The 55,904-nt window shown below is 61.6% G+C and carries 56 protein-coding genes and 1 tRNA gene (2 of these 57 only partly in view); 26 read left to right on the top strand and 31 right to left on the bottom strand.

Translation table 11 applies throughout. The annotated features are described in order from the left end of the window. Positions 1-298: the 3' portion of a hypothetical protein gene (locus NH195_RS17135; protein WP_066709805.1), read on the top strand. It extends 119 nt beyond the left edge of the window; 298 of the gene's 417 nt are visible here — the last part of the coding sequence; its start codon lies beyond the left edge, outside the window; its stop codon occupies positions 296-298. Between the two features lie 48 nt (positions 299-346). Here NH195_RS17135 and NH195_RS17130 read toward each other — a convergent pair whose 3' ends face one another. After that, a complete protein-coding gene (locus NH195_RS17130) occupies positions 347-877 on the bottom strand; it encodes a gamma carbonic anhydrase family protein (RefSeq protein WP_066709802.1) in 531 nt (176 codons plus the stop codon). Beyond that, on the bottom strand, positions 874-1,533 hold the full coding sequence (gene gmk, locus NH195_RS17125; protein ID WP_066709799.1) for a guanylate kinase: 660 nt from the start codon (positions 1,531-1,533) through the stop codon (positions 874-876). The genes NH195_RS17130 and gmk overlap by 4 nt, the downstream gene beginning before the upstream one ends. 613 nt (positions 1,534-2,146) lie before the next feature. On the opposite strand from gmk, the gene NH195_RS17120 reads away from it, so the two are divergent. Both NH195_RS17120 and NH195_RS17115 read left to right on the top strand, forming a co-directional pair. After that, the gene (locus NH195_RS17120) at positions 2,147-2,878 is read left to right on the top strand and encodes a PAS domain-containing protein (RefSeq protein WP_066709797.1); all 732 of its coding nucleotides are present in this window, start codon (positions 2,147-2,149) and stop codon (positions 2,876-2,878) included. Positions 2,879-3,017: 139 nt separating this feature from the next. Then, the gene (locus NH195_RS17115) at positions 3,018-3,422 is read left to right on the top strand and encodes a GNAT family N-acetyltransferase (RefSeq protein WP_066709795.1); all 405 of its coding nucleotides are present in this window, start codon (positions 3,018-3,020) and stop codon (positions 3,420-3,422) included. A 50-nt stretch (positions 3,423-3,472) separates the two neighbouring features. Here the strand turns inward: NH195_RS17115 and NH195_RS17110 are convergent, their stop codons facing one another. Both NH195_RS17110 and NH195_RS17105 read right to left on the bottom strand, forming a co-directional pair. Further along, positions 3,473-4,843 carry a class II 3-deoxy-7-phosphoheptulonate synthase gene (locus NH195_RS17110; RefSeq protein WP_066709793.1) on the bottom strand — a complete coding sequence of 457 codons (1,371 nt, stop codon included), beginning with the start codon at positions 4,841-4,843 and terminating at the stop codon, positions 3,473-3,475. Between the two features lie 166 nt (positions 4,844-5,009). Further along, entirely contained in the window at positions 5,010-6,095 is a 1,086-nt protein-coding gene (locus NH195_RS17105) for a PQQ-dependent sugar dehydrogenase (RefSeq protein ID WP_066709790.1), read from the bottom strand. 286 nt (positions 6,096-6,381) lie between these two features. Between NH195_RS17105 and NH195_RS17100 the strand changes: the two genes are divergently transcribed. The 8 genes from NH195_RS17100 to NH195_RS17065 all read left to right on the top strand — a co-directional run bounded on the left by NH195_RS17100 (position 6,382) and on the right by NH195_RS17065 (position 13,223). Next, complete coding sequence (locus tag NH195_RS17100; RefSeq protein ID WP_066709788.1) at positions 6,382-7,554, top strand: ABC transporter substrate-binding protein; 1,173 nt, start codon at positions 6,382-6,384, stop codon at positions 7,552-7,554. Between the two features lie 113 nt (positions 7,555-7,667). Continuing rightward, positions 7,668-8,456: an ABC transporter ATP-binding protein gene (locus tag NH195_RS17095; RefSeq protein ID WP_066709785.1), complete on the top strand. Its 789-nt coding sequence runs from the start codon at positions 7,668-7,670 to the stop codon at positions 8,454-8,456. 29 nt (positions 8,457-8,485) lie between these two features. Beyond that, positions 8,486-9,079 (top strand): hypothetical protein, encoded by a 594-nt coding sequence (locus NH195_RS17090; RefSeq protein ID WP_155846214.1) that lies wholly within the window; start codon positions 8,486-8,488, stop codon positions 9,077-9,079. Next, entirely contained in the window at positions 9,076-9,783 is a 708-nt protein-coding gene (locus NH195_RS17085; RefSeq protein ID WP_066709777.1) for an ABC transporter ATP-binding protein, read from the top strand. The genes NH195_RS17090 and NH195_RS17085 overlap by 4 nt, the downstream gene beginning before the upstream one ends. A gap of 10 nt (positions 9,784-9,793) precedes the next feature. Continuing rightward, complete coding sequence (locus tag NH195_RS17080; RefSeq protein WP_066709773.1) at positions 9,794-10,168, top strand: hypothetical protein; 375 nt, start codon at positions 9,794-9,796, stop codon at positions 10,166-10,168. Further along, entirely contained in the window at positions 10,168-11,178 is a 1,011-nt protein-coding gene (locus NH195_RS17075; protein WP_066709768.1) for a branched-chain amino acid ABC transporter permease, read from the top strand. The genes NH195_RS17080 and NH195_RS17075 overlap by 1 nt, the downstream gene beginning before the upstream one ends. Then, the gene (locus tag NH195_RS17070; RefSeq protein WP_066709764.1) at positions 11,175-12,473 is read left to right on the top strand and encodes a branched-chain amino acid ABC transporter permease; all 1,299 of its coding nucleotides are present in this window, start codon (positions 11,175-11,177) and stop codon (positions 12,471-12,473) included. Before NH195_RS17075 ends, NH195_RS17070 begins: the two co-directional genes overlap by 4 nt. Before the next feature lie 162 nt (positions 12,474-12,635). Further along, positions 12,636-13,223 (top strand): nucleotidyltransferase family protein, encoded by a 588-nt coding sequence (locus tag NH195_RS17065; RefSeq protein ID WP_066709760.1) that lies wholly within the window; start codon positions 12,636-12,638, stop codon positions 13,221-13,223. A 342-nt stretch (positions 13,224-13,565) separates the two neighbouring features. On the opposite strand, the gene NH195_RS21820 is transcribed toward NH195_RS17065, so the two are convergent. From NH195_RS21820 to ypfJ, 3 genes are all read right to left on the bottom strand, one after another. Further along, positions 13,566-16,319, bottom strand: a complete 2,754-nt coding sequence (locus NH195_RS21820) for a Hint domain-containing protein (protein ID WP_066709757.1) — start codon at positions 16,317-16,319, stop codon at positions 13,566-13,568. A 906-nt stretch (positions 16,320-17,225) separates the two neighbouring features. After that, positions 17,226-17,312: transfer RNA gene (locus NH195_RS17050), tRNA-Leu, on the bottom strand. Between the two features lie 130 nt (positions 17,313-17,442). Next, complete coding sequence (ypfJ, locus tag NH195_RS17045) at positions 17,443-18,291, bottom strand: KPN_02809 family neutral zinc metallopeptidase (protein ID WP_066709749.1); 849 nt, start codon at positions 18,289-18,291, stop codon at positions 17,443-17,445. A 124-nt stretch (positions 18,292-18,415) separates the two neighbouring features. Between ypfJ and NH195_RS17040 the strand changes: the two genes are divergently transcribed. The 3 genes from NH195_RS17040 to NH195_RS17030 are packed head-to-tail and all read left to right on the top strand — an operon-like array spanning position 18,416 to position 19,722. Beyond that, positions 18,416-18,994 carry a YqaA family protein gene (locus NH195_RS17040; RefSeq protein WP_066709747.1) on the top strand — a complete coding sequence of 193 codons (579 nt, stop codon included), beginning with the start codon at positions 18,416-18,418 and terminating at the stop codon, positions 18,992-18,994. Continuing rightward, positions 18,991-19,482, top strand: coding sequence for a disulfide bond formation protein B (locus NH195_RS17035; protein ID WP_066709743.1), 492 nt, complete (start codon positions 18,991-18,993; stop codon positions 19,480-19,482). The genes NH195_RS17040 and NH195_RS17035 overlap by 4 nt, the downstream gene beginning before the upstream one ends. Before the next feature lie 51 nt (positions 19,483-19,533). Further along, positions 19,534-19,722 (top strand): hypothetical protein, encoded by a 189-nt coding sequence (locus NH195_RS17030; protein ID WP_096804945.1) that lies wholly within the window; start codon positions 19,534-19,536, stop codon positions 19,720-19,722. An 11-nt stretch (positions 19,723-19,733) separates the two neighbouring features. Here NH195_RS17030 and NH195_RS17025 read toward each other — a convergent pair whose 3' ends face one another. Beyond that, complete coding sequence (locus tag NH195_RS17025) at positions 19,734-20,021, bottom strand: usg protein (RefSeq protein ID WP_066709738.1); 288 nt, start codon at positions 20,019-20,021, stop codon at positions 19,734-19,736. Between the two features lie 252 nt (positions 20,022-20,273). On the opposite strand from NH195_RS17025, the gene gyrA reads away from it, so the two are divergent. The 3 genes from gyrA (at position 20,274) to NH195_RS17010 (ending at position 25,871) form a co-directional block, all read left to right on the top strand. Continuing rightward, positions 20,274-23,030 (top strand): DNA gyrase subunit A, encoded by a 2,757-nt coding sequence (gyrA, locus tag NH195_RS17020; protein ID WP_202906522.1) that lies wholly within the window; start codon positions 20,274-20,276, stop codon positions 23,028-23,030. Between the two features lie 737 nt (positions 23,031-23,767). Next, entirely contained in the window at positions 23,768-24,703 is a 936-nt protein-coding gene (locus tag NH195_RS17015; RefSeq protein ID WP_066709729.1) for a hypothetical protein, read from the top strand. Between the two features lie 256 nt (positions 24,704-24,959). After that, positions 24,960-25,871 carry a hypothetical protein gene (locus NH195_RS17010; RefSeq protein WP_066709726.1) on the top strand — a complete coding sequence of 304 codons (912 nt, stop codon included), beginning with the start codon at positions 24,960-24,962 and terminating at the stop codon, positions 25,869-25,871. A 142-nt stretch (positions 25,872-26,013) separates the two neighbouring features. On the opposite strand, the gene NH195_RS17005 is transcribed toward NH195_RS17010, so the two are convergent. Together NH195_RS17005 and NH195_RS17000 are read right to left on the bottom strand one after the other, a co-directional pair. Next, positions 26,014-26,457: a hypothetical protein gene (locus NH195_RS17005; RefSeq protein ID WP_162265887.1), complete on the bottom strand. Its 444-nt coding sequence runs from the start codon at positions 26,455-26,457 to the stop codon at positions 26,014-26,016. Positions 26,458-26,592: 135 nt separating this feature from the next. Then, a complete protein-coding gene (locus NH195_RS17000) occupies positions 26,593-27,453 on the bottom strand; it encodes a LysR family transcriptional regulator (protein WP_066709719.1) in 861 nt (286 codons plus the stop codon). 414 nt (positions 27,454-27,867) lie between these two features. Here NH195_RS17000 and NH195_RS16995 point away from each other — a divergent pair, with 414 nt between their 5' ends. From NH195_RS16995 to gluQRS, 3 genes are all read left to right on the top strand, one after another. After that, on the top strand, positions 27,868-28,974 hold the full coding sequence (locus tag NH195_RS16995; protein ID WP_066709715.1) for a glycosyltransferase family 61 protein: 1,107 nt from the start codon (positions 27,868-27,870) through the stop codon (positions 28,972-28,974). A gap of 69 nt (positions 28,975-29,043) precedes the next feature. Next, positions 29,044-30,390 carry a methylenetetrahydrofolate--tRNA-(uracil(54)-C(5))-methyltransferase (FADH(2)-oxidizing) TrmFO gene (gene trmFO, locus NH195_RS16990; RefSeq protein ID WP_066709712.1) on the top strand — a complete coding sequence of 449 codons (1,347 nt, stop codon included), beginning with the start codon at positions 29,044-29,046 and terminating at the stop codon, positions 30,388-30,390. Then, positions 30,390-31,244, top strand: coding sequence for a tRNA glutamyl-Q(34) synthetase GluQRS (gene gluQRS, locus NH195_RS16985; RefSeq protein ID WP_066709708.1), 855 nt, complete (start codon positions 30,390-30,392; stop codon positions 31,242-31,244). Before trmFO ends, gluQRS begins: the two co-directional genes overlap by 1 nt. A 52-nt stretch (positions 31,245-31,296) precedes the next feature. On the opposite strand, the gene hisI is transcribed toward gluQRS, so the two are convergent. Then, positions 31,297-31,689, bottom strand: coding sequence for a phosphoribosyl-AMP cyclohydrolase (gene hisI / locus NH195_RS16980; RefSeq protein WP_066709705.1), 393 nt, complete (start codon positions 31,687-31,689; stop codon positions 31,297-31,299). Between the two features lie 65 nt (positions 31,690-31,754). Here hisI and NH195_RS16975 point away from each other — a divergent pair, with 65 nt between their 5' ends. Together NH195_RS16975 and NH195_RS16970 are read left to right on the top strand one after the other, a co-directional pair. Beyond that, entirely contained in the window at positions 31,755-32,207 is a 453-nt protein-coding gene (locus NH195_RS16975) for an iron-sulfur cluster assembly scaffold protein (protein WP_066709702.1), read from the top strand. A 119-nt stretch (positions 32,208-32,326) separates the two neighbouring features. After that, the gene (locus tag NH195_RS16970) at positions 32,327-33,685 is read left to right on the top strand and encodes a methyl-accepting chemotaxis protein (RefSeq protein ID WP_238379793.1); all 1,359 of its coding nucleotides are present in this window, start codon (positions 32,327-32,329) and stop codon (positions 33,683-33,685) included. 181 nt (positions 33,686-33,866) lie between these two features. On the opposite strand, the gene NH195_RS21815 is transcribed toward NH195_RS16970, so the two are convergent. The 5 genes from NH195_RS21815 to sciP form a co-directional block, all read right to left on the bottom strand. Further along, positions 33,867-33,989: a hypothetical protein gene (locus tag NH195_RS21815; RefSeq protein WP_274377293.1), complete on the bottom strand. Its 123-nt coding sequence runs from the start codon at positions 33,987-33,989 to the stop codon at positions 33,867-33,869. 121 nt (positions 33,990-34,110) lie between these two features. After that, complete coding sequence (gene recG, locus NH195_RS16965; protein ID WP_066709699.1) at positions 34,111-36,204, bottom strand: ATP-dependent DNA helicase RecG; 2,094 nt, start codon at positions 36,202-36,204, stop codon at positions 34,111-34,113. Further along, positions 36,201-38,342, bottom strand: coding sequence for an NAD-dependent DNA ligase LigA (gene ligA / locus NH195_RS16960; protein ID WP_066709695.1), 2,142 nt, complete (start codon positions 38,340-38,342; stop codon positions 36,201-36,203). Before ligA ends, recG begins: the two co-directional genes overlap by 4 nt. A 151-nt stretch (positions 38,343-38,493) precedes the next feature. Beyond that, positions 38,494-39,213, bottom strand: a complete 720-nt coding sequence (gene ctrA / locus NH195_RS16955) for a response regulator transcription factor CtrA (RefSeq protein ID WP_066709692.1) — start codon at positions 39,211-39,213, stop codon at positions 38,494-38,496. Between the two features lie 115 nt (positions 39,214-39,328). Continuing rightward, positions 39,329-39,607 carry a CtrA inhibitor SciP gene (gene sciP, locus NH195_RS16950; protein ID WP_066709690.1) on the bottom strand — a complete coding sequence of 93 codons (279 nt, stop codon included), beginning with the start codon at positions 39,605-39,607 and terminating at the stop codon, positions 39,329-39,331. Between the two features lie 127 nt (positions 39,608-39,734). On the opposite strand from sciP, the gene mnmA reads away from it, so the two are divergent. After that, positions 39,735-40,880, top strand: a complete 1,146-nt coding sequence (gene mnmA, locus NH195_RS16945) for a tRNA 2-thiouridine(34) synthase MnmA (protein WP_066709687.1) — start codon at positions 39,735-39,737, stop codon at positions 40,878-40,880. A 1-nt stretch (position 40,881) separates the two neighbouring features. Further along, positions 40,882-41,262, top strand: a complete 381-nt coding sequence (locus NH195_RS16940; RefSeq protein WP_066709682.1) for a lysozyme inhibitor LprI family protein — start codon at positions 40,882-40,884, stop codon at positions 41,260-41,262. On the opposite strand, the gene NH195_RS16935 is transcribed toward NH195_RS16940, so the two are convergent. After that, positions 41,263-41,559 carry a c-type cytochrome gene (locus tag NH195_RS16935; RefSeq protein ID WP_066709679.1) on the bottom strand — a complete coding sequence of 99 codons (297 nt, stop codon included), beginning with the start codon at positions 41,557-41,559 and terminating at the stop codon, positions 41,263-41,265. Between the two features lie 107 nt (positions 41,560-41,666). Between NH195_RS16935 and NH195_RS16930 the strand changes: the two genes are divergently transcribed. Then, on the top strand, positions 41,667-41,936 hold the full coding sequence (locus NH195_RS16930) for a zinc ribbon domain-containing protein (protein WP_238379792.1): 270 nt from the start codon (positions 41,667-41,669) through the stop codon (positions 41,934-41,936). 33 nt (positions 41,937-41,969) lie between these two features. Here the strand turns inward: NH195_RS16930 and lpxB are convergent, their stop codons facing one another. From lpxB to NH195_RS16865, 14 genes are all read right to left on the bottom strand, one after another. Beyond that, positions 41,970-43,133, bottom strand: a complete 1,164-nt coding sequence (lpxB, locus tag NH195_RS16925) for a lipid-A-disaccharide synthase (protein WP_066709675.1) — start codon at positions 43,131-43,133, stop codon at positions 41,970-41,972. Further along, positions 43,130-43,912: an LpxI family protein gene (locus NH195_RS16920; protein WP_066709672.1), complete on the bottom strand. Its 783-nt coding sequence runs from the start codon at positions 43,910-43,912 to the stop codon at positions 43,130-43,132. The genes lpxB and NH195_RS16920 overlap by 4 nt, the downstream gene beginning before the upstream one ends. Before the next feature lie 8 nt (positions 43,913-43,920). Continuing rightward, positions 43,921-44,721, bottom strand: coding sequence for an acyl-ACP--UDP-N-acetylglucosamine O-acyltransferase (lpxA, locus tag NH195_RS16915; protein WP_081423994.1), 801 nt, complete (start codon positions 44,719-44,721; stop codon positions 43,921-43,923). 10 nt (positions 44,722-44,731) lie between these two features. Then, positions 44,732-45,211, bottom strand: coding sequence for a 3-hydroxyacyl-ACP dehydratase FabZ (gene fabZ / locus NH195_RS16910; protein WP_066709666.1), 480 nt, complete (start codon positions 45,209-45,211; stop codon positions 44,732-44,734). Between the two features lie 155 nt (positions 45,212-45,366). After that, positions 45,367-45,975, bottom strand: coding sequence for an OmpH/Skp family outer membrane protein (locus NH195_RS16905; protein ID WP_066709664.1), 609 nt, complete (start codon positions 45,973-45,975; stop codon positions 45,367-45,369). A gap of 12 nt (positions 45,976-45,987) precedes the next feature. Then, positions 45,988-48,342, bottom strand: a complete 2,355-nt coding sequence (gene bamA, locus NH195_RS16900) for an outer membrane protein assembly factor BamA (protein WP_066709657.1) — start codon at positions 48,340-48,342, stop codon at positions 45,988-45,990. A gap of 210 nt (positions 48,343-48,552) precedes the next feature. Beyond that, positions 48,553-48,684, bottom strand: coding sequence for a hypothetical protein (locus tag NH195_RS21810; RefSeq protein WP_274377292.1), 132 nt, complete (start codon positions 48,682-48,684; stop codon positions 48,553-48,555). A gap of 229 nt (positions 48,685-48,913) precedes the next feature. Then, positions 48,914-50,260, bottom strand: coding sequence for an RIP metalloprotease RseP (rseP, locus tag NH195_RS16895; protein WP_066709654.1), 1,347 nt, complete (start codon positions 50,258-50,260; stop codon positions 48,914-48,916). A gap of 14 nt (positions 50,261-50,274) precedes the next feature. Further along, entirely contained in the window at positions 50,275-51,438 is a 1,164-nt protein-coding gene (gene dxr / locus NH195_RS16890) for a 1-deoxy-D-xylulose-5-phosphate reductoisomerase (protein WP_066709651.1), read from the bottom strand. A gap of 9 nt (positions 51,439-51,447) precedes the next feature. Next, on the bottom strand, positions 51,448-52,137 hold the full coding sequence (locus NH195_RS16885) for a phosphatidate cytidylyltransferase (protein WP_066709647.1): 690 nt from the start codon (positions 52,135-52,137) through the stop codon (positions 51,448-51,450). Next, a complete protein-coding gene (locus NH195_RS16880; protein ID WP_066709643.1) occupies positions 52,134-52,862 on the bottom strand; it encodes an isoprenyl transferase in 729 nt (242 codons plus the stop codon). The genes NH195_RS16885 and NH195_RS16880 overlap by 4 nt, the downstream gene beginning before the upstream one ends. Before the next feature lie 89 nt (positions 52,863-52,951). Then, positions 52,952-53,512 (bottom strand): ribosome recycling factor, encoded by a 561-nt coding sequence (gene frr / locus NH195_RS16875; RefSeq protein WP_066709640.1) that lies wholly within the window; start codon positions 53,510-53,512, stop codon positions 52,952-52,954. 70 nt (positions 53,513-53,582) lie between these two features. Beyond that, positions 53,583-54,344 carry a UMP kinase gene (gene pyrH, locus NH195_RS16870; RefSeq protein WP_066709637.1) on the bottom strand — a complete coding sequence of 254 codons (762 nt, stop codon included), beginning with the start codon at positions 54,342-54,344 and terminating at the stop codon, positions 53,583-53,585. Between the two features lie 131 nt (positions 54,345-54,475). Further along, positions 54,476-54,916, bottom strand: a complete 441-nt coding sequence (locus NH195_RS16865) for a hypothetical protein (protein ID WP_066709634.1) — start codon at positions 54,914-54,916, stop codon at positions 54,476-54,478. A 115-nt stretch (positions 54,917-55,031) separates the two neighbouring features. Between NH195_RS16865 and miaA the strand changes: the two genes are divergently transcribed. Then, a protein-coding gene (miaA, locus tag NH195_RS16860) for a tRNA (adenosine(37)-N6)-dimethylallyltransferase MiaA (RefSeq protein WP_066709630.1) crosses the window boundary here: on the top strand, positions 55,032-55,904 show its 5' portion. The gene runs 15 nt beyond the window's last position; the window shows 873 of its 888 coding nt (coding positions 1-873); the start codon lies at positions 55,032-55,034; the stop codon falls past the right edge of the window.

The raw sequence follows: 55,904 nt of genomic DNA, 5'->3' as shown, positions 1-55,904 counted from the left end.
AAAGCATTTCCCCGAACGCAGCGGGGTGTTTTTCATCGAATTCTCAGACCTCACCCCGGAGATTTTGCATAGCATTTGCCCCGACAGCGTGATTTCCCCGGCGATTTCCGATCAGTTCGATTGTCTCGATCTCGCGGATTTCCTGAGTGCCGCGCGCTACAAGGGCGCCTATCGCGTGCTTGCCCGTGACCTGCCACGCCCGGAGATCATCCGCAACGAATTGCGCAGCCATTATCCGGGCCTCGATTTCGATGTGCTGCGCCCGGAACCGATACGGGTGCTGGCCTCGCTGCACTGAGGCCAGACACAAGCCGCTCACGAAAAAGGGGCCGTGCGGCCCCTTTCCTTATCCGATCTGTTGCAACCCGTCGCGATAGCGCTGCGCGTTTTGCTGGTAATGCAGCGCCGAGCCTCTGAGCCGGGAAATCTCCGTCTCCGACAGCGCTCGCACGACCTTGCCCGGGCTGCCCATCACCAGAGATCCATCCGGGATTTCCTTGCCCTCGGTGATCAGGGCACAGGCGCCGATCAGGCAGTTCCTGCCGATCTTCGCGCCATTGAGCACCGTCGCTCCCATGCCGATCAGGGAATTCTCGCCGATGGTACAGCCGTGCAGCATCGCCTTGTGGCCGATGGTGCAGCCCGCGCCGATGGTCAGCGGATAGCCCATGTCGGTGTGGCAAACCGTGTTCTCCTGGATGTTCGTGCCCTCGCCGACAAGGATCACCTCATTGTCGCCGCGCAGCGTCGCGCCGAACCAGACGCTCGCGCCCTCTTCCAACACCACCTTACCGATGACATTGGCATCGGGCGCCACCCAGAAGTCGCCATTCTCCGGCAGAACCGGCGCGTGATTGTCCAGTGTGTAAAGCGTCATCCCTCGACCTCCTCGAATTCCGCCTGCAACTTGCGCACGAAGCTCATCAGTCCCGGTTGCTGCGCGCGTTTCAGGCGCTCCGCCGATACGATGGTCTTGAGCCGTTCGAAAGTCACGTCCAGATCGTCGTTCACCAGCACATAGTGATAGCCGTCCCAATGGCTGATCTCGTCCCAGCTCTGTTCCATGCGTTTCGCGATCACCTCGGGCGTATCGACACCGCGACCTTCGAGGCGACGGCGCAGCTCGGTGATCGAGGGCGGCAGGATGAAAACCGACAGGACGTGATCGCGCAACACCGAATTGGAAATCTGCTGCGCGCCCTGCCAGTCGACGTCGAAGAGCACATCGCGCCCCTCCTCGATCGCCGTGCGGACCGGACCGGCGGGCGAGCCGTAGAAATTGCCGAAGACATTGGCATGCTCCAACATCTCGCCCTGGTCCACCATATGCTTGAAGCTCGGCACGTCGACGAAATGGTAATGCACCCCGTGATCCTCGCCTTCGCGCGGCGGCCGCGTGGTCGCGGAGACGGAAAAGCTCAGGCTCTCGTCCCACTGCATGAGTTTCCGCGCCAGCGTCGATTTGCCCGCGCCCGAGGGCGAGGACAGAATGATGAGAAGGCCGCGACGATCCGCATTCCGCTCCGCAGTCATGTGAAAATTCTCCCTGAGACGGTCTTGGCCTTGTCCTTATCAGCCCGTTTGCGGCTTGAAAAGCGGCCCGCCCCTGCGACAGGGCGGAACAAGACGGGAGCAAAATGTGACCGGAATGTGGTGGGAGGCCTGCAAAAGGACTCACTTGCGCCGCCGTTTTCTGTCCGATCCGCCCCCGTCCGGCCTCATCGCGGCCGATATTTAAAATTTTACCGTTATCCGCAAAGTGGGATACAGATCGGAAAAATTCGTTAACGCCAGATCAAGATGCTTCTGCAAATATTTGTTTTCATGTGATTTACATGGTTAATATGGGCATGATGCCGAACGAAGTCTTAAGAAATTCCCTACCATTCCATGGAATATTTCGTCCCATGTTAACCACTGGTTAGGTTTTTCCACCAAATCGGGCAAGTTCGTGGCATATTCAGGTCAACACAGCGGTCAGGCTTGCAAGATCCAGCCAGACCGCCGCGAAGATGAGATAACAACCCGCGGGATCGCCCGGGCCCACACAGCCCCGGACCAGTGCTCAGAACGGCCGCCCGCCTCCGAACGCACCGCCAGAGCGGAAGACCGCCCCAGGCCCGTCGGCAAAGTAACAGGTGACGAGATGAAGATCGAATATGTCAGTGGCTCGAATGTCGTATCCCTCATGCCCCGCCGGGGCGTTGCGCAATATCCTGCGCTGAAAACCGTGGAGGCCTATTGGGAGGGCCTGCGCAATGGCCGTCCGGTGCCCGCGCGCTCCGAGATTGATCCGCGCGGCATGCAATCGGCGCTGGAATTCGCCTTCATCCTCGAACGCATCGCCCCCGGCGTGGCGCGGTTCCGTCTTGCGGGCATGCATCTCACCGATCTCATGGGCATGGAAGTGCGCGGCATGCCGCTGACCGCCATGTTCGTGCCGGAAAGCCGGGCGAAACTCTCCGAGGCGCTGGAAGCCGTGTTCGAAACCCCGCAGATTGCCACGATCGCGCTCAAGGCCGAACGCGGCATCGGGCGCGGCGCGATGGATGCGCAGCTTTTGCTCTGCCCGCTGAAATCCGATTTGGGCGACGTCAACCGCATTCTCGGCTGTCTCCAGTCGAAGGGTGAGATCGGCCGTCAGCCGCGCCGTTTCGAGGTGGCCAATGTCCAGTCGCGCCCGCTTCTGGGCAATCCGATGGAACAGAGCTTTGAAACCACGGGAAAAGGCACGCCTGTGCCCGCCGGTTTCGCCGAGGCCAAACGCGCCTATGACGAGGCCAGTGCGGACGCCCCCCGCACCGAGGCGACCCCGCGTCAGGAACCGATGCGCCCGCGCGGCAAGCCGGTGCTGCGTCTGGTGAAAACCGACGAGTGAGGCGACAGGAACACTTACCGCCCAGAAAACAACAACACCGGAAGGCGGTTCCGGCGTGGCACCTGTGGGGGCGCCACGCCTTTTTGCTTTTCAATGACGCGCTGGCATGCTCCTCTCTGTCCAAACAGGAGTGCCACGCATGATCACCTACGCCCTGGAGCCGGACCTCTCCGCCACTGAATTCCTTGCGCTGCTTGCGGCCTCGACGCTCGCCGAACGCCGCCCTGTCGATCAGCCGCAGCGGATTTCCAAGATGCTCGCTGGCTCCGATCTGATCGTCACGGCGCGCGATGCGGCGGGACATCTGGTGGGCGTGGCGCGCTCCGTGACCGATTTCGCCTATTGCCTTTATTGTTCCGATCTCGCCGTCGATCAAAAGCTTCAGGGACGCGGCATCGGCAAGGCACTGCTGCGCGAAACCGTCATGGCGGCGCCGGAGGTCAAGACTCACCTGCTGCTCTCCGCCCCCGGCGCGATGTCGTTTTATGAGGCGGCGGGCTATGAGGCGGTCGGGAATTGCTTCATCTTCCATCGTGGGGAATGACAAAAGCCGGGCGCGAGGCCCGGCTTTCGACTTCTTGATTGCGCATAGACTTACGCGGAGGCAGCGAGGCTCTCCGGCGTCTGCCCCTTTTGCAGCTCTTCGGCCACGAGGAACGCGAGTTCCAGCGACTGAGACGCGTTGAGGCGCGGGTCGCAAGCGGTGTGGTAGCGGTCGGCGAGGTTTTCGTCCGACACGGCGCGCAGCCCCCCGGTGCATTCGGTCACATCCTGGCCGGTCATCTCGAAATGCACGCCCCCCGGGATGGTGCCCTGATCGCGATGTACCGCGAAGAATTCCTGCACCTCGGAGAGCACCTGCTCGAAGGGGCGGGTTTTATAACCGCTGTCGGATTTGATCGTGTTGCCATGCATGGCGTCACAGGACCAGACCACATTCGCCCCTTCGGATTTCACCGTCTCGATGAGGCGCGGCAGATGATCCGCCACTTTGCCCGCGCCAAAACGTGCGATCAGCGTGAGACGCCCGGCCTCATTCTCCGGGTTCAGTTTTTCCATCAGAACCTTGAGATCCTCGGCACTGGTCGAGGGGCCGCATTTCAGACCGATCGGGTTCTGCACCCCACGGCAGAATTCGACATGCGCGCCGTCCGGCTGACGGGTGCGGTCGCCGATCCAGATCATGTGGCCGGAGCCCGCAATCGTGGCGCCGGTGGTGCTGTCGACGCGGCAGAGCGCCTCTTCGTATTCCAGCAGAAGCGCCTCATGCGAGGTGTAGAAATCCACCGTCGCCAGTTCGTGGTTGTTCTCGGAGGTCATGCCCGCCGCTTTCATGAAATCGAGCGCATCCTGAATGCGGTTCGCCATGTCGCGGTATTTTTCCGCCTCGTCCGATTCCGTGAAGCCGAGCGTCCAGGAATGCACCCGGTGAATATCGGCAAACCCGCCTTTGGAGAAAGCGCGCAGCAGGTTCAGCGACGCCGCGGCCTGAGTGTAGGCCTGAAGCATGCGGTTCGGGTCGGGGATCCGCGCATCGGCGGTGAAATCGAAGCCGTTGATGATGTCGCCCCGGTAAGACGGCAGTTCGACGCCGCCCACGGTCTCGGTCGGGGCCGAGCGCGGTTTGGCGAACTGACCGGCCATCCGGCCCACCTTGATCACCGGCACTTTCGCACCGAAGGTCAGCACCATGGCCATTTGCAGCATGACCTTGAATGTGTCGCGGATCTGGTCCGCGCCGAATTCGGCAAAGCTCTCGGCGCAATCGCCGCCTTGCAGAAGGAAGGCCTCGCCACGCGATGCCTTGGCCAGATCGCGTTTCAGCTTGCGCGCCTCGCCCGCAAAGACGAGCGGCGGATATTTGGCAAGCTGTGCCTCGACGGCAGTCAGCGCGGCCTCGTCCGTATAGTCGGGCATCTGCACACGCGGTTTGTTGCGCCATGCGGTTTTCACCCAATCCGTCATCGTCTTTACTCCAAAACGGTTGATATTCTCCTCCCTCCCGCGCAGCCGTTAGCGGTAGCAAACGCGGTCGGTCTGCGGAGTTATAGAGAGTGTCAGGCCTTGAGAAAACCCAAAACAGACGCGAAATGCCGCGCAATTGCGTCGCAATGGCCTATTTCTTATGCGTTCAGCGCGCGGGCACAATCCGGTAGGCCGCGCCGTCGATCACCGAGAGAAACCATACCGCCCCGTCGGGCGCTTCGACCACGTCGCGCACACGCCCGGTTTCCGGCCATTGCCACTGCGTCTCACGGCTGAGATCGGGGGACAAGACAGCGATATAATCGAACTTCAGCGAGCCGATCAGATGCGCCCCCTTGAGCTCCGGGAACAGGCGCCCGGAATGGATCGCATAGCCCGAGGGCGCAATCGAGGGCGTCCATTGATGCGCGGGCGGCTCAGTGCCCGCAAGTGTCATCGGCGCAAACCGTCCGCCGCCGTAATTCTCACCATAGGTGGTGAGCGGCCAGCCGTAATTCGCGCCCTTTTTCACAAGGTTGATCTCGTCACCGCCCTGCGGACCGTGTTCGTTGATCCAAAGCCGCCCCTCAGCGTCGAGGGCGGCCCCTTGCGGGTTGCGATGGCCATAGGACCAGATCGCGGGCAAGGCATCCGGTTGATCGACGAAAGGATTGTCGGCGGGGATCGTGCCGTCGCGGTTGAGCCGGAGCACCGATCCGTTGGCGCGCGACAGGTCCTGCGCCAGTGCGCCGTCACCGCGCTCACCCACCGTGAGGTAGAGCGTACCGTCCGGGACCTCGACGATGCGGGAGCCGAAATGCTGGCCTTTGCGGCTGCCGTTCTCCATCACGAAGAGATCGCGAAAGCCTTCAAGCCGCCCTCCTATCAGTCGCCCGACCCCAAGCGCCGTGCCCGCCCCGCCCTGCATCGGCTTGGAATAGCTTAGGAAAATCTCACGGCTCTCAGCGAAATCGCCTGGCACCATTACGTCGAGCAAGCCGCCTTGCCCGGCGTCCCAGACCTTTGGCACGCCGGACACCTCGCGCAGCGTCCCAGCGTCGAGCCATAAAAGCCGCCCGTCCACCTCGGTGATCAATACACCGCCATCCGGCAGAAACCTGATCGCCCAGGGCGCGTCCAGCCCGGTGACCATCGGCGTGACCTCCACCGTGCGGGCCCCGGCCATACGCTCGACAGCGGCGGCGGGAAGCGGCAGAGCAAGGAGGATCAGGCAGGTCAACATACGGATCATCGGAGCACCTCTTTCATCGCAGATGTCATCACATTTTCCTCTTGAGTGAGCTAGAGCGCCGAGACGCACGGTCAATCATGAGGCCGAGTCGGGTGTCGCTGTCACGGCAAGCACACGCATAGCGCGAAACTTCTGCGACCGAATCCCGCAAGGCTCTCAGAATTTGAGCAAATGCCCCCATTCCTAGCGCGATCCGCTCCCGGAACGGGACGGCATATCTTTCCATCCGGTCAAAGCCCGTCTAGTCTCCGGCCCAGGACAAGATCCAAACAGGGAGAATTCTTTTATGAAAAAGCTGCTTCTGGCGACCACGGCCGCCACGCTCATGACCGGTGCGGCCTTTGCCGAAGACGTCAAGGTCGGTATCCTTCTCGGGTTCACCGGCCCGCTCGAAACCATCATGCCGCATATGGCGGACAGTGCGGAGCTTGCGTTCAAGGAAATTTCCGAAACCGGCAAATTCCTCGGCGGTTCGACCATCAGTTCCGTGCGCGGTGACAGCACCTGTGTGGACGCCTCCGCCGCCACCGCCGCCGCCGAACGCCTGATCACCGCCGATGGGGTCGTGGCGATCATGGGCGCCGACTGCTCCGGCGTGACCGGCGCGGTTCTCTCCAACGTGGCCGTGCCGAACGGCGTCGTGATGATTTCGCCCTCCGCCACCTCGCCGGGCCTGAGCTCGATCGAAGACAACGGGTTGTTCTTCCGCACCTCGCCCTCCGATGCGCGCCAAGGCGAAATCCTCGCCGATGTGCTGGAGGAAAAAGGCATCACCTCCGTGGCCGTGACCTACAACAACTCGGATTACGGCAAGGGCCTCGCCGATGCGTTCGCCGCCAATTACGACGGTGAAATCACCCTGAGCGCGCCGCATGAAGACGGCAAGGCCGACTATTCCGCCGAAATCGCGGCACTGGCGTCCGCCGGTGGCGAGCTTCTCGTCGTGCTGGGCTATATCGACCAGGGTGGCAAGAATATCATCCAGTCCTCCGTCGACACCGGCGCCTTCGACATGTTCCTCGTCGGTGACGGCATGTATGGCGAGAGCCTGCTCGGGCTGGGCGACATCGTCGAAGGCATCCTAGGCGTCGTGCCTTGGGCCGAAGGCGAAGGCACCGACATGTTCACCAAGCTGGGCACCGATGCCGGGATTCTGGTCGACAGCACCTACACCCGCGAAAGCTATGACGCCGGCGCTCTGATCGCGCTCGCCATGGCCAAGGGCGGTGCCGCCACCCGCGAAGCCGTTGCCGCCAATGTGCTCGACGTGGCCAACGCGCCGGGCGAGAAAATCCTTCCGGGCGAATTCGACAAGGCGCTCGACATTCTCGCCGCCGGTGGTGACATCGACTATGTCGGTGCGACCAACGTCGAACTGATCGGCCCAGGTGAAGCTGCCGGGTCCTACCGGTATTACACCATCACCGACGGGGCCTACGAGACGGTGGACATCCGCTGAGACAGGGCGTAAGCCACACCATCCGGCCCGGGGCGCCATATGACGTCCCGGGCTGACTTTCTTATCCGGCCCGCTGATAATGAGGCCGGAACCAGATACGGGACACGAAACACATGATCGAAGTGCGTGATCTGCACATGCATTTCGGCGGTTTTCGCGCGGTGGACGGGGCTTCGCTCACACTTGAGCAAGGGTCCATCACGGGGCTGATCGGCCCCAATGGCGCGGGGAAAACGTCGCTTTTCAACTGTATTGCCGGGGTGCTCACGCCGACCTCCGGGCAGGTGCTGTTCAACGGTGAGGACATCACGGGCCTCAAGCCGCATGAGCTGTTTCACAAGGGCATTCTGCGCACCTTCCAGATCGCACATGAATTCGGTTCGATGAGCTGTCGCGAGAACCTGATGATGGTGCCTGCGGGGCAATCGGGCGAGACGCTCTGGAACACCTGGTTCGGGCGCAAACGGATTGCCGATGAGGAACGCGCTTTGCGGGCCAAGGCCGACGAGGTGCTGGAGTTTCTGACGATTTCCCACATTGCGGACCTGAAAGCGGGAGAGATTTCCGGCGGTCAGAAGAAACTTCTGGAGCTGGGCCGCACGATGATGGTCGACGCCAAGATGGTGTTTTTGGACGAGGTCGGCGCGGGGGTGAACCGCACACTCCTTTATACGATCGGAGATGCGATCAAGCGGCTCAATACCGAACGCGGCTATACCTTCTGCATGATCGAGCATGACATGGAGTTCATCAAGCAGCTCTGCGATCCGGTGATTGTGATGGCACAGGGGCAGGTCATGGCGACCGGCACCGCCGACGAGATCATGCAGAACGAAGCGGTGATCGAGGCCTACCTCGGCACCGGTGTGAAGAACAAGAAAACCGGGGAGGACGCGGAATGAACCGTCTGTCTGCGCTTTTTCTCGGAACCATGCTCACTCTGGGCGGCGCGTCGGGCAGCCTGGCCCAAGCGATTGTCGGGGTTGCCTTTGTCGATGGTAAACGTGTCGATCTCTATGACAACGGCACCTGGGATTTCAGTGAACAAGGCGACCTGACCTGTCAGAAGATTGCGGCAAAGCTGTCATTTTGCGGCAATCCCCTGAAGTGGAAACCGGCGAGAGTGCCAAATGCCGAGGTGAGTGCCGCGTTCAGCATGGATGACCGCAATTACGGCATGGTGGTCTATGAAGCGGTTGGCGCAAAAGAGGGAATGTCCCCTGCATTGCTGCAAAGCGTCGCCCTTGAATATGCGGCCGAGGCCGCCGGGGTCTCTGTGCCGCACATTCCTGTTTACGGGATCGAGCCCTCGGAAGTCTCCGGGCACGCAACCGAAACGCTGTATTACGGCGCCTCGCTCGAAGGCATGAACATCATCTATGCCAATACGCCCATCGTTGGGGATCACGACACGGCGCAACTGATCACATATACGCTCGCCGAGCAGATCGACGATGCGTTCAAAGCACGTCACATGGCTTTTCTCGACGACTTCAAAGCGAACTTCTGGGAGGATTCAGAATGACCTTCCTCCACGCGAATGAAATGCGCGGTGGCTATGGCAACGGCGCGGATATTCTGCACGGTTGCACGCTCACGGTGCAAAAGGGCGAGATCGCGGTGATCGTCGGCCCGAACGGCGCGGGCAAATCGACCGCGATGAAGGCGGTGTTCGGCATGCTGAACCTGCGCGAAGGGCATGTCCATCTCGACGGCGAGGATATCACCGACCTGTCGCCTCAGGAACGTGTGCACAAGGGGATGGGCTTTGTGCCGCAGACCCATAACATCTTCCCGACCATGACAGTGCGTGAAAACCTCGAGATGGGCGCCTTCATCCGCAAGGACGATTTTGAGCCGACCATCGAACAGGTCTACGAACTGTTTCCGGCGGTCTATGAAAAGCGCCACCAGAACGCGGGCGAACTGTCCGGTGGGCAACGTCAACAGGTGGCCGTGGGGCGCGCGCTGATGACCAAACCCAAACTTCTGATGCTCGACGAGCCCACGGCGGGCGTCTCGCCCATCGTGATGGACGAGTTGTTCGACCGGATCATCGAGGTCGCCAAGACCGGAATCTCGATCCTCATGGTGGAACAAAACGCCCGGCAAGCGCTTGAAATCGCGGACAAAGGCTATGTTCTGGTGCAGGGCGCGAATGCCTATACCGACACCGGCGCGAACCTTCTGGCCGATGCGGAGGTGCGACGCACCTTTCTGGGAGGCTGAGGGGGCTGACATGCGTATTTTCTCCAGAAAGACGGCACTCGCAGCCCTGCTCCTCGCCGCCCTGCCCACAGCCTTGATGGCCAGCGCACAATGTTCGGTCATCGTACAAGGCGGCGGCGCGCCCTGGCGGTTTTCCCTTGAGGAGGGCGACGGGGTGAGCTGTGCGCGCTATCTGCGCGAAGAGGGGGCGCGTGACGCCACCTGTCTCTTCGAGACCACGGCCGAAGCACCGAAAACCCACCGATACCAACACAGCGACAGCAAGGCCTTCTGGGACCTGCGCGAAGACGGTCTGATGACCGGCTATGTCGATGTGATCACCCAGGACCCGACGCCGGGGGTCGACATGCTCCCCTTCGGCGGCATCTGTCAGGAGGTTGTCTGATGGATCTTCTCAACGCACTGGTTGCGTTCACCAATTTTGTCGTGGTGCCCGCCACCGCCTATGGCGCACAGCTTGCCCTCGGTGCCTTGGGCGTCACGCTGATCTATGGCGTACTCCGGTTCTCGAACTTCGCCCATGGCGAAACCATGTCCTTCGGGGCGATGGTCGTGGTGCTGGTCACCGGACTGTTCCAGAGCTGGGGCATAACGCTCGGCGTCCTGCCCACGGCGCTTCTCGCCCTGCCCTTCGGCATGCTCGCGACCGCGCTCCTGCTTCTGGCGACCGACAAGGCGATCTACAAATTCTATCGCAAGGTGAAGGCCGCGCCGGTGATGCTGGTGATCGTCTCCACCGGCGTGATGTTCGTGATGAACGGGCTGGTCCGCATGGTGGTCGGCACCGATGACCGTCGTTTCGCCGATGGCGCGCGCTTCGTCGTCAATGCCCGCGACTTCAAGGCCTGGTCCGGTTTAAGCGAAGGTCTTGCGATCAAGACGACACAGGTCATCACCGTGGTCGTGGCGATGCTCACCGTCGCGGCGCTGTTCTGGTTCCTGAACCGCACCCGCACCGGCAAGTCCATGCGTGCCTATTCCGACAACGAGGATCTGGCGCTTCTGTCGGGCATCAACCCGGAGCGTGTGGTGACCATCACCTGGATTCTCGTGGGCGCTCTGGCGACCATCGCAGGTGCGCTTTACGGCCTCGACAAGTCCTTCAAACCCTTCATCTTTCAACAGCTTCTCCTGCCGGTCTTCGCCGCCGCCATCGTCGGTGGCATCGGCAACCCGCTGGGCGCCATCGCGGGCGGGTTCGTCATTGCCTTTTCCGAGGTGACGCTGACCTACGCTTTCAAGAAGGTCGTGACCTATCTCGGCCCGGATGGCTGGGCCCCCGACGGCTTGGTGCAGCTTCTCTCGACCGATTACAAATACGCCGTGTCCTTCTCGATCCTGATCATCGTGCTGATCTTCAAGCCGACCGGCCTGTTCAAGGGGCAAAACATATGACCCGGACCCGTGCACCACTGTATTTCGCCGCCATGGCCGCGCTCATTCTGGCCGTCGGCTTCCTTCAGTCGTGGAACTCGGCGCTCTCCATTCTCAACATGGGGCTGATCTCCGCCATCATGGCCTTGGGCGTGAACCTGCAATGGGGCTATGCCGGGTTGTTCAATGTCGGCGTCATGGGCTTCGTCGCGCTTGGCGGCCTCGCCGTGGTGTTGACCTCCATGGCTCCCGTGCCCGCCGCCTGGGCCGCCGGTGGGGGCCGTGTCCTTCTCGCGCTGGTCGTTGGCGTGATCGCCATTGTGGCTGCCGCTCTGACCTTCAAACGCCTGCCGAAAGGGCGTATACGGGGGGCGGTGATCGCCGCCATCCTGATCGTCGGTCTCTGGGCCTACCGCACCTTGTTCGACCCGGCCGTCGCCGCCATCGAAGCCGTGAACCCGGCGGTCACCGGCTATCTCGGCGGGCTCGGCCTTCCGGTCCTTCTGGCTTGGCCTGTAGGAGCCCTGCTGGCCGCCGGTGCTGCCTGGCTCGTGGCGAAAACGGCGCTCGGGCTGCGCTCCGATTATCTTGCCATCGCGACCCTCGGAATTGCCGAGATCATCGTCGCCATGATGAAGAACGAGGACTGGCTGTCCCGCGGCGTCAAGAACGTCAACGGCTTGCCGCGCCCGGTGCCCTATGAGATCGACCTGCAACAGGCAGACTGGTTCCTGACCCTCATGCACAAGATCGGCATGGACCCGGTCACCGGTTCCTCGATCTTCGTCAAGCTGCTCTATGCCGGTTTCTTCCTCGCCGTCATCGTGATCATCGTCACCGCTATGGAACTGGCCCTCAAGTCGCCTTGGGGCCGGATGATGCGCGCGATCCGCGACAACGAGGTGGCCGCCGAAGCCATGGGCAAGGATGTCACCGGACGCCACCTCCAGATCTTCGTGCTGGGCGCGGCAATCATCGGCTTTGCCGGTGCGATGATGACCACGCTGGACGGCCAATTGACGCCGACGACCTACCAGCCGCTGCGCTACACCTTCCTCGTCTGGGTGATGGTGATCGTCGGGGGATCGGGCAATAACTGGGGCGCGGTTCTGGGCGGTATGCTGATCTGGTTCCTGTGGGTCGAGGTCGAACCGATCGGCGCCTGGATCGTCGGGCTTCTGACCTCCGGCATGGAAGACGGCGCGCTGAAATCCGGGCTGATCGAGCGGGTCGCCTACATGCGTTACCTGACGATGGGGATTATCCTATTGGTCGTGCTGCGCTTTTCGCCCCGAGGGCTTTTGCCCGAAAAATAATCATGTGGGCTTCTGCCCGAAAAGTGAACCCGAGGGCTTCCGCCCTAAGATCGAAAATCTGCATCGGGGCTTTGCCGAAAAAGCCGCTCGCCATGCCCCGATGCGCAACTATCCTGTGACGGTATTCCCGGGCGCGTTGCCCATAGCAGTGAGGATCGACAGGTGAAACTTCTCGCAGGCATCTGTGCCGCAGGGCAATCGCGCCGTATGGGCTTCGACAAGCTCTCGACCCCGCCCTCGCTGCATTCTCCCGATACGCTGTTGCGCCGCGCGGTGTCCGCCGCCCATGGCCAGCCCTTCGTCGTCGCCCTGCCCCCGGAAACCCATCCCTATCACCGCGCCCGGCGCGATCTCTTGCGGCCTCATGATCCCTGTCTCGTGGTCGGGGATGCCGAGACTGGCCTGTCCGCCACGCTCAAGGCGCTGGCCCGTTACGCCATCGACCGCGAGGTCGACGGTCTTGCGATCCTGATGGCCGACATGCCCTTCATCACCGCGAGCCATCTCGAAACATTGGCCACCCTGTTCGAAACCTTCGGCACCACGCGCATCGTGCGGGCGCAATGCCAGAGCGGGCGCGAGGGCTATCCGGTGATTTTCCCCGCCGCTCTCTTGCCGGAATTCGAAACCCTCTCCGGGGACGACGGCGTACAGGTTCTGCTGGAACGCCATGGGGTGAAGCGGATGGAAATGCCCTCTGAATCCCCCTGCCTGCATGTGAACACGCCGGAGGACTGGCGGCAGATGTGACAGGGGTCGCAAAGGAGCCCGGTCAGACTGACGAGAGACTTCGCTCGCCGTGAGCGCTTCACGCGCCCGGGAAACGCGACGGTCAACTTCTGGAAATTCGCAGCTCTGCCGCCCATAGGCCGCGAAATATGGTGCCTGAATCAGGCTAATCCAAATTTCAGCGCATTATTCCGCGACAAGCGCCCATATTTGTCCCCATTGGACACATATGGGAAACAGTCGTCTCCGAAACGTCACGCGTCTCTTGGCAGGCAGGAACCGCCTCCCCCGGGATCACACCCGAGGGGGACGGCGGCAAATGCCGGCGCCCCCGACGGCATAGGCCTGAGCAAAAAACCAGGCTCAGGAGACCAGAAGCTCCGCCTCATGTTTGCGCAGGATGCGGCGCGCGGCGGTGAACCCACCACGGGTCGACACTTCGGCCAGTTCCGGGAAGAGCGTGAAAAGCTCCTCGCGGGCCTCTTCGCCGATGCCGGAGAGCGTGTAATCGCCGGGCTGGAAGCTTTCGGACCAGGTGCCATCCGACAGAACCACCTCGTGGCGGTCGAACATCACATGGATATAGGTCAGGCCGGAGGCCTCCACCACATCCACCCCGTCCATCCGGGTCAGGTGTTTCGCCGCAACCAGAACCTCGTGCTCGTCAAAGAGCAGCGCGGCTTTCTCGTTCGAGACCAGCATGCGGTGGTTCGGCGACACCATCATGTCTCGTTCCGGCAGACCGGCCCCGAGCGCGCCCTTGCGGATCAGTACCGGGTTCAACTCGGAGCGCGCCGCGAGATCGGCCCCGGACAGGGTCTTTTGCCCGATCCAGCGGATTTGCTGAATGCCGTTGTCGCGGGTGATCACTCTGTCGCCAACTTTCAGCTCTTCCACCTTCATCTCGCCCTTCGGTGTCGCGATCAGCGTGCCGGGGGTGAAGCAGGGGATGATTTCCTCGATGTTGGTGTAGTTGATGTTGGCGTATTCGTTGGTATCCGCCTTGTAGAGCTGGATCTGACCGTCATAGCCATTGCCGTCGCTGTCCGGGTTCTGCACATGGTGAGTGATCACCCAGCCATCGGCCAGAAGCTCGGTCAGATTGAGCGTATCCCAGTCGACACCGCCGTCGCCACCATGCACGGTGGTGTTGTAGACGCCGGAGGTCACGTCGGTGAAGGTCACGTAGATCGTGTCCTCGTCGTCGCCACCGTCGAGAACGTCGTTGTCGCCACCGCCATAGATCGTGTCATTGTCTTCGCCGCCGAACACGGTGTCGTGGCCTGCACCCGCGTAGATCGTGTCGTCGTCGATGCCGCCGTCGATGTAATCGTCGCCAGAGCCGCCATAGATCAGGTCGTCATCATCCTGACCATAGATCGTGTCGTTGCCGGCGCCGCCGTCGATGATGTCCTTGCCGTTCTCGACTTCGAGATCGCCCGCATCGTCCGGGACGTTCAGGCTGTCCGGATAGGCCGGGTCGAGGCCACCGTAGATGGTGTCGTCGCCGTCGCCGCCGTCGATCGTGTCGGAGCCTTCGCCACCGATGATCGTGTCATTGCCGGTGCCACCCAGAATGGTGTCGTCGTCGAAACCGCCGTCGATGTAATCGTCATCCGCACCGCCGTCGATATAGTCGGCATCGTCACCGCCATAGATGGTGTCGTTGCCGGCGCCACCGTAGAGCGTATCCTTGTCGTTGTCCGGATCGGCATCGTCCGGCACATAGGGGCCGTAGCCGCGATCCGGGCTGCCGTCCGGGCCGCCGATGATGATATCGTCGCCGTCACCGCCTTCGATCACGTCATTGCCGTCGCCACCGTCGAGATAGTCGTCACCGCCCGCGCCGGAGATGGTGTCGTCGCCACCCATGCCCCAGAATTCATTGGTATAGGTGTCCGACGGATCCGTACCCTGACTGTCGAAGCCGATCAGCGTGTCGTCATATTCGGAGCCGATCACCCCGTCGATACCCCCTGCGATCGTGTCGTTGTCGGCATCGCCGCCCGACAGATCGTTCGTGGTCAGATTGACATTCACCGCCTCGTCCGAGCCGGAATAATCAATGTTGTCCTGACCCGCACCGCCGCTGAACGTGTCCGCGCCCGCGCCGCCGATGAACGTGTCGTCGCCCGTGCCCCCGGAGAGGTAGTTGGTGCCCTCGTCGCCCTGCAATGTGTCATTGCCGGCCTGGCCAAAGATCGTGTCGTCGCCCGCGCCGCCGATCAGCGTGTCGTCGCCTTCGCCTTCGCCGATCACGGCGCTGTCCACATCATAGGTCACGTCCGAAATATAGACGACCGAGGTGCCGGTGCCGGTGTTGGCGTGAATGATCTCGATCGAGGACACCGGGCCTTCGATGCTCACCGTCACGGTGTTGCTGTCGGCAGTCGGCGCAACCATATCCGTGCCGGTGCCGGACACGGTGCCACCGTTCTCGGTCAGATCGGAACCGAGGTCGTAGGTTACTTCGACCGCATTGCCATCGGCGTCATAGGCCCGAACGGTCACCGTGCCGTAATTGGCGTCGATATCCGCGATGTTGAAGGTCACATTCTCCACTTCCTCGGAGAAGGCGATCTCGTAGGTGCCGCTTTCGCCCGCATCCGCCGTGGATTTCAGCGACGAGAAAGCGGAGGCGCCATCGACACCGTCGGTGTTGATCGTCGTGGTGGAAAAATCGGAATCGACCGAGTTGTAGGAGGTGTGACACCCGCCACTCTCGACTGGCGTGGTGATCGAGACGGTCACATCGCCGGTGTCCTGGATCAGGATCTTGCCATCCAGGTCTTCGCCATTGTCGACCGTGCCATAGCCGCCATCGGTATCTGCAAGCCTAGCCCAGATGAAGGTCTCGGAGCTGCTCGACGAGACCTCGCCGGTGTCGCCGTAGATCGTATCGTCGCCCTCGCCGCCGAGCACCGTATCGTCGCCATCGCCCGCATAAACGATGTCATTGAGCCCGTCGGCGCTGTCGATCATGTCGCCTTCCGGGTCGCCAGTATAGGCGATGTCGATATAATCGTCCCCCGACGTGCCCTCGACAATCCCGTCGGTCGTGGGAGTCGCAGGATTCGGATCGGTCGGGTCGCAGCGATCATCATAATTCGTCGTCATCGTCTCTCTCCTTGCAACCGCTCACCGCGGGCATCCTCTTTAAAACACGCGCTCAAGGTCCGGGTGCTCCGAGACCATTCGCAGTCTGGGCCCGTACAGGCACTCCGGCCCCGAAGGACCATCCGTAATGGGAAAGACACGACCAGAAATCCCCGACACCATGGCGCAGAACCATGAGCGTCGGCGTTTCGTCACCTCAAGCAGCAGCAGATCGGAACCCCGACCTTTTTCCACATCGGTCACGCCGGTCGACATCCTGCAATACGGATATCTTTTGCGTGGCCGCCCCCGTGGCCTTTGGTGCCCCCCAGTTGGGCCCTTTCTGGATATGTCAAAACCGTGGTCAAGGAACAGGGAAAATGGCGGGAATGTGCTCAAATATGGCGCTCGCGTGGCAGCCCTGCCCACAAATGACCAAAATTCAGGCATTGTCACGACCATGAGTCCTGCCCTAAAAGGAAAATAATTATCATTTGATATTAAGTATTTACGGGATATCCATCAGGATGTGATGCAGGTTTTTACCCCCATTTACCTTACGGAAAGTTTTCCGGCCATATCCGGGAACGGGTGGAGGTCAAAATGTGTCAAAAACATGGCACACACGAGTGGTGAGAACCAATATCGTGCAAAAAACCGAATTCGAGCAAAACCGGGAACAATCCCCGACTGAGCCACGAATCGGATCACAGTGACCCGCCCTCTCTCCCAGGGCCCCAGGATGCGCGGACGAAGGCTTCCCGCCTGCAGAGAATGAGCGTTTTCACACTTTCGACTCCGCACACAACCCAAGCCATTATGCGAACCAAAATAAACAAAACAGGAAAGTGGGAGTCGCCTGTGTGAGCAATCTTCACTCACACCTCGGTCATGTCAGAGGCCTGGTGGAGAACCTCTTGAACGAACTGGTACCCGTGGCCGGACTCGAACCGGCAAGGCCGCAAAGCCGGGGGATTTTGAATCCCCTGTGTCTACCAATTCCACCACACGGGCAGAGCGCTATGAAGGCGCAGTAAAAGGCGTTTAGCCGAGGCTTGAGGAGAGGTCCAGAGGGATCAGCGCGCGAATGCGAAAAATCCTCCCCGCAACACGACAGCCGACGCCGGAACGCCGTCCTGCCCCCTCAGAGCCGATCGGCCGAGAACGTGTCGCAGGCGTTCAGATCGCCTGTCTTGTAGCCGGTGGCGAACCAGTGCTGTCGCTGCTCGGATGTGCCATGGGTGAAGGTATGCGGCTGCGGGATGCGCCCCGCGTTCTTTTGCAGCGTGTCGTCGCCGATCTGTTTTGCGGCGTTGAGCGCCTCGCGGATGTCGCCATGTTCGATGGACCCGAATTTCTCATCCGCCATCTTCGCCCAGATGCCGGAGAAACAATCGGCCTGAAGCTCGATCATGACCGAGACCGCATTGCTTTCCGTCTCCGAGGCCTTGGCGCGATAGGCATTGGCCTGCCCGAGGATGCCCAGCTCGTTCTGCACATGATGCGCGACCTCATGCGCAACCACATAGGCCTGGGCAAAGTCGCCGCCCGCCCCCAGTTGCCGCTGCATCGTGGTGAAGAAATCGGTGTCGAGATAGACCTTCTGATCGGTCGGACAATAGAACGGCCCGGTCGCACCGGAGGCGGAGCCACAGGGGCTTTGCGTCACGCCTTTGTACAACACGAGGATCGGCGGGATATATTCGCCGCCCAGTTGCTCGGCAAAGACCTCGGTCCAAATCTCCTCGGTGTCGGCAAGCGTCACGGACACGAACTGCGCCGCGCGTTCGTCGGCGGCGGTGATCTCGACATTCTGGCCTGTCGAAATGCTCTGGGTTCCCTCCAGAAGCGGCGTGACGTCGATGCCAAGGAAATAACCGATCGCGATGATCGCCAGAAGACCGAGCCCGCCGACCCCGCCCACAGCCTTGCCGGAACTCATGCGCCGCCGATCCTCGATGTTGCGCGAGCCGCGCCGTCCCTGCCACTTCATCGCTCACCCTTTCGAACGCATCACCTGCCGCTCACAATACTGTCAGCCCGGCGGGGAACAAGCCCTCACGCTTGACGCTGCGCCATGAATGGGGCCTATAGGGGCAAAAGCGACGGGACGGCAGATGATCAGACGGCTTTACAACTGGACCATGTCCCTGGCGGAAAGCCCGCATGCCCTCTGGGCGCTGGCGCTCGTTGCCTTCATCGAAAGCTCGGTTTTCCCGATCCCGCCGGACATCCTGATGATCCCGCTGATTGTCGCCCGTCCGCGCGAGGCCTTCAAGATCGCGGGCATCGCCACGGTGGCCTCCGTTCTGGGCGGCATGCTGGGCTATTGGATCGGCTTTGGCGCGTTCGAGACCGTGGGCAAGCCGGTGCTCGAATTCTATGGCAAGGACGCCTATTTCGACGATTTCGCCGCCAAATATAACGACTATGGCGCATGGGCCGTGTTGATCGCCGGCGTCACCCCCTTCCCCTACAAGGTGATCACCATCTTGTCGGGGGTGACGCATCTGTCCCTGCCGGTGTTCATTGTGTCCTCGATCACCGCCCGGGCCATCCGCTTTTTCGTCGTGGCGGCACTTCTATGGAAATTCGGCGATCCGATCCGCGACTTCATCGAGCGCCGCCTCGGCCTCGTCTTCACGCTCCTCATCCTGCTGTTTCTGGGCGGCTTCTATGCCGTGAAATATCTATGACCAAGCCCGCCTCTCCCTTCGCCCCGCAACAACCGGCACTGGCCGCCACCATGGGATCGCTCGCCATCCTTTGTGGCGCCTTCGTGTTCCAGTCGCTGGGCTATGCGCCCTGCGAAATGTGCCTCTGGCAGCGCTGGCCGCATGCCATTGCCATCGCGATTGGCGTGCTCTTTGTGATGACGAAATCCCGCCTGCTGACGTTCCTGGGCGGACTGACCATGCTCGTTTCCGCCGGTCTTGGCCTCTACCATGCCGGTGTGGAGCAGAAATGGTGGCCGGGTCCGACCTCCTGCACCGGCGCCTCAGACGCGCTTTCGGGCCTGTCGGGCATGGATTTGCTGCCCACGGCGGGCGCGGCGAAACTGGTGCTCTGCGACGAGATCGTCTGGGACACCTGGGGGCTTGGCATCACCATGGCGGGCTGGAACTTTCTGTTCTCGCTTATCTTCGCGGCACTCTGGTTCACCGCCTGGCGGAAAGCCCGATAAACCGAAAAAACAGCTCTTGAGATCGGGCGCAAAACACCCCATCTTTGCCTCATGAGCAAAATGCAACCGCAGAAAAAGGTCATTCCCTTCCCCACCGCCCGCCGCGGGCGCAAGCGGGTCGGCGGCGCTCTGGCGGATGCCCGCGCCGAGGCTCTGAAGGCGCGGTTTCACGAAGTGTCCAAAGCCGCGCAAACTGGCGATGCGACAACGCCGCTCAAACGGCTTTTGAAGCGATTCTGAACCGCCCCCCCTTAATGCACCCGGAACTCACCAACACAATTGCGCCATTCGCCCGGCGCGATCAGCTTGCGGTGGGTAAAGCGCACATGGTGCAACGGGCCTTCGATATTCGACTGCCAGAATTCGATGAATTTGAACAGCTTCGGGTAATCCGGAGCGAGATCGAAGAGCTGCCATGAGAACGTGTTCAGCACGCTTCGGTAGTCCGGCATCCGGTAGGTGAACTCCGCCAGCGTCAGCCCGTAGCCCGACAGCATCATTTCCGTGTCGCTCATCTCGCGCGCCTGCGTCTGCGGCATGTGCATTTCTCCTGTTGGTCTGGCCGTTTCGGCCTTGGTTTGGGCCTCCCTGAAAAAATCCTGCCGGAAAATGATTAACTGTCAATGAAAACATCGTAAAAACAGTATGTTGTCACTCGCGCGTGCTGGCTGCCACCGATCCGCCGCCGGTTCGGCGCATCCGCCATTGCACCCCATATCCGGTATAGGGTAGAGTGTCCCACAACGAGATACGGGACCGGATCCCGCAACGCAAAAAGACAGGCGGACAACGTGAGCGATACACCCGAAACCCCTGAAAACACGCCCGAAAACGGCGAAGAAAACCGTCGTGAACCGATGGCCTGGGAAGGTCCGAAGGTCTCCATCACCCAGGAGATGAAAACCTCCTATCTCGATTACGCGATGAGCGTCATCGTGTCCCGCGCGATCCCCGATCTGCGCGACGGGCTCAAACCGGTGCACCGGCGCATCCTCTTCGCGATGAACGAAGCGGGCAATACCCATGACAAACCCTACCGCAAATCGGCGCGTGCCGTCGGCGACACCATGGGCAAATACCACCCGCACGGCGACTCGGCGATCTATGACGCCCTCGTACGGATGGCGCAGGATTTCTCCATGTCGCTGCCGCTGCTCGACGGTCAGGGCAACTTCGGCTCCATGGATGGCGATCAGGCTGCGGCCATGCGCTATACCGAAGTGCGGATGGACAAGCCCGCCGCCTATCTTCTGGCCGACATCGACAAGGACACGGTCGATTTCGAACTGAACTATGACGGCAAGGACAAGGAGCCCACCGTACTCCCGGCGCGCTTCCCGAACATGTTGGTGAACGGCGCGGGCGGGATCGCGGTCGGTATGGCGACGAACATCCCGCCGCACAACCTGGGCGAAGTGATCGACGCGACGCTCGCGCTGATCGAGAACCCCGACGTCTCTTCCGAGCGGCTGATGGAGATCGTCCCTGCCCCGGACTTCCCGACGGGGGGCATGATCCTCGGTCGTTCCGGCGCACGCAAAGCCTATCTCGAAGGCCGCGGCTCCGTAGTGATCCGGTCCAAGACCCGCGTCGAGGAAATCCGCAAGGACCGCTACGCCATCGTCGTCGACGAAATCCCCTATCAGGTGAACAAAGCCTCGATGATCGAGAAGATCGCCGAATGCGTGCGCGACAAGCGGATCGAAGGCATCGCCCATGTGCAGGATGAATCCGACCGCAACGGCGTGCGCGTGGTGGTCGAGCTGAAACGCGATGCAACCGCCGAGGTGGTGCTGAACCAGCTTTTCCGTTTCACCCCGATGCAGACGTCTTTCGGCTGCAATATGCTGGCTCTGAACGGCGGGCGGCCCGAACAATTGACGCTGCGCGCCTTCCTTGAGCATTTCATCACCTTCCGCGAGGAAGTCGTGGCGCGCCGGACGGCGTTTGAGCTGCGCAAGGCCCGCGATCGGGCCCATATTCTCTGTGGTCTCGCGGTGGCTGTGTCCAATGTCGACGAGGTGGTCGCGACCATCCGTGCCTCTGCCGATGCGGCCGAGGCGCGCGAAAAACTCATGACCCGGCGCTGGCCCGCGCATGAGATCGCCGATTACATCCGCCTGATCGACGATCCGCTGCACAAGATGAACGACGACGGCACCTATAACCTCTCCGAGGTTCAGGCCCGCGCCATTCTCGACCTGCGCCTGCAACGCCTCACCCAGATCGGTGTAAAAGAAGTCACCGACGAGCTGGTCGAACTGGCCGCCAAGATCAAAGACTACCTCGCCATCCTCGCCTCGCGCGAGCGGATCATGGAGATCATCTCCAACGAACTCATTGAGGTCAAAGAACTGTTCGCCGTGCCGCGCCGCACCGAGATTGCCGACTGGTCCGGCGACATGGACGACGAGGATCTGATCGAGAAAGAGGACATGGTGGTGACCGTGACCGCCTCCGGTTGGGCGAAACGCACGCCTCTGGCCGATTACCGCGCGCAGAAACGCGGTGGCAAGGGCTTGTCGGGCATGGCGACCAAGGATGAGGACGTGATCACGACTCTGTTTGTCGCGAACACCCACACCCAGCTTCTGGTCTTCACCGACGATGGCATGGCCTATAAGATGAAGACATGGCGTCTGCCGCAAGGGGGCCGGACCGCCAAGGGCAAGCCGCTGTTGCAAATCCTGCCGATCCCGCAGGGTGTCTCGATTGCCGCCATCCTGCCGATCGACCGCGACGAGAAGGACTGGGACGATCTCCAGATCGTCTTCGCCACCTCGAAAGGCTCGGTGCGCCGCAACCGGCTGTCGGATTTCACCAATGTGAAATCGAACGGCAAGATCGCGATGAAATTCGAAGGCGAAGACGAAGGCACCCGCCTGATCAACGCCCGGATCTGCGATGAGAACGACGATGTGATGCTGGTCACCTCCGGCGGTCGCGCGATCCGTTTCCCGGTGACAGATGTGCGGGTGTTCAACTCGCGCAGTTCGACCGGTGTGCGCGGCATCCGGCTTGTCAACGAGGGCGACGAGGTCGTGTCCATGTCGGTGATCCGCCATTTCGAGGCCGATCCGTCCGAGCGCGCCGCCTATCTCAAAATGCGTCGCCAGATGGCAGGGGCCGATGAGACCGACGCGGGCGATGACGAGGAAGAGGCCGTCGAAGGCGCGATCACGCAGGAGCGTTTCGAGGAAATGCAGGCTGCCGAAGAGCTTTTGGTGACGATCACCAAAGCGGGCCTCGGCAAGCTGACATCCTCGCACGATTACCCGGTGCGTGGCCGTGGCGGTCAGGGTGTGGGCGCCTTCAAGCTCTCGGGGAAAACCGGCGCGCTTCTGGCCTCCTTCCCGGTCGGGCTTGAGGACCAGATCATGCTCGCCACGTCGAAAGGCCAGTCGATCCGCTGCCCGGTCAACGGCATCTCCTTCCGCTCGCGCGGCGCCGGTGGCGTCAAGGTGTTCGACACCGGCAAGGGCGAGGAAGTCGTCTCCGTCGCCTGGATCGCGGAAAGCGAGGATGAGGACGACAGCGCGGAAAGCTGACGCGGCGCCCCTCCGAAACAAGCCAAAAGACCCGTGTCTGCGACGCGGGTCTTTTTTCATGGGCCACTCCGCCATGGCGCTTCTGACGGCCACGACACCACAGTACAAAAGCGTTATTGCATTTTTGTTTGCTATTTTGACGTTTTGCCATCCGATTGGCGCATCAAAGCCCTTCGATATATCCTGATGCAGGGTCGGGATGGCGGTATGTTTGACGCCTCGCCCCTCGCGTCGAGGCCTGCGCTTGCGACACCGCACGCGCGAGCGCTAACGGTCGGCATGCTGGTCGCCCTCCGAACAGCCCTGAGGGGGCCTTGCATGCCATGCGGCAGGAGACAACAGGTGATGCAACGTAAATAACTGAATTAAAATGATTTATGGAATTATCCGATTTTCGGAAGCGCGTCGCCGCACCAGCCGACTCACCCAAAACACCCAGAGGTAAGAGAAACCGTACCTTATGGTGCGCAAATTGGACGACCCTGAAACCGGCTCTGCAAAACTTCGCCAGCCTGACGTGTCGGGTTTGAAAAAACCGTTGCGCAAAGATGACAACATGTCTTTTCTTTGCGCTCTCAGCCCCTGAAATCCGCATTCGCATCGCACTCCCCGGGCCAGACTCCTAAAATGCATCCGTATCTCATGATATGACGTTCCGGACAGCTTCGGGACCGTCTTCATCCTAGTGTTCACACTGCTGACAAAATCGTCTTCCCGACGATGAAGAGGGGCAAATTATGAAAAACCTTATGATCACGACCGCATTGGTCTGTGTGGCATCCACGGCCGCTTCGGCCCAGGAAATCACCTATGGCGGCCTGCTGGCCAATCTCGGCACCTACTCCGTTGACGGCTACGACGCCGACCTGAGCCTGTTCGCAGGCGACATCGGCATCGCTGTCGGCACCTTCGACTTCTGGATTGATGGCGTCCAGGCGACGCTGAGCCCGGAAGGCTCTTCCTACGACGCGCACGCTGACATCCTGACCCTGGGTGCGGGCGCCTCCTTCGGCAACGGCTTCCGCGTTGACGTGTCCTCCAGCGACATCAGCGCAGGCGTGTTTTTCGAAGGTTTCGATGTCGGCATCGACGAACTCGGTGTCGCCTATGACAACGGCACCTATTTCGGCCGCATCAGCTACGCGAAACTCAGCGAAGACACCGACGGCTACCTCGATGGCCTCTGGGGGCTGCACGCTGGCTACGCCTTCTCCGACGCCGCCGAAGTCTCTCTCTCGGTGCACGCCGTTGACGGCGACGTCGAAGACTATGTCGACCCGGTCTACATCCTTTCCGGCAGCTATGACGCTGGCGTCTGGGATGTCAATCTGAACGGCATTTCCGCCAATATCGACGGTCTGGACATTTCGCTTCTGACCATCGGCGGCAGCTATGATTTCACCAGCGAATGGTCTGCCTACGGTGCCTACACCTATGGCTCGCTGGAAGATTACGACGCGAACCTCGTCCGTGTCGGTGCGGCTTACACGCTTAACGACACCTACAAGTTCTTCGCCGACTACACCTATGCCGACGTGGAAGACATGGACGGCAATCTCGATGGGTTCTCCATCGGCGTCTCCATGGACTTCGGCGACAAACCGACCTCGTATGAAACCACTGCGGATCGTCTGACCAACTCTCTGAAATCCGTTCTGGCCTTCGATTACTAAGCGCGACGGCACAATCAGGCACCGCCTGCGCAACACGGAAGGTCCGCCCCTCGGGGCGGGCCTTTTTTCGATGCGGAATAGCGACATCCCCGGTGCAAAGGTTGAAAATTGAACAAAACATCGGGAATTGTCACATTTTCGTGCATATTACCAAAATGTCACAAGGCAGAAATCTTCATCGCACCCCCTCCCGCCCGAAGGTCACTTGGCCTATTCTGTGCGGTAATGCGTTAACCCGTACATGAGGACCACCGTTATGATGAAAACTTCCCTGATCGCAATCGCTGGTGCCACTGTTGCGCTGACCGGCGCCGCGCAAGCCGGTGAGGTCACCTATGGTGCCGCCGAGCTTTCCTATTACAATGCCGACGATGCCGACGTGACCCGTCTGCAAGGCGACATCGACTATATGGTCAACAAATTCGCCTTCACCGCGACAGCCAAAGCCATCGACTACGATGGCGATAACCTCTACACGCTGAACGGCACCCTGGGCTATGAAATCACCCCCGGTTTCACCGGCTATGTGAAACTCACCGCTTTCGATTTCGACACGGGCGACACCGATTACGCCTATGGCCTCGGCGTCGATTACATCGGCAACACCTTTGGCGTGGCGCTCGAATACACCACCATCGACGATGAAGACTTCGAAACCTACAACCTGAACGGTTACTATGGTTTCGGCGCGTCCACCGTGTTCGGCTCCTATGTCTCTCTCGACGGTGATTACAGCCTCTACTCGCTGGGCTACGATTACGACGCGGATGTGTTCGGCCTGACCGTCGCGACCACCTTCACCGAAGACGGGATCGACACCGGATACTCCAGCTTTGCCGGCACCTATCAGTTCGGCAATTTCGGTGTGAAAGCCAATGTGTTGACCGGCAACGACGACCTGTTTGACAGCGGCTTCTATGGCATCGCTGGCACCTATGCCGTCAATGATCGCGTGACGGTCGAAGCCGGGTATGACACCACCTACGGCGACATGGGCGATGTGGACCTGTTCTCGCTGAAACTGTCCTTCGAAATGGGGGGCGATCGCGCCCGTGTCACCGACCGCGTGAGCGACCTGTTCGACAAAGCACGCAGCCCGGTTCTGAGCGCCGAAGGCTTCGACATCTACGAGCCGGTTTACGGCCCGGGTCTGGTTCTGGGCTTCTGATCCAGACATCTGCAAAGAGATACAAAGGTCCGCCCCTCGGGGCGGGCCTTTTTGTTTGCTCCCACTCTTGGCAAAACAAAACGGAAGGTACACGCACCTTCCCTCCGCAGGTCGCTGCCGGGACACCAGATTGGCGCGCAGGTCAGAGCAGGTTGCGCCAGCCTCCGCGCCAGAGCGAAAACCGACCGCCACCCCAGAGGATCAGCGGCACGGCCATCGCAACCGTGAACAGCGTCAAACGGGCGGTATGATCCGGGCGCAGCGGCTCATGCGCCACCGCAAAGTGAAACGCCAGGACCAAAGCCGCCGCCAGTGCCGCCATGACCCGGGTGCGGATGCCGAAGGCCAGCCAGATCGCGATCAGGAAAAATAGGCCACCGACGACCATGTCGCGCATATCGCTCATCAGCAGAAACACCGAGGACATTTCCGAGACGTCGCCCACCAGTCCACCAGCCTGCGCGCGCAGGCCCTGCGTCCAGCCCAAGCTCTCCGACACCGGGTGCAGCAAAAGTGCCACGCCAAGGGAAAGCCGGAACCCCAGACGTCCACCGTCACAGGCGATCCCCGTCAATGAGGAGAACATGTTCATAATGGCCTCGTGCGTCTCTTGTCTTCTTCAAGATAAACGCACAAAAAAGCACCGATCAGCCAGTTCAGATTTGCACATTGCGCAATTGCAACAATCTATGCGTGTGTTCGCGCTGCAATTGCGACCCATTCATCCGCGGCCCGAGATCCCGTCCCCCAGTCGCGTAAAGCTGGAATTTGCCACGCTCTGTGCAATGAACCCGGTCACCTGGGTGATCGCAGGGTCCCCACGCCGACTTTCATGATAGCTCATGTAGAGATCGCAGCTTTGCGCCGTATCCGGCACGGCCACGAAATCCGCCATCTCCAGACCGGAAGCCACCGGAAGGAGCCCCGCCAGACGGGTTGCGCGCATCACCAGTTGCAGATGGTCGAACGTATCCACATGAATGCGCGGCGGCTGGCCGAAATACTGCGTCGCACAGACCATCGGCTCGAACTCCCGTAACTCGACCCCGAGCCCGCCCCAATCCCGGATCGCCGGATCGCGCTCCGGGGCAAAGACCTGGACCCTGATCGACCCGATCTTGCGCGAGATCAGCCGCCCCGCGCGCGGTCGCAGGGAGGAGATGATGACATCATTGCCGGACAGGGTCTCGATCATCGCCCGATTGTGAAAGCTGAGCTGGATGTTCTCCATCTCACGGGCGCATTCCGCCAGTGCGGGGATCAGGATATGCCCCGAGATCAGCGGCGAACAAGCCACCCGGATTTCCGCGCTCTGCAAACCGTGCTTGAGGCGCAGGCGGTTCTTTTCCCGCTCGATCTCCTCGTGAAACCGATCCGAAGCCTCGATGAGACCGCGCACCTCCGGATTCGTGCCCCAGCCTGCGGGGGTCTTGATCACCGGATTCATGCCCAGTTCGTCGGCCATGCGCTCCATCCGGCGCGACACTGTCGCCGGGTTGGTGCCAAGCGCCCGCGCGGCGGCAGCCATCGTGCCATGCCGTTCGATTGCCAACAGAAATTTCAGGTCATCCCAACGATCCATTCCGCTTGTCCTCTTCTGCGCGCCCGCCTGTGCTGCCCGTTCTCAAACGCCGGACCCGCCGTATGAGCATGGACGGCAGCCCCCTCATTCACTTTACCGAAAAGCCAGAAATGGAAAAATAAGATGATAATAAGGTAAGACAGAGCGACATATACGCAAAATGAACACGCTTGTCCGCTTGACCTCACGCAACCCGATGCATTTTCATCCGCTCTCCTGCCATGCACCCGCTCCCGGCAGCCTGGCACGGCGCATGCGTCACATGCAGGAAAAGACAGGTCCGCCGCCCTAGGAGCATCCGGCGCGATGGGGGCGGCAATTTCTCGAATTGGCCTCTGATCAATTGAATTTCGCGGGACTTTTCATGTGGAATGCCTACAACTGAGCCGAACCGGAACCAGGAACACGACCCAGATGAGCGCCTATGACCAAATGCTGAATGTGACCCAGACACGCCTGATGGATGCGCGGATCATCCCGCCCCTGCGCGAGGGGGCCTTTCGGCATATGGCCGGTGTCTTCGACAAGACCGGGGCGTTTTGCCAACCCGCCAACATCAAGCGCGGCGCAGACTACCTTCTGGGCACGAAAAATCTGCGGGAGACACCCGCCAAGCGTCTTCAGGGCAGACATCTCTACGGCGGTCAGATGAACCACCATTTCGGGCATTTCCTCTGCGAAACCCTCTCTCGCCTCTGGGCTCTGGATCATCTGGACACGGATATGGACTCGATCCTGTTCCTGTCGCGGCGCCCCAATACCCCGCATGACCTGCAACCCTTTCAAACCGCAATATTCGACGCCCTGAACCTGCCGGTTCCGGTCCGGATCGTCTCCGAACCGCTCATCGTCGACGAGCTGATCGTCCCGACCCAGGGCTTTGGGGTGGACGAACTCGGCGAAGGTGCGCCGGAATTTCGCGATTACATCCATCGGAGTTTTCTGCCGGAGGTCGCGCCGGAGGGGCCGGAAAACCTTTACATTTCTCGACAGGGCCTATCCCTGCGGGCGGGCGCGGCGCTCGGTGAGACCGCCCTGTCCGACAACCTGCGCAACGCGGGCTATGAAGAATTTTTTCCGGAAAAACACGACATCGCCACACAGGTCGCGCGTTACAAGGCGGCCAAGAACATCGTCAGCATCGAAGGATCGGCCCTGCATCTCTATGGTTTCGTCGGCCATAAGACCCAGAATGCGGCGGTGATCGTCCGGCGCTCCGACATGTTGGCGGCGAACATGATTGCGGCACAACTCAGGACATTCTGCGACATCACCCCGCATGTGCTGAATGCCGTGACCCGGGAATGGGACATCGCCGACGGCCCCGTGCGCAGTTCGAAATCCATCAGCCTGCTGGACATCCCGCAACTCGGCCATGAGCTAGCGCAAGCTGGCATGCTGGAGGACGGGGCCTGGGCCCCCGCCACGGGCAATTTCGACCGGCGTATCGCGCGGATCAGCGGCAAAACCAACCGGGATTATCGCGAAGTTCCGCTTCAAACCGCCCCCGCACACGGCTGATCGCAGGACACGGCCTTGCCATGCCGGGCCATCACGACTAAGCCCCATCCTAAAATGGTGCAGGACGTCATGACAGAACACACACTTCACATCGTCGGCGGCGGCATGGCCGGGTCCGAGGCCGCATGGCAGGCCGCCAATCTCGGCATCAAAGTCGTGCTGCATGAAATGCGGCCCGAGGTCGAAACCTTTGCGCATCAAAGCGGCAAATTCGGCGAGATGGTGTGCTCCAACTCCTTCCGCTCGGACGATGACGAACAGAATGCCGTGGGGCTTTTGCATTGGGAAATGCGCGCCGCCAACGGTTTGATCATGGCGACGGCGGACAAGCACAAACTGCCTGCAGGCGGTGCTTTGGCCGTGGATCGCGAGGCCTTCGCCGATCACGTCACCGCCACACTTGAGGCCCATCCGAACATCTCCGTCGACTACGGCGAGATCACCGAATTGCCCTCCGAGGGCATGTGGATTTTCGCCACCGGCCCGCTGACCTCTCCGGCACTTGGCGAAGCCATCGCGGCTGAGACCGGCGCCGATCGTCTGGCGTTTTTCGATGCCATCGCCCCCATCGTCTATGCCGAGAGCGTGAATATGGATGTCGCCTGGCTCCAGTCCCGCTATGACAAGGGCGAGACCGAGGAAGAGCAGAAAGCCTATCTCAACTGCCCGATGACCAAGGATCAATACGAGGCCTTCATCGACGCGCTTCTGGCCGCGGACAAGACCGAGTTCCACGAGGGCGAAACCGCGAAATATTTCGACGGTTGCCTGCCGATCGAGGTCATGGCCGAACGCGGGCGGGAAACCCTGCGCCACGGACCGATGAAACCCATCGGCCTGACCAATGCCCATAAGCCCGAGGACAAGGCCTATGCCGTGGTGCAATTGCGCCGCGACAATGCGTTAGGAACGCTTTATAACATCGTCGGATTTCAGACAAAAATGAAATACAGCGCGCAGACTGAGGTGTTCAAAATGATCCCCGGTTTGGAGAACGCAAGCTTTGCCCGTCTCGGCGGCATTCACCGCAACACCTTCCTCAATTCGCCGACGCTTCTCGACGATCAGATGCGGTTGAAATCGCGGCCGAACATTCGCTTTGCCGGTCAGGTGACGGGCGTTGAGGGCTATGTCGAAAGCGCTGCCATGGGCTTGCTCGCCGGTCGCATGGCCGCCGCCGAACTACTGGGCCGCAACCTGCCGCCGCCGCCCTTTACCACGGCGATGGGCGCCCTGATCAACCACATCACTGGTGGTGCGGAGGCCAAGACCTTTCAGCCGATGAATGTGAACTTCGGTCTTTTCCCGCCGCTGGACGGTCTGCGTGGCGGTCGCAAAGGCCGCAAGGAGCGCTACAAAGGGTACACAGATCGCGCCAAAGAAGATTTCAATCAATGGCTTGAGGAGCAATCCTAATGCCCTACGTGACCCGGTTTGCGCCTAGCCCCACGGGGCCTCTGCATCTGGGTCACGCCTTTTCCGCGCTCACCGCTTACACCCGCGCACGGGAGCAAAACGGTCGTTTTCTCCTGCGCATCGAGGATGGCGACACAAGCCGCTGCCGCCCGGAATGGGAGGCGCTGATCTACGCCGATCTCAGATGGCTCGGGATCTCTTGGCCGGAGCCGGTCCTGCACATCACGGCACGCGAAGACATTTACGCAAGTGCCCTGAAAAGGCTCGATGAACTGGACCTGATCTATCCCTGCTCCTGCACCCGCCGCGATGTGATGAACGCGCTGTCGGCCCCGCAGGAAGGTGCCCCAATGGGTCCCGATGGGGTGATTTACCCCGGCACCTGTCGCAGCCGCGCCATGGCATCATTCCGCACCGGCGACGCGATCCGACTCGATATGGCAAAAAGCCTTGCATATCTGGGGGATGTGAGCCGATTCTCATGGCAGGAAACCGGCCCCTACGAGACCGGAACGCATCGCCTCGATGCGGATCACCTGATCCAGGGTGTCGGCGACATCGTTCTGGCCCGCAAGGAGCTTGGCACCGCCGCCTATCACCTTTCCGTGGTGATCGACGACGCGGCTCAGGGCATCACCGAGGCCGTGCGCGGTGCCGATCTTATGGAGGCGACGCAAATCCACCGGCTGTTGCAGGCACTTCTGGATCTGCCGGAACTTGCTTACCACCATCACCGCCTGATCCGTGACGAGAACGGCAAACGGCTTGCCAAACGCACGGACGCCAAAGCCATCTCGAAATTTCGCGAGGAGGGCCTCACCCCTGAGGATGTGAAAGCTTTGATCGGATTGTGAGTATTTGGGGCAGCAAAGGAAACGGAACGGGGTTCCTTTGCTGGCAAAATACTCAACTCATCGGTTTCATCAACTCAACGGCCTCGCCGTCCTGCACCGAACGGTAGAAACACGAGCGCCGATTGGTGTGGCACGCAGCCCCCGCCTGATTGACCAGAACGAGGATGCAATCCATGTCGCAGTCGAAGCGGAAATCCACCAGCGTTTGCAGGTGGCCGGAGGTCTCGCCCTTGACCCAGAAGGCCTGACGCGAACGCGACCAATAGGTCACCTTGCCGGTCTCCAGCGTTTTGCGCACCGAGGCCTCGTTCATCCAGGCCATCATCAGCACCTCGCCCGTCGCATGGTCCTGCGCAATGGCCGGGATCAGCCCCTTGTCATCATATGTCAACTGAGCGGCATCGAATGTGCCAAATCTCTCATCGCTGCACGTCGCACTGCACATGGGCCTGTCCTTTCCAAACGAGGGCATTTGCCCTATCTATGAGACCCGATCCCGAAAGGCAAACCATGTCCGCGACCTCCTCCACTGACCTTGCACAGCTCTATTCCGGCACGCTCCTGGCGCTGGCGGCCGACATCCCGCTCACGGGGCGGCTTAATGCGCCGATGGTGTCGATCAAGGAACGCGCACCGCTCTGCGGCTCGACCGTGACCGTGGACATGGATGTCGAAGACGGGCGCGTCACCCGGTTTGCGCAGGATGTGAAGGCCTGTGCCTTGGGTCAGGCGGCGGCCTCCGTACTTGGGCGTCATGTCATCGGGCGCACGGAAGCCGAGCTGATCCGCGCCCGCGACGAGTTGACCGCCTTTCTCAAGCAGGATGGCCCCGTGCCTTCCGCCCCGTTCGAAGGCTTCGAGGCCCTCCTGCCCGCCCGCGATTTCAAAAATCGGCACGCCTCCATTCTTTTGGCGCTCACAGCCGCCTGTCACGGTTTTGACAGGCTGAAAACCCCGGACTGAGACGAATTGGAACGGGCTTAACCGAAGCGTAAGACCCTTGGGGCATGATCCGGAGCAATCCGGAGGTGTTCATGATTCCCAATCCCGAGTTTGACGGGGCCCAACCCGCAGATCAGCGCATGACGAAACTTGCCGACTATGCGGGCCGTCTCGGTTTCGAAGTGGTCGATATCGCCGGCTTTCTCGATACGGTCGACCGTCAGTCGCAAAACCAGATCCGCACGTTGAGCGAGGCCCAGATCGCCGCCTCCGAGGTGATGGCGGCCAATGGCACCGTGCGTCAGGCTCTGACTTCGGTGACCGGCATCACCGATCAGACGCTTGCGAAAGTCGAGGGCTCGGTGGCCTTCGTGCGCGAGAGCGGGCAGAAATCGCAAAGCGTCGCCGCATGGGTACAGGAACTGGCCGAACGCATGGAACGGGTTGCGAAATCGCTCGAGGCGGTCGAGGCCAACAATGCCCATATCGCCGACATCGCCCGTCAGGTGAACATCCTCGCCATCAACGCCAAGATCGAAGCCGCGCGCGCTGGCGACAGCGGTCGCGGATTCGGCGTCGTGGCTGAGGCGATCAACGAATTATCACAGAAGACCGCGCGCGCTGCGGGAGAGATCGAGGAGAATATCTCCACCCTGTCGAGCTGGGTCGGGAAACTGCGCGACGAGGCCGGCACCGTGTCTTCGGACGCTTCCCATGTCATCGCCAATGCGACCGAAGCGGACCACGCGCTGACCGGCATTGCCGAAGGGGTGCGCCAAACCCATTCCGCCACCCGGACCATGGCGGATGAGGCCGAGAAAGTTCAATACGCGGTGGAGAAATTCCAACCCGCCTTCGACACGATCGGCACCATCGCGCGCGATACGGCGGAGGGTATCCATATCGCCAACACGCGTGTCGAAAAGCTGGTCGACAGTTCGGAAACCATCTTCCAGACCGCCGTGGCCCTCGGTGGCGCGAGCGAGGATCTGTTCTTCATCAACAAGACGCGGCAGGCCGCAGCAGAGATCTCCGCCCTGTTCACCGGCGCCCTCGCCTCCGGCCGAATTTCGCGTGCCGATCTGTTCGACCGGAGCTATGTGCCACTTGCGGGCACCAACCCGGCGCAGCATATGGCGCGGTTCACTCAATTCACCGACGAGGTTCTGCCTGAGATTCAGGAAGCCATGCTGTCGATCGACCCAAAGGTCGTGTTCTGCGCGGCGATCGACCCGAACGGCTATCTGCCGACGCACAACCGCAAATTCTCACAGCCGCAGAGCAAGGACACGGCCTGGAACGCTGCCAATGCCCGCAACCGACGCATCTTCGATGACCGCGTCGGGCTCAAGGCCGGGCGTAACACCGAACCCTTTCTGTTGCAGGTCTATCGCCGCGACATGGGGGCCGGAAAATTCGTCATGATGAAGGATGTCTCCGCGCCGATCTTCGCGGATGGGCAGCATTGGGGCGGGCTGCGCCTTGCTTACACGTTCTGAACAAAAGAAACCGCCGCACTTCGGGGCGAAGGCGGCGGCAGTCGGATCTGAGCTCCGCACGGCGGTCGGTGGGATGAGGCCCACCGCTGACGGGAACAGGTGAATGTCAGCAGAAAGCCGGAGTGCGGGTCGGGGTCAGATCTCAGGCAGAATAGGAATATCGTGTCTCAATCAGGCGAGATCAGAGCAGAGCCGGCAGGGACAAGCCTCCCATGAGGATGACGAGCAAAGCAACCGCTCCGAGCATATCTTCGAACAGCGTGGCTTGCGAACGGGCGACTACGGATTTCAGGTCGTTGATCATGGCATCCTCGGCATCATGGTTAATGACTTGTTGCCAATTTGTTCTCATATCGCCCGAGGCCTGTAAAGAACTTTTTGAGAACATTCGCGAACAAAATGGAATTACGCGATGCGAGTTCCAACTAACCCACTGAAATCAAACGAATCTCTTCGTCCTTCCCCATGAGCCACAAAAGCACACGTACTGCCGCCCCGCGCTCAGTCTGGAGCTTCGGATCGTCATGTAAAAGCTTGCGTGCATCCGATTGCGCCAACGCCATCAGCGCCGATTGCCGCTCCAGATCCGCCACGCGAAACCGTGGCAGCCCGGATTGCGCCGTGCCCAGAACATCGCCCGCACCCCGCATGGCAAGGTCTTCCTCAGCAATCCGAAACCCGTCCTCCGTCTCGCGCAGGATCTCCAGCCGCCGACGCCCGGTCTCGGTCAGCGGAGGTTTGTACATCAGAAGACAGGTCGAGGCGACATCGCCCCGCCCGACCCGTCCACGCAACTGATGCAACTGCGCCAGACCGAAAGCTTCCGCGCGCTCAATGACCATGATTGACGCGTTGGGCACGTTCACCCCCACCTCGATCACCGTCGTCGCCACCAGAACCGACAGCCGTCCAGCGGCGAACTCCGCCATGGTCCGGTCCTTATCCTCGGCGGCCATCTGACCGTGGACCAAGCCGACCTGACCCTCCCCGAAAGCGGAGCGGAGCGTCTTGAACCGCTCTTCGGCGGCCATCATGTCGACCACTTCGCTTTCCTCGACCAGCGGGCAGACCCAATAGGCCTGCCGTCCCTGCGCAATCGCTCCTCTCAGATGCGCGACCACCTCGTCCATCCGTTCGATGGAACTCAGCGCGGTCTTGACCGGTGTTCGTCCGGGCGGTTTTTCGTCCAGCACCGAAACATCCATATCGCCATATTGCGCCAGTGAGAGCGAACGCGGGATCGGCGTCGCGGTCATCACCAACACATCCACAGCCTGGCCTTTTTGCGCCAGCGCCAGACGTTGCGTCACTCCGAACCGGTGCTGCTCGTCGATGATCGACAGCCGCAGATCGTGAAACGCCACATCCTCCTGAAACACCGCATGGGTGCCGACCAGAATGTGAATATCGCCACGTTTGAGAGCCGCGAGCTTGTCCTCGCGTGCGCGCCCCTTGTCCCGCCCGGTCAAAAGCTCCAGCACCACGCCTGCCGCCTCCGCCATCGGGCGCAAACCTTCAAGGTGCTGACGCGCAAGGATTTCCGTGGGAGCCATCATGACACCCTGCCCGCCTGCCTCGACCGCGACCAGCAGAGCCATCAGCGCCACAAGCGTCTTGCCCGACCCGACATCGCCCATCAACAGCCGGTTCATCCGCAAAGGCGTCGCCATATCGGCGGTGATCTCCTCCATCGCGCGGGCCTGCGCCCTGGTCGGCCGATACGGCAGCGCGGCCAGGACCTTGCCCCGCAGCGCGCCATTGCCCTCATTCGCCCGTCCCTTGCCGCGCCGCACCTGCGCCCGGGCCAGAGCCAGCGTCACCTGATGGGCAAACAATTCGTCATAGGCCAAGCGTTGCCGCGCTGCACTCGTGGGCGACACTTCGCTTTGAGACAAGGGCCGGTGCGCCTGATCCAGGGCCACGTCGAAATCCGGCCAACCTTCGCGCGCCTTCAGCGCCGGGTCGATCCATTCTGCCAACTCCGGCACCCGCTCAAGCGCCGCCGCACTGGCTTTGGCCATGGTTTTCTGCGTCACGCCCGCCGTCAGCGGATAGACCGGTTCGAACCCCGGCAATTCTCCCGCCTCCTCGGGCGACAGGATGTGATCGGGATGCGGCATCTGGAACTGGCCGTCATACATCTCGACCTTGCCGGAGATCAGCCGCCGTTCGCCCACCGGCAATTGCGCCTCGATCCATTTCGGCGCACCGCGAAAGAACACCACCTGAAACGCCAGTTCGCGGTCCTCGACGGTCACCCGGTACGGCAGCCCCTTGCGGCTCGGCGGCTGGTGGCGCAGCACGGTGACTTCGACCGTGGCAATCTCCCCCGGCGCGACCTCGCGCAGACTGTCGCGCCGCCTCCGGTCCACCACCGCATTCGGCAGGGTGAACAGCAAATCACGAGGCCGCTCAATCCCGAGCGCGGGCAAGAGCTTCGCGGTTTTAGGTCCGACACCCGCGAGGGTTTCGAGGCCCGCGAACAGCGGAAACAGGATATCTGGCCGACCTGAATTCATGCGTCCCCGATCAAAGCGAGCCAGCCGTCTTCGTCCAGCAGTTCAATGCCCAATTCGCGGGCTTTTTTCTCTTTCGAGCCAGCCCCCGGACCGGCCACGACCAAATCGGTTTTTGCCGAGACCGAGCCTGAGACTTTCGCGCCAAGCGCCTCGGCGCGGGCCTTGGCCTCTGCCCGGGTCATCTTTTCGAGCGTTCCGGTGAAGACCACGGTCTTGCCACTGACCGGACTGTCATTTTGCGGTTTTTCCGCCTCGATGGGCCGGAGATGCGCGACCAGACGGTCGATGGAGGCACGTTCGGCCTCCTGATGGAACGTGGTGATCACCGAGGTCGCCATGACCTCGCCCACACCGTCGATCGACAGGAGATCGTCCCATTCCGGCCCCGTGCCCACGGTTGCGGTTTTCATCGCACTCTCGAAGTTTTCCCAGGTGCCATAATGGGTTGCAAGCAGATTTGCAGAACTTTCCCCAACGTGCCGGATGCCTAGGCCGAAGATCAGCCTGGCGAGCGGAATGTCGCGGCGGGTGTCGATGGCGTCGAAGAGGTTGAGGGCGGATTTCTCGCCCCAACCTTCTCGGTTCTTCAGTTGCAACAGGTTTCCGGGGCCGAATTTCGCTTTGAGTTCAAAGATGTCGGCGGGTTCTTTCACCCAACCGTCCTTATAGAACTGCTCCACCTGTTTCGCGCCCAGACCCTCGATGTCGAACGCACCGCGCGAGACGAGATGTTTCAGCTTTTCAACAGCTTGCGCGGGACAGATCAACCCGCCGGTACAGCGCCGCACCGCGTCGCCCTCTTCGCGGATCGCATCCGATCCACACTCGGGACAGGTTGTCGGAAAAGCGTATGGCAACGCGTCGGACTTGCGTCGGGCAAGATCGACGTCGGCGACCTTGGGGATCACGTCACCGGCGCGGTAGACCTGCACCCAATCGCCGACGCGAATGTCCTTGCCGCCGCGAATTTCTTCGCCCTTGCTATCGAGACCCTTGATGTAATCCTCGTTGTGCAGTGTCGCATTCGAGACGACGACACCGCCGACGGTCACCGGGGTCAGACGCGCCACCGGAGACAGCGCCCCGGTGCGACCGACCTGAATGTCGATGGCCTCCAACCGGGTCCAGGCGAGTTCCGCCGGGAATTTATGCGCAATCGCCCAACGCGGCGTGGTGGAGCGAAACCCGAGACGGTGTTGCAGGTCGAGCCGGTCGACCTTGTAGACCACCCCGTCGATGTCATAGCCGAGCGTGGCGCGCTGCGTCTCGATCTCATGATAATGTGCGATCAACTCTGAGATGTCGGTGAAGCGCTTGGTCAACGGGTTGGTCTGAAATCCCAGTTCGGTGAGGCGGTGAATCGCGCCCATCTGAGTATCGGCTAACGGCTCGGAATGTTCCCCCCAGGCATAGGCGAAGAATTTCAGAGGCCGCGCACGGGTGATCTCGGCATCGAGCTGGCGCAGGGACCCGGCGGCAGCGTTGCGCGGATTTGCGAAGGTCTTGCCGCCGCGCTCGGCATGGCGAGCGTTCAGCGCCTCGAAATCGGCATGCGACATGTAGACCTCGCCACGCACTTCGAGAATCTCGGGCGCACCGGTCAGCTCCTGCGGAATGTCGGCAATGGTGCGGGCATTGGCGGTGACATTCTCACCGACCTCGCCATCGCCGCGGGTGGCGGCCGAGACGAGTTTGCCCTGCTCGTAGCGCAAAGAAAGCGACAGCCCGTCGATTTTCGGCTCGGCGGTATAGGCGATCTCGCCCGGAGCGCCGAGATATTTGCGCACGGAACGGTCGAATTCCGCCACATCCTCGTCGTCAAAGGCATTCGCGAGCGACATCATTCGCACGGCATGGGTGATCTTGCCAAAGCCCTCGGACGGGGCCGCACCGACCTGCTCGGTCGGGCTGTCGTCGCGTTTCAGATCGGGAAAACGTGCTTCAATTTCGGCATTTCGGCGCTTGAGCGCATCGTAATCGGCATCCGACATCACCGGCGCATCGTCCGCGTGATAGGCCGTGTTGGCCCCGGCCAAAAGATCCGCGAGCCGCGCAAGCTCCGCACGCGCCTCCTCCACGCTCAGCGCAGAGGTGGCTTTTGTCGCAACAGATTTTTCCTGTGCCAGATCGTCAGCCATGAAAATACCTCCCCGCAGATGCCTCTCTCTGATTTAGGAGAGGGGCGCGGGGAGGTCCAGTATGATATCCACGGAGGTGAGAAAACGTCTCGACGGGTTACGGGACCGGCGGCGCAGATACCGCCGGGTACAAATATCTCGCCCGATGGCGTCAGGCCCCGATCGCCATCTGTTCGTCGCCATGGCTGCTACCAGGTTCCGGATCGCGCAGCACATAGCCACGGCCCCAGACGGTCTCGATGTAATTCGCACCGTCGGTGGCGTTGGCGAGTTTCTTGCGCAGCTTGCAGATGAACACGTCGATGATCTTGAGCTCGGGTTCGTCCATGCCGCCATAGAGATGGTTGAGGAACATTTCCTTGGTCAGTGTCGTGCCCTTGCGCAGCGACAGAAGCTCCAGCATCTGATATTCCTTGCCGGTCAGATGCACCGGCTTGCCGCCGACGGAGACGTTTTTCGCATCGAGATTGACCTCGATCTTGCCGGTGCGGATGACCGATTGCGAATGGCCTTTCGAGCGACGGATGATGGCGTGAATGCGGGCGACCAGTTCCTCACGATGAAACGGCTTGGTCAGGTAATCGTCGGCGCCGAAGCCGAAGCCCTTGATCTTGTTTTCGGTATCGTCGGCCCCCGACAGGATCAGGATCGGCGTGTCGACGCGCGCGAGGCGCAATTGCCGCAGCACCTCATGGCCGTTCATGTCGGGCAGCCCGAGATCGAGAAGGATCAAATCGTAATCATAAAGTTTCGCGAGATCGATCCCCTCTTCGCCAAGGTCCGTCGTGTAGACGTTGAGGTTGGCGTGCGACAGCATCAATTCGATGCTTTTCGAGGTGGTGGGATCGTCTTCGACCAGCAAAATACGCATAACCTTGGCTCTCCGTTTTTCTTCCAATGACGTTCTTGTTGCGTTCGCTTGTTAGGAAGATGGCTAAAAATGGTTAACTACACGTTACCAGATTTAACCTTTTTCGAATTTCAACTCAAGGTTGTCTATATTTCTGCACAGAGGTGGCTTTCAGCGCCGCTTCGCCGTGCTCCGTGATGGCATTTTTCCACGAATTGAACTCTTCTTCGGACAATCCATACATTTTCAGCGCCTCGGTGACGGGAATCAAGCCGAAGACCACCCCCTTCACCACGGCCGCCTTTCGCGAGGCGACCCAGCGGCGGGTGTCCTTCGGCGGCAGATCGGCACGGGTCATGATCGACCCATCGGGAAGGGTCACCGCACGGGGGCCATCGACTTTCTTGAGATACATAACGCTCACCCTCATCTTGAATTGCACAGCCTTTGTGCCGCAATCCTCTTAATGGGGGGTGAAGCCGGGACTTGAGAATAGCTCGAATTTTCTTATATAGCGGAGCAGTTCCCGAAAGGATTTGTTCATGTTTGACGACGGCGCACACCCGCTGAACTCTTTGGGCTTTGCCAAGCCCCCCAAGGACACCCGCGTGGTCGTGGCCATGTCGGGCGGCGTCGACTCGTCCGTCGTGGCGGCGCAACTGGCCGAAGAAGGCTATGACGTGGTCGGCGTGACTTTGCAGCTCTATGACCACGGCGCGGCTCTGGCCAAGAAAGGCGCCTGTTGCGCGGGGCGTGACATTCATGACGCGCGGCGCGTCGCCGAGGAGATGGGCTTCCCGCATTATGTGCTCGATTACGAGAACATCTTTCAGGATGCCGTGATCGACGAGTTTGCCGACAGCTATCTGGCGGGGGCCACCCCCGTGCCCTGCATCCGCTGCAACGAACGCGTGAAGTTCAAGGATCTGTTGAACACCGCGAAGGATCTCGATGCCGATTGCATGGCGACCGGGCATTATATCCAACGCGTGATGGGCGAGAACGGGCCGGAGTTGCACTCCGCCGCCGATCCGAACCGCGATCAGAGCTATTTCCTGTTCTCGACCACGCCGGAGCAGCTTTCCTATCTGCGCTTCCCTCTGGGCCATTTGCCGTCGAAGGATGCGACGCGGGCGCTTGCGGCGAAATACGGGCTTTCCGTGGCGGACAAGCCCGACAGTCAGGACATCTGTTTCGTGCCCAACGGCAATTACGCACAGGTGATCGAGAAACTGCGCCCCGGCGCCGCCGAACCCGGCGAGATCGTCGACCAAAACGGCAATGTGCTGGGCACCCATAAGGGCGTCATTCACTATACGATCGGCCAGCGCCGCGGGCTTGGCATCGGTGGGCTGGCCGATCCGCTTTATGTGGTGAAACTCGATGTCGACAACCGGCAGGTGGTTGTCGGCCCGAAAGACATGCTGGCGACCCGGACGATCCCGGTGCGGGAGATCAACTGGCTGGGCGATGAGCCCTTCATGTCTCGCAAGGAATGGGTGCTCGACGTCAAGGTGCGCTCGACCCGCCCGCCACGCGAGGCCATCGTCCGCCCGATCTCGGAGACCGAAGCGGAGGTCGAACTCGCGACCGCCGAAGAAGGCGTCTCGCCAGGTCAGGCCTGTGTGTTCTACGATCCGGAAAGCCCGCGCATCTATGGCGGCGGCTGGATCTGGAAAGGACGCTGAGATGAAACGCCTCGCTTTGATCTCCCTCCTGCCAGTGTCTGCTTTTGCCGATCCGTCGACGGAATGCTCTATCGGCCTCGGCTCGCAGGTCGAGATCGCCGATTGCGTGGCCGAGACCGAAAAGCGGGCAGACGCGGCGCTCGAGATCATGTTGGGCTTTGCCCGCAGCTCCGCGCAGGAGCTCGACGAAATCACCGGGCGCGATGTGGCCCTGCCCGCTCTGGAAGCGTCGCAAACCGCGTGGCAAACCTACCGCGATGCGCAATGCGACTCTGTCGGCGCGGGCTTTGGCGGCGGCTCCGGCACGGGGATCGCAATCCGGTCGTGCCGGGTCGAGCTGACCCGCGCACGCACCAAAGAGATCGAAGACCAGATCAACTGATCAGTTGCGCTGAGTGGGAGACAGACTCACCAGATAGGCCGCAAGATCGGCGTTGTCCCGATCTGTTCGGTCCTGATCGAAACGGGTCTTGTGCGAGGCAAGAAACGCTGCGATTCGCGACGCGTCCTCGGGCGCGAGGACCATTTCTATCGTCCCGCCATGACATCGCGCACATTTTTCGGCATAAATCTCCGCCCCACGGGCGGTCTCTGCGACCAAATCCCCGACCGTCAGGTCATCGGCCTGCGCCGACAGGACGCAAAACATCAAAGCAACACAGAAAACGGCTCGACCCATCGCACACCTCCGGCGATCACACTACGCCTCGAATTGACCGAGCGCAAAGAATCGCCGCGATGAGTCGCCTTAGCCTTCTCCTCATGGTTGCAATGGAGGGCTGCGCCATGACTTCGCCTATGAAATTCTGCCAAAGCTGCGGCATGCCTTTGTCCCAGGACCCCTTGGGCGGCGGGCGCAATGCCGACGGAACCCGGTCCGATCATTTCTGCTCGTTCTGCTATCTCGACGGTGCATTCGTCGATCCCGACATGACCGCGCAGGACATGCAGACACTCTGTTCCGGGAAACTGCGCGACCATGGCACATTGGCCCTGCTCGCCTGGCTCAAAACACGCCACATCCCGCATCTGGAACGCTGGCGCGACGCCGCCTGACGTGTCCCTGCGTTTCCTTTGCTGTGAAAATACTCAGGCCACGGCCCGCGCCTCGGAGATTCCGTCCAAGACGGCGCGCGCCGCCCGAAGCCCCGGAGCCTCATCGCCACGCCCGAGCCGTTCCATGGTCAGATTCATGGCCGCGCGCTGCTCGTGCCCCTGAGTGTTGACCACATGCGACAGGCTCGCCGCGATCTTCTGCGGGATACAGTCGGGGCCAAGGAATTCCGGCACCACGCGGCTCTCGGACACCAGATTGACCAAGGTCACCGTGTCGACCAAAAGCTTGCGCTTGACGATCTGTTCGGTCAGCCAGTTCATCCGGTAGGCAATCACCATCGCCGTGTCATTGGCCGCCAGTTCCAGAGACACCGTCCCCGAGGCCGCCAGCGCCACATCGGCACCCCGGAAGGCCACGGATTTGCTTACCGGGTCGGTGAACAGCTCGACCTCGACAGGCCAATCCTTGATCGCGGCGCGCACATGATCCTCAAGCCCCGGCGCCACCGCCAGCCAATAGCCTGCCTCCGGGTGGGTCTTGGCGAAATGCCCCAAAGTCTCGCCAAAAATCGGCGCAAGACGGCTGATCTCGCCTTTGCGCGAGCCGGGCAGGATCAAAACGACGGGCTTGTCGATCAGATTACAGGTGGCGCGCAAGGTCATCACCGCGTCGAAGCTCGCCACATCCTCGGTCACCACCGGGTGACCGACGAAATCGCACCGGAGCCCCTCTTTCTCGAAATAGGGCGGCTCGAACGGAAACAGCGCCAGCACCTGATCCACGCGTTTCGCCATCTTCGCGGCGCGTTCGGGCCGCCAGGCCCAAACGGTGGGCGCCACGTAATGGCAAATCCGGATGTCGCTTTCGGCCTTCACAAGGTCGGCGACGCGCAGGCAGAAATCCGGGCTGTCGATGGTCAGCACCACATCGGGCTGCCAGTCGAGAATGGCCCGCGCCACCTCGCGGATGCGGCGTTTCAAGTGGAAATATTTCGGCAGGATCTCGGCAATGCCCATGAGCGACAGCTCGGACATCGGAAACTGGCTCGTAAGCCCCTCCTCCGCCATGCGCATGCCGCCGACGCCGCGAAACTCGACCTCTGCGAGAGATTTCAGGCCCGCCATGGCGGCCGCCCCCAGCTTGTCGCCCGAGGCCTCGCCCGCGATCACGAACACCTTCACCGCTTTCTCGGTCATTGCGCCTTCAGGAACAGCCCCGCCTCCTTGATCCGCGCTTTGATCCGTTCCTGTTCCAGGACAATCACGCCCCCCGCAGGCACCACAATGCCGCCAATCCCGGCGGAGATCAGCTTTTCCACCGTCTCGATACCGATGGTCGGCATGTCGATGCGCAGGTCCTGCCCGCGTTTCGGCGCCTTGACGAAAACGCCCCTGGCCCGGCGCAACCGCTCCGGCGTCGCGCCCACGAAGGACAGCATCGCATCGGTGCCCTGAACCGTCTCGATCCCCAGCATCTGACCCCCGGCACAGACCGCGCCCTGCCCGACATCCAGCGGCGACAGCGCGTCGAGCACCTCCTGCGCGCGTGCAGCGTCATCGAGGTCTTCGCGCGACGGTTTGCGGCCCCAAAGCGTGTCGGGCGCAAGCAAAAGATCGGGACGGATTTCGGTGGCGGCGCGGATCAGAAAGCCCTGATCCTCGAACAGCGCCAGAACCTCGCGCAGCAGCGCATCATCGCCCTTGCCGAGTTTGCGGGCGAGGCGAAAGGCGTGGTGATCCAGTTTCATCGGATTGATCTTGGGCCGCGCCATCGCGCCCGCAAAGACCACCGCGCCGACGTCGTGGGATTTCAGTTCCTTGAAGAGCTTGCCGAGCTTCTCGATCCGCGCGGTGACATGGTCGATCCCCTCCGGCACCGCCGTCTCATCGAGCGTGACATAAACGGGCTCATTCAGCGCCTCGGCCAAAAGCCGGGGCAGCGCGCCCGAGCCGGCGATGATCGCGGTTCGGGTCATCGCGGGCCTCACTTCGGGGTCAGGAAACCACGGTCGCTCTCGCCCATGACGAAGGCCACCATGCGCGCGACGTAATCGCTGTCGAAATCTTCCGTCAGACGCTGGGCGCGGTCCTTGAACGAGCCTTCGCCCTGTTTGAGCATCTGGAAGGCGGCGCGGAGCTGGTTGATGTCGTCCCGATCAACGCCTTTGCGTTTGAGACCCACGAGGTTCAGCCCATCCAACTCGGCGCGCGGCCCCTGCACCAGCGCATGCGGCAGCACGTCGGAGGTGACCATGGAAAGCGCCCCGACAATGGCACCCTGCCCGATCCGCACCCATTGGTGGATGCCCGACAGCCCGCCGATGATCACATCGTCCTCGATATGGCAATGACCGGCCACTGCGACCGAGTTCACAAGGATCACCCGATCCCCGATCTGCGCGTCATGGGCCACGTGGCAGGACGACATGAACAGCCCGTCATCGCCGACGCGCGTCACGCCGCCACCGCCCTCGGTGCCGGTGTTCATCGTCACGTATTCGCGGATGCGGTTGCGCTTGCCGATGACGAGTTTCGTCTCTTCGCCCTTGAACTTGAGATCCTGCGGGATCTCTCCGATGGAGGCGAATTGAAACACCGTGGTGTCCTCGCCGATCTCGGTGTCGCCGGTGACGACGACATGGGATTTGAGCGTGACCCGGTCAGAAAGCCGCACCTTCGGGCCGACAAGGCAGAACGGGCCGATCTCGCAACCCGCGCCGATGACGGCGCCCTCTTCGATCACCGAAGACGGATGAATTTTGGCGCTCGGGTCGATCATGCTCATCGTCTTGCCCTCAGGATTTCGGCGTCAGGTCCATCATCGCGGTGAACTCGGCCTGACAGGCCAGTTCGCCGTCGACCTCGGCGCGGCCGTCGAATTTCCAGACCTTGCCGCCGCCGCGTTTCACCGTGACATGCATCTTGAGCTGATCGCCGGGAACCACTTTGCGGCGGAATTTCACGCCGTCGATGTTCATGAAATAGACGTTGAACACCTTGTCGGCCAAATCCATATGGACACCGACCATCACCGCCGCGGTTTGTGCCATGGCCTCGACGATGGTCACGCCGGGCATCACCGGTTCGCCGGGGAAATGGCCCTGAAAATGCGGCTCGTTATAGGTCACGTTCTTAATGCCGGTGCAGCTTTCCGGGCAGACGATGTCCACCACGCGGTCCACAAGCAAGAACGGGTAACGATGCGGCAGGATGCGCTGGATCAGGTCGATGTCGGCGACAGTCGGTTTGGTGGTCGGTTGGGTGGTCTCGGTCATGTCTTGTCCCCGGCTTGGCTCTGGGCCGTCTTTTGTCTGGGCCATCTTCACGCCTCGGACCCGTCCCCGGTCCGGCCCGCACGCGGCCCTTGAGCGGGCGGGATGGCATTTTCCCACAATGCTGTAACAATCGCGGCAGGGGCTGACAAGCGCCCTCAGTCCGGCTCCGATGCCGCAGGCGCGTCCGCCTCCTCCGCATCGAGCCGCTCAATCAGAAGCCCCGAGACATCTATGGCTCCGCTCATCAGGTAGACCTGCCCGCGCTCGAACACCAGAACCGCGCCGAAATCGCGCGCAAGACCGGTCAGCGCCTTGTTCATCTCCTCTTCGAGCCCCGCGAGCCCGTCGTCATATTGCGTCTGGATCGCTTGCGCTTTCTGATCCTGTTCGGCCCGGATCGCCACGACCTTTTCGTCGAAGGCCTGGGCCCGGGCGCGGAATTCCGCCTCGCTCAGGCTGTCACGAATGTCGGCCAGAGCCTGCTCTTCGGCCTCGAGTTCGTCATAGATCCGCTTGTTCTCCTCAAGAAGCGCGTTGCGCGCCGCCTCGCCACGGGCCTCCAGCGCCGCACCGGCCGCGCTCGAGGCGATCACCCGGTCCCGATCGAACACCAGCACCGGAAAGACCAGCTTGGTCCTGACCTTCTCCGTTTCCGGCGGCACGGTCGCGCCCGTGTCCTGCGCCCGCACCGCCAAGGGCGCGAAACACAGGGCAAGGCTCAGGCCGAAACACAGGCCAAAGGTCGGAAACGCCGCACGCCGCATCCAGAGCCTCCGTCAGAAGCTCGAGGAAATGGTCAGATCGAAGCTCTGTTCCTTGTCGTAGTCTTCCTTGTCGAGCGCCTTGGTGAAGTTGAATCGCAACGGCCCCATCGGCGTCGTCCAGAAGATCGAGGCCCCCACCACGGAGCGCCAGTTCAGATCGTCGGAGCCCGCGATGATATCCGTCGCGTCATCCAGCCCCCAGACCGAGCCGTAGTCGAAGAACAGACCGCCGGAGAGACCGTATTCCTCCGGCAGACCGAGCGGGAAATTCGCCTCGAGACGTGCCACGGCATAGTAATTGCCGCCAAGCGGCAGGTCGTTGTTGGACGAGCGCGGCCCGATGCCGCCCGGCTCGAAGCCACGGATGATCGAGGGCGAGTTGAAGTAGCGATCAGTGATCCGGCTGTCACCATCGGCGTCGATCACCCCGCCTTCGAGGGTCGCGCGCAGTGTCACCTCTTCGTGCCAGACCTTCATCTCGCCGGTCAGTTCGGCGGAGGTCTTGATGTAATCCGTGTCACCCCCGATCAGACCGGCAAAATCCTGACCGAACTTGAACAGCATCCCGGCATTCGGGTTCAGCCCGCTGCGACGGGTGTCGTAGCTGTAGGAATAGCCCAGGGAATGGGTCGTGAGGCGCCCGGCGTCGATGTCGTTCTGGATCTGCACCGGATAGGTGTAACCCGCGTCGGTGTAATCCTCGTCCTCGACGATCTCGGCCAGCTCGGCCCGGTAATTGACCGTCAGCGCCCCGTTTTCCGACACCGGGAAGGTCAGGCGCGGCGAGACATAGGCCCGGCGGGTGACATATTCCGCATAGGACGGCTGCGACGACCCGATCCCGGCGGACAGCCCGAAGGCCACATCGCGCCCGAGGAAGGCCGGCTCGACGAAGTTGAAGCTCAGGCTGCCGTCATTGATGTCGGTCGTCAGGTTGAAGGACAGGCGTTGCCCGCGCCCGAGGAAGTTCGCCTCGCTGAAGGAGGCGATCAGGTTGGCGCCCTCGGAAACCGAGTAGTTGCCGCCGAAGGAGAACGAGCCCGTCGGTTTTTCCGTCACGTTCACATCGACGATCATCTGATCCTCGGCGGAGCCCTGACGGGTGTTCACATCGGCATTGGAGAAATAGCCGAGCGCGCGGATGCGTTCCGCCGCGTCGCGGATCTCGCGCGGGTTGAACGGGTCGCCTTCGACGGTCTTGAATTTCTGCCGCACCACGCGGTCGAGCGTGGTGGCATTGCCCTCGATGTCGATGCGTTCGACGAAGACCCGCGGCCCGCGCACCAGCACGAATTCGATGTCGAGCGTCTGCGCCCGGTCGTTGCGTGTCACCCGCGGCTCGACCCGCAGGAAGTCGATTCCCTTCGCCGTGGCCAGCGTTTCCATCCGTTCGATGGTGTTGTCGACGGCGAGCGGCGAATAGGTCTGTCCCTCACGGATCTTGTTGACCTTGAGGAATTCGGCCCCATCTGCCTCCGCGATCTCGGAGGCGACGGAAATCTTGCCGAACTCGTATTTCTGCCCCTCACGCACGTTGAAGGTCATGAAATAGGCGTTGCGCTCGCGCGAGAATTCGGCGGCGACGTTGAGCACCTGGAAATCGACATAGCCGCGCGAAGTGTAGAAATCGGTCAGCACCCGCTTGTCGAACTCGACCCGCTCTTCGGCATAGGTGTCGCGCCCCACGATGAAACGCAACAGCCCGGCCTGCTTGGTCTCGAGCACCCGGCGCAACCGGTTGTCGGAATAGCTGCGGTTGCCGACGAAGCTCAGACGCTCGATCTCGACCCCCTTGCCCTCTGTCACCTCGAACACCACGTCGACGCGGTTTTCCGGACGGCGGATGATCTTCGGCGTCACCGTTGCGACGAGCTGGCCCTTGACCTCATAGGCCCCGGTGAGCGCGGCGGCATCGGCCTCGACGACCGCCGGCGAATAAACCCCGCGGACTTTCGTCTGCAACGCCGACATCAGCGCCTCGTCGGACACTTTCTTGTTGCCTTCGATCGCGATGGCCGAGACGACGGGGAATTCCACCACCTTGATCACGAGCGTGTTGCCGCGCGGGATGAATTCGACGGTCTCGAACAGGCCGGAGGCCAGCACCTTCTGATAGGCGTCGTTCAGTTCGGCGGCTGAGACGCCCTGACCGCGGGCGATTCCCGCGTAGGACAGGATCGTGTCGGGCGACACCCGCTGTGCGCCTTCGACGGACACAGAGGTGAATCGGTAGGCCTGGGCCGCGGCCGGGGTCGGAAACGCCGTGTAAGACACGGACGTGACAGCGAAAGCCGCGAAGGACAGAGCAAAAGCGCGGGCCGCGAAACGCGTTGCCCCACGGGTCGGACGATCATTGAATGCGAACATGGCAGCTTTCTCGAAATTCCCCACAAGTCCCTAGCTGAGTACCGGGATTGCCGCCCCTTGTCAAAACGGAACGCGCCGGTCACGCCACAGCATAAAGGCCTTCGCCGAAAGCGAAAGCCCTTCATCTTGTTTTCAGAGGAAAATCAGCGTGGTTCCGCCGCCTTGCCACAGTTTGTGACGGGCGGCCCGTTTCAGAGCCCCGACAGGGGCTCAGAGGAACAGGTGGCCGAAGAACGATCCCGCCACAAGTGCGACGACAATGGTCGCGGCGTAGAGCAGACGATCCCAGTTGAGATCGGCAAGTTGGCTGAGGCTGCGGTAGCTTGCGCGGATTGCGGTCATGTCTGTGCCTCCTTTTCGGTCCTGTTCCGGCGGACCTGTTTCGACGGATCGCGGAATGGCGCGGATCATTCCGACACCGAAGAGGGGCGCTGAGACGCGTCCCGTCTGTGCCCACTCTACGCGTCGAATGTGGCAGGATTTGGACCGCCTTGCCGTTTGACAGAAAAAACTTGCGCCCGCATCAAATCTGATCCGGGCGCAGAAGACAGACGGCAGCGATCCGTTCAGATCATTTGCAGAACAGGTCCGAGGTCAGCCCCAGCACCATGAACCCCATGATCACCACCATGCCGATGGTCATCATCACGCCGACAGCCCGGTCCGGCAGAGGTTTGCCGCGCACCGCCTCATAGGCGTAGAACACCAGATGTCCGCCATCCAGCACCGGAATCGGGAAGAGATTCATCAGACCGATCGCAGTCGACAACATGGCGACGGTCCACAGGAAACTGCTCGCCCCGTCGGAGGCCGAGGTCGACACCACTTCGGCGATGCCCACCGGGCCGGAGATGTTGCAGGCCGAAATCGCCCCGGTGATCATATGACCCAGCCCCGACAGCGACATGGTGATGATCTGCCAGACCGCGCTGATCCCCGCCGACATCGCCTCGCCAATCCCCACCGGCTCGGTGCCCACGGTGAACAGCATGCCGCCGGTGATGCCGATCAGCCAGCGTGTTTCGAACCCGCCATCCTCGGCGGGAACATCGCGGCGACGCGGCTCCAGCGTGGTCTCGAATGTCTCGCCCCCGGCCTCGGTCGGACGCCAGATCGTGAGCGTCATCGCCGCGCCGTCATGGCTGCCGACATAATCCTGAAGGTCCCAGAAGGTCTCGACCGGCTGACCGTCGAGCGCCGTGATCACGTCGCCCGCCTTCAGCCCGGCATCGCGCGCCGCCGATTTCGGGGAGATGCCCGCAACGATCACCGGATAGGGGTAAGGCCCTTCGACCGTGACCTCCTGCCCGTCGCGGAGCACGGTGTAGGACACCCGCGCCGCACGCGGCAGCGCGTCAAGAAAGCCCGACATTTCCTCCGGCGCAGGCACCTTGACGCCTTCGATGGCCAGAACCTCGTCGCCGGATTGCAACCCGACCTCAGTGGGCATCGGCTGCACTTTTTCGATCACAAGCGTGTCGGCGGCCTTGCCGATGCTCAGCACGAAGGCGGTGAAAACGAGGAAAGAGAAGATGAAGTTGAACACCGGCCCAGCCGCCACGGTGAGCGTGCGCGCCCACAACGGCGCACCGGGCATGGTGTGGCGGGCCTCGTCGGCACTCAACCCCTCGACCGCATGAGCATCGGGGGCGGAGGCGGCATTGGCGTCGCCTGCGAATTTCACGTAGCCGCCAAAGGGCAGCGAGGCGATCTGCCAGACCGTGCCGCGTTTGTCGGTGCGTTGCCAGAGCGGTTTGCCGAAGCCCAGCGAGAACACATCCGCCTTGATGCCGCACCAACGCCCGACGATGTAATGGCCGTATTCATGCACCGTTACGATGATCGACAGGGCGACGATGAAGAACACCAGCGTGAAAGCGCCCCCGCCCAGACTGTTCAACAGGCTGCTCAAATCCATAGTCTCCAATCCCCTCAGGCTGCTTTCAGGTCGAAAACCCGTGCCCGTGCCTCTTTATCGGCTTCTAAAATCGTCTCCAAGCTCAGAGCGTTAACCCGAAGGCTCACACCGGCTGACATTTCCGTCAACACCCGCTCCACAAGCCGCGCCATGTCGGGAAACCCGATCTTTCGGGCGATAAAAAGGTCCAGAGCCGCCTCTTTCGCGGCATTGAACACCGTGCCCGCCAATCCGCCCGTCGCCATCACCTCGCGCGCCAGTCGCAGCGCCGGGAAGCGGATTTCATCGGGCGCCTCGAACCGCAACTGGCCCACTTTCGCCAGATCGAGCCGTTCCACCGGCAGGTCGCGCCGCTCCGGCCAATGAAGCGCATAACCGATGGCATGGCGCATATCCGGCGCGCCGAGATGCGCCATCAGCGCCCCGTCGCGGAACCCCACCAGCGCATGCACATAGGAACCGGGATGCACCAAAACCTCGATCTGATCCGGAGAGAATCCAAAATATTCTTTGGTCTCAATGATTTCGAGCGCCTTGTTGAACATCGAAGCGGAATCAATCGTAATCCTCTGCCCCATGTCCCAGGACGGGTGCTTGCAGGCCTGTTCCAGAGTCGCGCCCTCGAGCTGTTCCAGAGACCAGTCGCGGAACGGCCCGCCGGAGGCGGTGATGATCACGCGTTCGACCTCTGCCGGATTCTCACCCACGAGGCCCTGAAACACCGCCGAATGCTCGCTGTCGACCGGCAGGATGCGCGCGCCCTGCTCTTTCGCTGTGTCCATCAGCAGAGGCCCGGCGGTCACGAGGCTTTCCTTATTGGCCAGCGCCAGCGTTTTGCCGTGACGCAACGCACGCAGCCCCGGCGCCAGCCCCGCCGCCCCGACGATGGCCGACATGAACCAGTCGACCTCACGGTCCGCCGCCTCGATCAGCGCCGCGTCCCCCGCCGCCGCCTCGATCCCCGTCCCCGAGAGCGCCGCGCGCAATTCCGACAGCCGGTCCTCATAGGCGGTGACGGCCACCTTGGCCCCGAGATCTATGGCATCCTGCGCCAGACGCGCGATATTGCCGCCGCCGGTGAGCGCCACCACGTCATAAGCCTCACGGTCGCGCCGGATCAGATCAATCGTCGATTGCCCGATGGAGCCCGTCGCCCCGAAAATGGAAATGCGTCGCATGCCTCTGCCTCAGCCGAAAATCGTCGCGAGAATGACGTAGAGCGCGCCCACGGCCAGAAGCGCGTCGAACCGGTCGAGCACGCCGCCATGACCGGGAATGATGTGCGAGCTGTCCTTGACCCCCATGCGCCGCTTGAGCGCGCTTTCAAGCATATCGCCCAGTTGCGAGGCGAAGGACAGCACCATGGCCGAGGTGACGAAGAACCACAGACGCACAAAACCCTCGGGCATGTAAGGATGGGTGAAATAGGCAAAGATCATCGCCCCGATCCAGCCGCCTAGGATTCCCGACCAGGTCTTGTTCGGACTGATCCGCGGCCAGAATTTCGGCCCGCCCAGCGTCTTGCCAACGAGATAGCCAAGGCTGTCGGTCACCACCACAAGCCCGATGGCATAGAGCAAAAGCGCCAGCCCCCCCTCGGCCGAAAGCGAAATGAGTCCGAGACAGCCCAGAAGCAGCACGACCAGATAGAGCGCAAGCATCGGCTGATCGCCGGGACCGAAGCCCCCCGCCGCCTGCTTGACCCGGGCCATGCGCCAAAGTTCCCAAAGCCCGACCAACCCGACGGCGACCACCAGCACGGTGAAGGCAAGATGCCCCGACAGCACCGCCCCAAGCCCCACGGCGACCATCGCAATGGCGGACAGAAGCCGCGGCGCCAGATCGCGCCATTTGCCGGGTTTGGGCGCCGCGCTCATGGCTTCACGCCCCCGAACCGGCGATCCCGGCCCGCATAGCGCGAAACGCATTGGGCAAAGACCTCGGCGGTGAAATCCGGCCAGAGCGTGTCGATGAACTCGTATTCGGAATAGGCCGATTGCCACAGGAGGAAGTTCGAGATCCGCGCCTCACCGGAGGTGCGGATGACCAGATCCGGGTCCGGCAGCACGCGGGTGTCGAGATAGCGGGTCAGCGTCGTCTCATCCACGGTTTCCGGGTCCAGCTCGCCCCGCGATGCCTCACAGGCCAGCGCCCGAACCGCGCGCGCCACCTCGTCGCGCCCGCCGTAATTGATCGCGATGGTGAGATGCACCTTGGTGTTGTCTTTCGTCACCGCTTCGAGATCGTCCATCAGCGCCTGGAGTTTCTTGTCGAGCCTGAGCCGGTCCCCGATGAAGCGCACCCGCACGCCCTCGGCCACAAGCCCCCGCATCTCGTTCTGGATGTAGCGGCGAAACAGGTTCATCAACCCCGAGACCTCGGTCTGGGTGCGTTTCCAGTTCTCCGTGGAAAAGGCAAAGATCGTCAGGTACTCGACGCCGAGATCGGGACAGGCCCGGACGATCTCCTTGACGCGTTTGGCGCCGGCATGGTGCCCGAAGAGACGCGGTTTGCCGCGCGACTGCGCCCAGCGACCGTTGCCGTCCATGATGACGGCGACATGTTTCGGCCCGCCCATGTTTCGCGGCGTCTGGTCGCTCATCACGTCTCTCACTCTACTCTACAGCGGAAGCGCCCGCGCGGGGCGCTTCGCAATCGCATCGGTCGTCTGGGCCGCAGCCCCGGCCCGGATCACACCTGCATGATCTCTTCCTGCTTCGAGGCAAGATGTTCGTCGATCAGCTTGATATGCTTGTCGGTCAGCTCCTGCACCTCGGATTCCCAGAATTTCTGGTCGTCGTCGGACATGCCGTCCTTGTTCTTCTTGATTTGCTGCATGCCGTCCTGACGCACGTTACGCACGGCGACGCGGGCGTGTTCGGCATATTGGCCGGCGACCTTGGTCAGCTCGCGGCGACGCTCCTCGTTCAGCTCCGGGATCGGCAGCATGATGATCGTGCCATTGAGCTGCGGGTTGATCCCGAGGCCGCTCTCGCGGATCGCTTTTTCGACCTTGTTGACCATCGACTTGTCCCAGACGTTGATCGTCACCATGCGCGGCTCCGGCACGTTGACGGTGCCGACCTGGTTGATCGGGGTCATCTGGCCGTAGGATTCGACCATGATCGGTTCCAGCATCGAGCCAGAGGCGCGCCCGGTGCGCAACGAGGCGAATTCGGTGCGCAGGTTGGAGATTGCGCCATCCATCCGTTTCGCCAGATCGGCGGTGTCGAGTTCGAACTCTTCAGACATGGGTGTTCCCCCTTCTTATCTCTCGAATGCCTCCCCGAAGAGAGGCGCGTCGCCGGTGCTTATAGCCGGATCAGTTCACCAATGTATAGGTGCCTTCGCCCGCCAGGATCGACCGGAACCCCCCCGGCGCATCGAGCGGGAAGACGATCAGCGGCAGTTTGTTGTCGCGTGCCAGCGCAATTGCCGAAGCGTCCATCACCTTGAGATTCTTGCGCAGCACCTCGTCATAGCTGACGTGATCGTAGCGCTTCGCATCCGGGTTGGTCTTCGGATCCTTGTCGTAGACCCCGTCCACCCCGTTTTTGCCCATGAAGATCGCCTCACAGGCCATCTCGTTGGCGCGCAGCGTCGCCGCCGTGTCGGTGGTGAAATAGGGGTTGCCGGTGCCCGCGGCGAAGATGCAGATCCGCTTCTTCTCGAGGTGACGCACGGCGCGGCGACGGATGTAAGGCTCGGCCACCTCGTTCATGGTGATCGCGGAAATCACCCGGGTGTGGATGCCGAGCGCTTCGAGCGCCGCCTGCATACCAAGCGCGTTCATCACGGTGGCGAGCATGCCCATGTAATCGGCCGTGGTCCGTTCCATCCCCTGTGCGGAGCCCTGAAGCCCGCGGAAGATGTTGCCGCCGCCGATCACCATGCAAATCTCGACTCCGAGATCGTGCACCGATTTCACCTCTTTCGCGATGCGTTCGACGGTCGGCGGATGCAGGCCGAAGCCCTGATCGCCCATGAGCGCCTCGCCCGAGATTTTCAGAAGCACACGTTTATATTTCGTGGCAGGATGGCCAGCCTCAGGCACTTGGCCCGCCTCAAGCGCTGCGTCGCTCATCAGATGTCCCCGGTATTTTGATGTGGTTGATGGCCGCCAAAATGGTCGAAAACCCCGGCAGGTTCAATGGACGTTTTTCGCGCAGTTCGCTGTATCGCCGCGTTTTTCCCTCGGCATCCTTCCCGGTTGGCTCAGATGGAAAGATACATGGCGATGACAGAGAGCATGGCCAGAGACCATGTCACCACAATGATGAAACCGATGGGCTGCACACGAAACGCATACCGAACCGCAGGCTCGGCAACGAAAAGCGGCACCGTGCGCAGTATCAAGATCACCATGTTCGTCATGAGAAACAAAGCGTTCATCGCGAGTCCAAACAGCATGACGTCCTGCGTCAACTCTGTTCCGGTTTCGACAAGACACCAGAGCGTCCCTCCGGACACAAAGAGCGGCCCGCCGATGAGCCACCCCAGAATGCGTTGCGGCCGCCGCTCCTCCGGGCTCACCGAGACCGCATAGGACGGTACACCGAAGGCAACGGCCAGAAGGTAGGGGGCCCACCAATCGCTTGCGTGGTTGTCCACGAGATACGTCGCTATTGTGGCATACAAACCCAGAGCCGTTTCCATTTTGACCTCTTACATGTCCGATGAGAATATTTTGTTACAATATAACAACCCTTACATCCGCTCCAAGGCCAAAGTGTCATTGACAGCGCAATCGTGCCCTGAAACATGCGCAGGCATGACCCTGCCCTTCGACATATCGCCCGACCAGCCGGTGTTGATCGCCGGTCCGACCGCCTCGGGAAAATCCGCGCTGGCACTCCAGATCGCCGAGGCCCAGGGCGGCGTCATCGTCAACGCCGATGCGTTGCAGGTGTTTCAAAACTGGCGCGTTCTGACCGCCCGACCGTCGATTGAGGACGAGGCCCGCGCGCCGCATGTGCTGTATGGTCACGTCGCCGGGGACGCGCAATATTCCGTCGGGCACTGGCTGCGCGACATCGCGCCCTACCTGTCCGGTCCGGAGCGCCCGATCATCGTCGGTGGAACGGGGCTTTACTTTGCAGCACTCACCGAAGGGCTGGTCGAGATCCCGGAAACCCCGGCAGAGATCCGCGCACGCGCCGACGCCCGGCGGTTCGACGAGGGCGGTCATGCTGGGCTTCTGGCGGAATTGGACGCCGAAGACCCCGAAACCGCGGCAAAAATCGACCGGCTCAATCCGATGCGGGTGCAACGTGCCTGGGAAGTGCTGCGCGCCACGGGCCGGGGTCTTGCCGCCTGGCAGGCCGACACGCCGCCGCCCGCCCTGCCCTTGCCCGCCTGTTTTCCCATCGTGATGGAGGCCGACCGCGACTGGCTCAACGCCCGGATCGCCCGGCGATTCGATCTCATGCTGCGCGACGGCGCATTGGATGAGGCGCGGGCCAATCTCGCCTCCTGGGACCCCGCTTTGCCCTCCGCCAAGGCCATCGGCGCGCCGGAACTCATCGCGCATCTCTTGGGCGAAATGACGCTTTCGCAGGCAAAAGAGGCGGCGACCGTGGCGACCCGGCAATATGCCAAACGTCAGCGCACATGGTTTAGGGCGCGCATGAAAGCCTACCACAAG

Origin of the sequence: Celeribacter ethanolicus, assembly GCF_001550095.1 — a bacterium.
Lineage (GTDB): Bacteria > Pseudomonadota > Alphaproteobacteria > Rhodobacterales > Rhodobacteraceae > Celeribacter > Celeribacter ethanolicus.
This window is presented reverse-complemented; position numbering and strand designations above follow the sequence as displayed.

Bases quoted from the DNA above. Each gene is read 5' to 3' on its own strand.
- NH195_RS17130 (WP_066709802.1), bottom strand. From the start codon at position 877: ATGACGCTTTACACACTGGACAATCACGCGCCGGTTCTGCCGGAGAAT.
- gmk (WP_066709799.1), bottom strand. From the start codon at position 1,533: ATGACTGCGGAGCGGAATGCGGATCGTCGCGGCCTTCTCATCATTCTG.
- NH195_RS17120 (WP_066709797.1), top strand. From the start codon at position 2,147: ATGAAGATCGAATATGTCAGTGGCTCGAATGTCGTATCCCTCATGCCC.
- NH195_RS17115 (WP_066709795.1), top strand. From the start codon at position 3,018: ATGATCACCTACGCCCTGGAGCCGGACCTCTCCGCCACTGAATTCCTT.
- NH195_RS17110 (WP_066709793.1), bottom strand. From the start codon at position 4,843: ATGACGGATTGGGTGAAAACCGCATGGCGCAACAAACCGCGTGTGCAG.
- NH195_RS17105 (WP_066709790.1), bottom strand. From the start codon at position 6,095: ATGATCCGTATGTTGACCTGCCTGATCCTCCTTGCTCTGCCGCTTCCC.
- NH195_RS17100 (WP_066709788.1), top strand. From the start codon at position 6,382: ATGAAAAAGCTGCTTCTGGCGACCACGGCCGCCACGCTCATGACCGGT.
- NH195_RS17095 (WP_066709785.1), top strand. From the start codon at position 7,668: ATGATCGAAGTGCGTGATCTGCACATGCATTTCGGCGGTTTTCGCGCG.
- NH195_RS17090 (WP_155846214.1), top strand. From the start codon at position 8,486: ATGCTCACTCTGGGCGGCGCGTCGGGCAGCCTGGCCCAAGCGATTGTC.
- NH195_RS17085 (WP_066709777.1), top strand. From the start codon at position 9,076: ATGACCTTCCTCCACGCGAATGAAATGCGCGGTGGCTATGGCAACGGC.
- NH195_RS17080 (WP_066709773.1), top strand. From the start codon at position 9,794: ATGCGTATTTTCTCCAGAAAGACGGCACTCGCAGCCCTGCTCCTCGCC.
- NH195_RS17075 (WP_066709768.1), top strand. From the start codon at position 10,168: ATGGATCTTCTCAACGCACTGGTTGCGTTCACCAATTTTGTCGTGGTG.
- NH195_RS17070 (WP_066709764.1), top strand. From the start codon at position 11,175: ATGACCCGGACCCGTGCACCACTGTATTTCGCCGCCATGGCCGCGCTC.
- NH195_RS21820 (WP_066709757.1), bottom strand. From the start codon at position 16,319: ATGACGACGAATTATGATGATCGCTGCGACCCGACCGATCCGAATCCT.
- ypfJ (WP_066709749.1), bottom strand. From the start codon at position 18,291: ATGAAGTGGCAGGGACGGCGCGGCTCGCGCAACATCGAGGATCGGCGG.
- NH195_RS17040 (WP_066709747.1), top strand. From the start codon at position 18,416: ATGATCAGACGGCTTTACAACTGGACCATGTCCCTGGCGGAAAGCCCG.
- NH195_RS17035 (WP_066709743.1), top strand. From the start codon at position 18,991: ATGACCAAGCCCGCCTCTCCCTTCGCCCCGCAACAACCGGCACTGGCC.
- NH195_RS17030 (WP_096804945.1), top strand. From the start codon at position 19,534: ATGAGCAAAATGCAACCGCAGAAAAAGGTCATTCCCTTCCCCACCGCC.
- NH195_RS17025 (WP_066709738.1), bottom strand. From the start codon at position 20,021: ATGCCGCAGACGCAGGCGCGCGAGATGAGCGACACGGAAATGATGCTG.
- NH195_RS17015 (WP_066709729.1), top strand. From the start codon at position 23,768: ATGAAAAACCTTATGATCACGACCGCATTGGTCTGTGTGGCATCCACG.
- NH195_RS17010 (WP_066709726.1), top strand. From the start codon at position 24,960: ATGATGAAAACTTCCCTGATCGCAATCGCTGGTGCCACTGTTGCGCTG.
- NH195_RS17005 (WP_162265887.1), bottom strand. From the start codon at position 26,457: ATGTTCTCCTCATTGACGGGGATCGCCTGTGACGGTGGACGTCTGGGG.
- NH195_RS17000 (WP_066709719.1), bottom strand. From the start codon at position 27,453: ATGGATCGTTGGGATGACCTGAAATTTCTGTTGGCAATCGAACGGCAT.
- NH195_RS16995 (WP_066709715.1), top strand. From the start codon at position 27,868: ATGAGCGCCTATGACCAAATGCTGAATGTGACCCAGACACGCCTGATG.
- trmFO (WP_066709712.1), top strand. From the start codon at position 29,044: ATGACAGAACACACACTTCACATCGTCGGCGGCGGCATGGCCGGGTCC.
- gluQRS (WP_066709708.1), top strand. From the start codon at position 30,390: ATGCCCTACGTGACCCGGTTTGCGCCTAGCCCCACGGGGCCTCTGCAT.
- hisI (WP_066709705.1), bottom strand. From the start codon at position 31,689: ATGTGCAGTGCGACGTGCAGCGATGAGAGATTTGGCACATTCGATGCC.
- NH195_RS16975 (WP_066709702.1), top strand. From the start codon at position 31,755: ATGTCCGCGACCTCCTCCACTGACCTTGCACAGCTCTATTCCGGCACG.
- NH195_RS16970 (WP_238379793.1), top strand. From the start codon at position 32,327: ATGACGAAACTTGCCGACTATGCGGGCCGTCTCGGTTTCGAAGTGGTC.
- NH195_RS21815 (WP_274377293.1), bottom strand. From the start codon at position 33,989: ATGATCAACGACCTGAAATCCGTAGTCGCCCGTTCGCAAGCCACGCTG.
- recG (WP_066709699.1), bottom strand. From the start codon at position 36,204: ATGAATTCAGGTCGGCCAGATATCCTGTTTCCGCTGTTCGCGGGCCTC.
- ligA (WP_066709695.1), bottom strand. From the start codon at position 38,342: ATGGCTGACGATCTGGCACAGGAAAAATCTGTTGCGACAAAAGCCACC.
- ctrA (WP_066709692.1), bottom strand. From the start codon at position 39,213: ATGCGTATTTTGCTGGTCGAAGACGATCCCACCACCTCGAAAAGCATC.
- sciP (WP_066709690.1), bottom strand. From the start codon at position 39,607: ATGTATCTCAAGAAAGTCGATGGCCCCCGTGCGGTGACCCTTCCCGAT.
- mnmA (WP_066709687.1), top strand. From the start codon at position 39,735: ATGTTTGACGACGGCGCACACCCGCTGAACTCTTTGGGCTTTGCCAAG.
- NH195_RS16940 (WP_066709682.1), top strand. From the start codon at position 40,882: ATGAAACGCCTCGCTTTGATCTCCCTCCTGCCAGTGTCTGCTTTTGCC.
- NH195_RS16935 (WP_066709679.1), bottom strand. From the start codon at position 41,559: ATGGGTCGAGCCGTTTTCTGTGTTGCTTTGATGTTTTGCGTCCTGTCG.
- NH195_RS16930 (WP_238379792.1), top strand. From the start codon at position 41,667: ATGACTTCGCCTATGAAATTCTGCCAAAGCTGCGGCATGCCTTTGTCC.
- lpxB (WP_066709675.1), bottom strand. From the start codon at position 43,133: ATGACCGAGAAAGCGGTGAAGGTGTTCGTGATCGCGGGCGAGGCCTCG.
- NH195_RS16920 (WP_066709672.1), bottom strand. From the start codon at position 43,912: ATGACCCGAACCGCGATCATCGCCGGCTCGGGCGCGCTGCCCCGGCTT.
- lpxA (WP_081423994.1), bottom strand. From the start codon at position 44,721: ATGAGCATGATCGACCCGAGCGCCAAAATTCATCCGTCTTCGGTGATC.
- fabZ (WP_066709666.1), bottom strand. From the start codon at position 45,211: ATGACCGAGACCACCCAACCGACCACCAAACCGACTGTCGCCGACATC.
- NH195_RS16905 (WP_066709664.1), bottom strand. From the start codon at position 45,975: ATGCGGCGTGCGGCGTTTCCGACCTTTGGCCTGTGTTTCGGCCTGAGC.
- bamA (WP_066709657.1), bottom strand. From the start codon at position 48,342: ATGTTCGCATTCAATGATCGTCCGACCCGTGGGGCAACGCGTTTCGCG.
- NH195_RS21810 (WP_274377292.1), bottom strand. From the start codon at position 48,684: ATGACCGCAATCCGCGCAAGCTACCGCAGCCTCAGCCAACTTGCCGAT.
- rseP (WP_066709654.1), bottom strand. From the start codon at position 50,260: ATGGATTTGAGCAGCCTGTTGAACAGTCTGGGCGGGGGCGCTTTCACG.
- dxr (WP_066709651.1), bottom strand. From the start codon at position 51,438: ATGCGACGCATTTCCATTTTCGGGGCGACGGGCTCCATCGGGCAATCG.
- NH195_RS16885 (WP_066709647.1), bottom strand. From the start codon at position 52,137: ATGAGCGCGGCGCCCAAACCCGGCAAATGGCGCGATCTGGCGCCGCGG.
- NH195_RS16880 (WP_066709643.1), bottom strand. From the start codon at position 52,862: ATGAGCGACCAGACGCCGCGAAACATGGGCGGGCCGAAACATGTCGCC.
- frr (WP_066709640.1), bottom strand. From the start codon at position 53,512: ATGTCTGAAGAGTTCGAACTCGACACCGCCGATCTGGCGAAACGGATG.
- pyrH (WP_066709637.1), bottom strand. From the start codon at position 54,344: ATGAGCGACGCAGCGCTTGAGGCGGGCCAAGTGCCTGAGGCTGGCCAT.
- NH195_RS16865 (WP_066709634.1), bottom strand. From the start codon at position 54,916: ATGGAAACGGCTCTGGGTTTGTATGCCACAATAGCGACGTATCTCGTG.